Origin of the sequence: Vibrio sp. Scap24, assembly GCF_013394185.1 — a bacterium.
Taxonomy (GTDB): Bacteria; Pseudomonadota; Gammaproteobacteria; order Enterobacterales; family Vibrionaceae; genus Vibrio; species Vibrio pomeroyi.
Window position 1 is genome coordinate 1,210,676 of sequence record NZ_CP041333.1, and the last position, 57,671, is coordinate 1,268,346.

General features: G+C 44.1%; 55 protein-coding genes (2 of these 55 running past the window's edge). 23 read left to right on the plus strand and 32 right to left on the minus strand.

The genetic code is table 11. From position 1 onward, the window contains the following. Positions 1-476, plus strand: partial view of a DMT family transporter gene (locus FLM53_RS20830; protein WP_176679587.1) — the 3' portion only. 454 nt of this gene lie to the left of the window's left edge; only the last 476 of its 930 coding nucleotides appear in the window; the start codon falls outside the window, past its left edge; its stop codon occupies positions 474-476. Positions 477-634: 158 nt separating this feature from the next. Further along, on the plus strand, positions 635-1,099 hold the full coding sequence (locus FLM53_RS20835) for a hypothetical protein (RefSeq protein WP_008219313.1): 465 nt from the start codon (positions 635-637) through the stop codon (positions 1,097-1,099). Positions 1,100-1,164: 65 nt separating this feature from the next. On the opposite strand, the gene FLM53_RS20840 is transcribed toward FLM53_RS20835, so the two are convergent. From FLM53_RS20840 to FLM53_RS20860, 5 genes are all read right to left on the minus strand, one after another. Then, on the minus strand, positions 1,165-2,538 hold the full coding sequence (locus FLM53_RS20840; protein WP_176679586.1) for a HAMP domain-containing sensor histidine kinase: 1,374 nt from the start codon (positions 2,536-2,538) through the stop codon (positions 1,165-1,167). A gap of 45 nt (positions 2,539-2,583) precedes the next feature. Next, a complete protein-coding gene (locus tag FLM53_RS20845) occupies positions 2,584-3,315 on the minus strand; it encodes a response regulator transcription factor (protein WP_176679585.1) in 732 nt (243 codons plus the stop codon). Positions 3,316-3,396: 81 nt separating this feature from the next. Beyond that, on the minus strand, positions 3,397-4,077 hold the full coding sequence (locus FLM53_RS20850; RefSeq protein ID WP_176679584.1) for a spondin domain-containing protein: 681 nt from the start codon (positions 4,075-4,077) through the stop codon (positions 3,397-3,399). A 9-nt stretch (positions 4,078-4,086) separates the two neighbouring features. Then, positions 4,087-4,770 carry a spondin domain-containing protein gene (locus FLM53_RS20855; RefSeq protein WP_176679583.1) on the minus strand — a complete coding sequence of 228 codons (684 nt, stop codon included), beginning with the start codon at positions 4,768-4,770 and terminating at the stop codon, positions 4,087-4,089. A 385-nt stretch (positions 4,771-5,155) separates the two neighbouring features. After that, positions 5,156-5,497 (minus strand): YggL family protein, encoded by a 342-nt coding sequence (locus FLM53_RS20860; protein WP_176679582.1) that lies wholly within the window; start codon positions 5,495-5,497, stop codon positions 5,156-5,158. Between the two features lie 254 nt (positions 5,498-5,751). Here FLM53_RS20860 and FLM53_RS20865 point away from each other — a divergent pair, with 254 nt between their 5' ends. Continuing rightward, a complete protein-coding gene (locus FLM53_RS20865) occupies positions 5,752-7,779 on the plus strand; it encodes a PhoX family phosphatase (protein WP_176679581.1) in 2,028 nt (675 codons plus the stop codon). Between the two features lie 235 nt (positions 7,780-8,014). On the opposite strand, the gene FLM53_RS20870 is transcribed toward FLM53_RS20865, so the two are convergent. From FLM53_RS20870 to FLM53_RS20885, 4 genes are all read right to left on the minus strand, one after another. Further along, positions 8,015-8,635 (minus strand): LysE family translocator, encoded by a 621-nt coding sequence (locus tag FLM53_RS20870; RefSeq protein ID WP_176679580.1) that lies wholly within the window; start codon positions 8,633-8,635, stop codon positions 8,015-8,017. A 135-nt stretch (positions 8,636-8,770) separates the two neighbouring features. Next, a complete protein-coding gene (locus FLM53_RS20875) occupies positions 8,771-10,057 on the minus strand; it encodes a DEAD/DEAH box helicase (protein ID WP_017631840.1) in 1,287 nt (428 codons plus the stop codon). A 416-nt stretch (positions 10,058-10,473) separates the two neighbouring features. After that, complete coding sequence (locus FLM53_RS24080) at positions 10,474-10,662, minus strand: hypothetical protein (RefSeq protein ID WP_256099320.1); 189 nt, start codon at positions 10,660-10,662, stop codon at positions 10,474-10,476. A gap of 668 nt (positions 10,663-11,330) precedes the next feature. Then, a complete protein-coding gene (locus FLM53_RS20885) occupies positions 11,331-12,314 on the minus strand; it encodes a GTP-binding protein (protein WP_176679578.1) in 984 nt (327 codons plus the stop codon). 607 nt (positions 12,315-12,921) lie between these two features. On the opposite strand from FLM53_RS20885, the gene clcA reads away from it, so the two are divergent. Together clcA and FLM53_RS20895 are read left to right on the plus strand one after the other, a co-directional pair. Continuing rightward, complete coding sequence (gene clcA, locus FLM53_RS20890) at positions 12,922-14,328, plus strand: H(+)/Cl(-) exchange transporter ClcA (protein WP_176679577.1); 1,407 nt, start codon at positions 12,922-12,924, stop codon at positions 14,326-14,328. 230 nt (positions 14,329-14,558) lie between these two features. Next, positions 14,559-15,539 carry a TDT family transporter gene (locus FLM53_RS20895; RefSeq protein WP_176679576.1) on the plus strand — a complete coding sequence of 327 codons (981 nt, stop codon included), beginning with the start codon at positions 14,559-14,561 and terminating at the stop codon, positions 15,537-15,539. Positions 15,540-15,659: 120 nt separating this feature from the next. Here FLM53_RS20895 and FLM53_RS20900 read toward each other — a convergent pair whose 3' ends face one another. From FLM53_RS20900 to hmpA, 7 genes are all read right to left on the minus strand, one after another. Continuing rightward, complete coding sequence (locus FLM53_RS20900) at positions 15,660-16,475, minus strand: phosphodiesterase (protein ID WP_176679575.1); 816 nt, start codon at positions 16,473-16,475, stop codon at positions 15,660-15,662. A 5-nt stretch (positions 16,476-16,480) separates the two neighbouring features. After that, entirely contained in the window at positions 16,481-17,560 is a 1,080-nt protein-coding gene (locus FLM53_RS20905) for an ABC transporter ATP-binding protein (RefSeq protein WP_176679574.1), read from the minus strand. A 12-nt stretch (positions 17,561-17,572) separates the two neighbouring features. Then, a complete protein-coding gene (locus FLM53_RS20910) occupies positions 17,573-18,361 on the minus strand; it encodes an ABC transporter permease (RefSeq protein WP_176679573.1) in 789 nt (262 codons plus the stop codon). 1 nt (position 18,362) lies between these two features. Next, positions 18,363-19,175: an ABC transporter permease gene (locus tag FLM53_RS20915; protein ID WP_176679572.1), complete on the minus strand. Its 813-nt coding sequence runs from the start codon at positions 19,173-19,175 to the stop codon at positions 18,363-18,365. A 47-nt stretch (positions 19,176-19,222) separates the two neighbouring features. Then, the gene (locus FLM53_RS20920; protein ID WP_176679571.1) at positions 19,223-20,260 is read right to left on the minus strand and encodes an ABC transporter substrate-binding protein; all 1,038 of its coding nucleotides are present in this window, start codon (positions 20,258-20,260) and stop codon (positions 19,223-19,225) included. A gap of 23 nt (positions 20,261-20,283) precedes the next feature. Beyond that, positions 20,284-21,297, minus strand: coding sequence for a substrate-binding domain-containing protein (locus FLM53_RS20925; RefSeq protein ID WP_176679570.1), 1,014 nt, complete (start codon positions 21,295-21,297; stop codon positions 20,284-20,286). 416 nt (positions 21,298-21,713) lie between these two features. Next, positions 21,714-22,910 (minus strand): NO-inducible flavohemoprotein, encoded by a 1,197-nt coding sequence (gene hmpA, locus FLM53_RS20930; protein ID WP_176679569.1) that lies wholly within the window; start codon positions 22,908-22,910, stop codon positions 21,714-21,716. A gap of 370 nt (positions 22,911-23,280) precedes the next feature. Between hmpA and norR the strand changes: the two genes are divergently transcribed. Beyond that, positions 23,281-24,873 carry a nitric oxide reductase transcriptional regulator NorR gene (gene norR / locus FLM53_RS20935; protein ID WP_176679568.1) on the plus strand — a complete coding sequence of 531 codons (1,593 nt, stop codon included), beginning with the start codon at positions 23,281-23,283 and terminating at the stop codon, positions 24,871-24,873. 89 nt (positions 24,874-24,962) lie between these two features. After that, complete coding sequence (locus FLM53_RS20940) at positions 24,963-25,322, plus strand: glutaredoxin (RefSeq protein WP_008219334.1); 360 nt, start codon at positions 24,963-24,965, stop codon at positions 25,320-25,322. Positions 25,323-25,462: 140 nt separating this feature from the next. Here FLM53_RS20940 and FLM53_RS20945 read toward each other — a convergent pair whose 3' ends face one another. Beyond that, positions 25,463-26,098, minus strand: coding sequence for an OmpA family protein (locus tag FLM53_RS20945; protein WP_176679567.1), 636 nt, complete (start codon positions 26,096-26,098; stop codon positions 25,463-25,465). A gap of 269 nt (positions 26,099-26,367) precedes the next feature. Here FLM53_RS20945 and FLM53_RS20950 point away from each other — a divergent pair, with 269 nt between their 5' ends. From FLM53_RS20950 to FLM53_RS20975, 6 genes are all read left to right on the plus strand, one after another. Continuing rightward, complete coding sequence (locus FLM53_RS20950; protein WP_017631826.1) at positions 26,368-26,994, plus strand: thioredoxin domain-containing protein; 627 nt, start codon at positions 26,368-26,370, stop codon at positions 26,992-26,994. A gap of 76 nt (positions 26,995-27,070) precedes the next feature. Then, positions 27,071-27,544, plus strand: coding sequence for an FKBP-type peptidyl-prolyl cis-trans isomerase (locus tag FLM53_RS20955; protein WP_176679566.1), 474 nt, complete (start codon positions 27,071-27,073; stop codon positions 27,542-27,544). A gap of 202 nt (positions 27,545-27,746) precedes the next feature. Beyond that, entirely contained in the window at positions 27,747-28,340 is a 594-nt protein-coding gene (locus FLM53_RS20960; RefSeq protein ID WP_176679565.1) for a TetR/AcrR family transcriptional regulator, read from the plus strand. A gap of 181 nt (positions 28,341-28,521) precedes the next feature. Next, the gene (locus FLM53_RS20965; RefSeq protein ID WP_176679564.1) at positions 28,522-29,553 is read left to right on the plus strand and encodes an NADP-dependent oxidoreductase; all 1,032 of its coding nucleotides are present in this window, start codon (positions 28,522-28,524) and stop codon (positions 29,551-29,553) included. Between the two features lie 24 nt (positions 29,554-29,577). Next, a complete protein-coding gene (locus tag FLM53_RS20970) occupies positions 29,578-30,198 on the plus strand; it encodes a glutathione S-transferase family protein (protein ID WP_176679563.1) in 621 nt (206 codons plus the stop codon). A gap of 151 nt (positions 30,199-30,349) precedes the next feature. Next, positions 30,350-32,032 (plus strand): RluA family pseudouridine synthase, encoded by a 1,683-nt coding sequence (locus FLM53_RS20975; protein WP_176679562.1) that lies wholly within the window; start codon positions 30,350-30,352, stop codon positions 32,030-32,032. A 69-nt stretch (positions 32,033-32,101) separates the two neighbouring features. On the opposite strand, the gene FLM53_RS20980 is transcribed toward FLM53_RS20975, so the two are convergent. Then, positions 32,102-32,458 carry a DoxX family protein gene (locus FLM53_RS20980; protein WP_176679561.1) on the minus strand — a complete coding sequence of 119 codons (357 nt, stop codon included), beginning with the start codon at positions 32,456-32,458 and terminating at the stop codon, positions 32,102-32,104. Positions 32,459-32,587: 129 nt separating this feature from the next. Between FLM53_RS20980 and FLM53_RS20985 the strand changes: the two genes are divergently transcribed. After that, on the plus strand, positions 32,588-33,484 hold the full coding sequence (locus FLM53_RS20985; protein WP_176679560.1) for a LysR family transcriptional regulator: 897 nt from the start codon (positions 32,588-32,590) through the stop codon (positions 33,482-33,484). 61 nt (positions 33,485-33,545) lie between these two features. Here FLM53_RS20985 and FLM53_RS20990 read toward each other — a convergent pair whose 3' ends face one another. From FLM53_RS20990 to FLM53_RS21000, 3 genes are all read right to left on the minus strand, one after another. Then, entirely contained in the window at positions 33,546-33,839 is a 294-nt protein-coding gene (locus FLM53_RS20990; protein WP_019821980.1) for a YkgJ family cysteine cluster protein, read from the minus strand. 165 nt (positions 33,840-34,004) lie between these two features. Then, positions 34,005-35,189 (minus strand): D-alanyl-D-alanine carboxypeptidase family protein, encoded by a 1,185-nt coding sequence (locus FLM53_RS20995; protein WP_176679559.1) that lies wholly within the window; start codon positions 35,187-35,189, stop codon positions 34,005-34,007. A gap of 172 nt (positions 35,190-35,361) precedes the next feature. Continuing rightward, positions 35,362-35,958 (minus strand): DUF4136 domain-containing protein, encoded by a 597-nt coding sequence (locus FLM53_RS21000; RefSeq protein ID WP_176679558.1) that lies wholly within the window; start codon positions 35,956-35,958, stop codon positions 35,362-35,364. Positions 35,959-36,226: 268 nt separating this feature from the next. Between FLM53_RS21000 and FLM53_RS21005 the strand changes: the two genes are divergently transcribed. Beyond that, entirely contained in the window at positions 36,227-36,481 is a 255-nt protein-coding gene (locus FLM53_RS21005; RefSeq protein ID WP_017068159.1) for a YgjV family protein, read from the plus strand. Positions 36,482-36,643: 162 nt separating this feature from the next. On the opposite strand, the gene FLM53_RS21010 is transcribed toward FLM53_RS21005, so the two are convergent. Next, positions 36,644-38,107 carry a sensor domain-containing diguanylate cyclase gene (locus FLM53_RS21010; RefSeq protein ID WP_176679557.1) on the minus strand — a complete coding sequence of 488 codons (1,464 nt, stop codon included), beginning with the start codon at positions 38,105-38,107 and terminating at the stop codon, positions 36,644-36,646. Between the two features lie 374 nt (positions 38,108-38,481). Continuing rightward, positions 38,482-41,649 carry a chitinase C-terminal domain-containing protein gene (locus FLM53_RS21015; protein WP_176679556.1) on the minus strand — a complete coding sequence of 1,056 codons (3,168 nt, stop codon included), beginning with the start codon at positions 41,647-41,649 and terminating at the stop codon, positions 38,482-38,484. Positions 41,650-42,100: 451 nt separating this feature from the next. On the opposite strand from FLM53_RS21015, the gene FLM53_RS21020 reads away from it, so the two are divergent. Beyond that, positions 42,101-43,687: a BCCT family transporter gene (locus tag FLM53_RS21020; RefSeq protein ID WP_176679555.1), complete on the plus strand. Its 1,587-nt coding sequence runs from the start codon at positions 42,101-42,103 to the stop codon at positions 43,685-43,687. A gap of 160 nt (positions 43,688-43,847) precedes the next feature. Here the strand turns inward: FLM53_RS21020 and FLM53_RS21025 are convergent, their stop codons facing one another. Then, a complete protein-coding gene (locus FLM53_RS21025) occupies positions 43,848-44,210 on the minus strand; it encodes a RidA family protein (RefSeq protein ID WP_176679554.1) in 363 nt (120 codons plus the stop codon). 250 nt (positions 44,211-44,460) lie between these two features. Here FLM53_RS21025 and FLM53_RS21030 point away from each other — a divergent pair, with 250 nt between their 5' ends. After that, positions 44,461-44,907, plus strand: a complete 447-nt coding sequence (locus FLM53_RS21030) for a DUF417 family protein (protein WP_146449751.1) — start codon at positions 44,461-44,463, stop codon at positions 44,905-44,907. A gap of 104 nt (positions 44,908-45,011) precedes the next feature. Here FLM53_RS21030 and FLM53_RS21035 read toward each other — a convergent pair whose 3' ends face one another. The 7 genes from FLM53_RS21035 to FLM53_RS21065 form a co-directional block, all read right to left on the minus strand. Continuing rightward, entirely contained in the window at positions 45,012-45,488 is a 477-nt protein-coding gene (locus FLM53_RS21035) for a GNAT family N-acetyltransferase (RefSeq protein WP_132936138.1), read from the minus strand. 77 nt (positions 45,489-45,565) lie between these two features. Then, positions 45,566-46,030 (minus strand): acyltransferase, encoded by a 465-nt coding sequence (locus FLM53_RS21040; protein ID WP_176679553.1) that lies wholly within the window; start codon positions 46,028-46,030, stop codon positions 45,566-45,568. A 113-nt stretch (positions 46,031-46,143) separates the two neighbouring features. Beyond that, the gene (locus tag FLM53_RS21045) at positions 46,144-46,293 is read right to left on the minus strand and encodes a hypothetical protein (RefSeq protein ID WP_176679552.1); all 150 of its coding nucleotides are present in this window, start codon (positions 46,291-46,293) and stop codon (positions 46,144-46,146) included. A gap of 94 nt (positions 46,294-46,387) precedes the next feature. Further along, complete coding sequence (locus tag FLM53_RS21050; RefSeq protein WP_176679551.1) at positions 46,388-46,744, minus strand: hypothetical protein; 357 nt, start codon at positions 46,742-46,744, stop codon at positions 46,388-46,390. A 224-nt stretch (positions 46,745-46,968) separates the two neighbouring features. Next, positions 46,969-48,216, minus strand: a complete 1,248-nt coding sequence (locus FLM53_RS21055) for a RidA family protein (protein ID WP_176679550.1) — start codon at positions 48,214-48,216, stop codon at positions 46,969-46,971. A gap of 619 nt (positions 48,217-48,835) precedes the next feature. Further along, the gene (locus tag FLM53_RS21060; RefSeq protein ID WP_176679549.1) at positions 48,836-49,186 is read right to left on the minus strand and encodes a hypothetical protein; all 351 of its coding nucleotides are present in this window, start codon (positions 49,184-49,186) and stop codon (positions 48,836-48,838) included. 166 nt (positions 49,187-49,352) lie between these two features. Then, on the minus strand, positions 49,353-50,237 hold the full coding sequence (locus FLM53_RS21065) for an AraC family transcriptional regulator (protein ID WP_176679548.1): 885 nt from the start codon (positions 50,235-50,237) through the stop codon (positions 49,353-49,355). Positions 50,238-50,430: 193 nt separating this feature from the next. Here FLM53_RS21065 and FLM53_RS21070 point away from each other — a divergent pair, with 193 nt between their 5' ends. The 6 genes from FLM53_RS21070 (at position 50,431) to FLM53_RS21095 (ending at position 56,423) form a co-directional block, all read left to right on the plus strand. Beyond that, positions 50,431-51,579: an iron-containing alcohol dehydrogenase gene (locus tag FLM53_RS21070; protein WP_176679547.1), complete on the plus strand. Its 1,149-nt coding sequence runs from the start codon at positions 50,431-50,433 to the stop codon at positions 51,577-51,579. Between the two features lie 252 nt (positions 51,580-51,831). Beyond that, positions 51,832-52,578 (plus strand): amino acid ABC transporter ATP-binding protein, encoded by a 747-nt coding sequence (locus FLM53_RS21075; protein WP_017631248.1) that lies wholly within the window; start codon positions 51,832-51,834, stop codon positions 52,576-52,578. After that, positions 52,578-53,375: an amino acid ABC transporter permease gene (locus tag FLM53_RS21080; RefSeq protein ID WP_176679546.1), complete on the plus strand. Its 798-nt coding sequence runs from the start codon at positions 52,578-52,580 to the stop codon at positions 53,373-53,375. Before FLM53_RS21075 ends, FLM53_RS21080 begins: the two co-directional genes overlap by 1 nt. Before the next feature lie 12 nt (positions 53,376-53,387). Next, positions 53,388-54,197 carry a transporter substrate-binding domain-containing protein gene (locus tag FLM53_RS21085; RefSeq protein WP_176679545.1) on the plus strand — a complete coding sequence of 270 codons (810 nt, stop codon included), beginning with the start codon at positions 53,388-53,390 and terminating at the stop codon, positions 54,195-54,197. Positions 54,198-54,336: 139 nt separating this feature from the next. Further along, entirely contained in the window at positions 54,337-55,260 is a 924-nt protein-coding gene (locus tag FLM53_RS21090; RefSeq protein ID WP_176679544.1) for an amino acid ABC transporter permease, read from the plus strand. A gap of 218 nt (positions 55,261-55,478) precedes the next feature. After that, positions 55,479-56,423, plus strand: a complete 945-nt coding sequence (locus tag FLM53_RS21095) for an ADP-ribosylglycohydrolase family protein (RefSeq protein WP_176679543.1) — start codon at positions 55,479-55,481, stop codon at positions 56,421-56,423. Between the two features lie 192 nt (positions 56,424-56,615). Here the strand turns inward: FLM53_RS21095 and FLM53_RS21100 are convergent, their stop codons facing one another. Further along, on the minus strand, positions 56,616-57,671 hold the 3' portion of the coding sequence (locus FLM53_RS21100) for a TonB-dependent siderophore receptor (protein WP_176679542.1). 951 nt of this gene lie beyond the right edge of the window; 1,056 of the gene's 2,007 nt are visible here — the last part of the coding sequence; its start codon lies off the right edge, out of view — the gene reads right to left on this strand; the stop codon is at positions 56,616-56,618.

A 57,671-nucleotide genomic window follows, 5' to 3' on the forward strand; every position in this document is an offset into this window, starting at 1 on the left:
TACTGTTTCTGTGCGGGAGCTTGATGTGGGCAACCTTCACCATCTCCGCTCGTGTTGCCAATTTAGACGCTTTGGTCAGTGCGGGTTTCATTTCTCTCTGTTCAACTTTGCTCTTAGTGCTTCTAATCCTGACAGGAACGCTCCCTAGCCATCTAATGGATAGCCCTATCGCTCACTGGCCTTTCGCTGAGCTTGCCCTTCATTCAGCAATACAAGGTGTTGGAGCGGGTTTAATTGCCGCATTCACTTACCTATATGCGGTTAATACCTTAGGGGCAGAGCGTTCTGCTGCGTTTGGAAGCGCGACACCTGCCGTTGCAACACTATTGGCAATTCCACTGTTTAACGAAGTTCCAGATGCAATGACTTGGCTTGCCCTTGGCTCTATTTGCATTGGTAGCTTAGTCGCGAGCAATATCTTCATGAGAAACGACCAATCCATGCAATATCAGCCGCCAAGTCATAGCAAAGCGTAGCGCTGTTAATGTTCACCATTTCAAGCAATTCGATGGCGACTTTTCAGGTATGCGACATCCAGATAAGCCTACAAAGGTAGGCTTATCTAAAATCTGCTTTTTCTAAGCTCGCTTCTCCATTAAACTATCCGACCTTTTTGCAGATTCAAGAGAACACCATGCAACGCGACTACACCTTAAATTGTTTAATCACCATGCCTCGCCATGAACTAGAAGAATTTAGTTTAAGAATGATCCATCGCCTTGTTCCTGAAGACGCAATGACAGAATTGTTCACGTTCGAACAAGAAGAAGTGACCAGCGAAGAGCGCATGCAGTCGGCAAAATTCGATGCGATGCTACGAATGACGGCGATTGCGCTTGGCGAAGTAAACCTAGCGTTTTCTGAGTCGGACAACTCACAACAAAACATTGAACGTATGACTCGCCTACTACTTTGGCACTTCTATTCAATCTCTTTCAACTTAGAAGAAGCTATTGCGATTGAAGTGCACTGCGAGAAAGTAGAGAAGATCTTAAAGAACGCACCAAAAGATGCATTCGGTTGGGTTAAAGAGTTAACTGAGTTGCTTCACTTCTACGCAAAAGTGAATGAAGGTAACGAAGAGAAGAAAGACGCGTAACCTTGCTTAATCTTTAGCTGGCTGCAATTCAAAAACAGCCAAGCGAATACCAAAGGCAGAAAGAGCTATATCGAAGGCAAATAAAAACTTTGCTGAAATGAGTTCTCTGCCTTTGTTGTTTCTAGCACACTGTGATGCAACATCAGTATCGACTGAGCGATCTTGGTTCCTATTCCCAACGAACCATTCGGTGCTTCCTGCTCCACCTCATTGTGAATCACGACTCTCACCCGCTTCGAATCTGGCTCTAAATCAACACTCAGTGAGACCGCAGTTCCACTTGGACTATGCCTCAACGCATTATCTAATAAGTTCAAAATCAACCTTTCAAGCAAGTCACTGTCACCAGCTGCTTTTACTCCATCAGGCATATTCACCTTAAGTTCGACATCTTTATGGCGGTACTGGCTTTGAATCGTTTCTAAGCACTCACTCAGTAACCCATTCAAATCTATCGACACGTATTGATAGGTAGGAACAGGATTGTCATGTTTGGCACTATCAAGTAATGAGTGAAGTTGTTCAGACAATTTATTGCCATTGCGATAAGCCACATCTATCAGTGGATCTGATTGAGGGTTTTGGATCTTCCACGTTTCTAAATAACCCAACACACTCGACAATGGTGTTTTCAAATCATGGCTTAACTGCAATAAGCTTTGTCTACGATGCGAAGACTGATACTCAAGCTGTAAGAACTGCTGTTGAATGTGTTTCGCCATCAACTGATACGAGCGTGCAATCGGCACCAACTCTGGCACTTGGTGAATAAAGTTGGGGTCAAGGCGGAAATCTTGTTCTGCTTGTTGCTGCAGTTTGTTGGTGACCTCTTCAATAGGGTTCAACAGGCTACGTTTCACAAGCAGGTAAGCGCCAATCGCAAAACCTAGGATAGAGATCAGCATAAGCCCGGCTAGCGCTATATAAGGTGTATCGACTTGTGAATTGGCAATCACTGTATGGCGGTTACTGCCAATCAACACATACAGATACCCCACCGTAGAACCCAACTCTTCAATCGCAGCAACAGAGAATACCTTACGAGATTCAGGATTGATCGGGTCTTCACCTAGAATCGGGTAAGGCTCGTCATTTAAGAATTGTTTAATGGGTGCTAAGTCTATCTGGCTTGCCAACACTGTGCCTTCTGGGGCGGCGTGTGTCGTGATATTGCCCTGACTGTCGAGAAAATAGATGTCGAAATCGGGACCAATCAACATCAAGGTATGAAATATGGATTTAAGGGCTTTGGGGTTGTAGTCAGTACCAATCATTAGCGGGTTATCATCGCGCATGTGAACCGCGAGCTCTTTGTGTAAGCTCTGTTTAGTTCTCTGTTCTATGGTCTCTTTTTGCCAATGATAGGTGTAGGCGATAACCACACTCACGAGCAGAAACCACAAACTGGTAAATAGCACTAAACGCGATTTGAAACTCATGTTCTCTCCTCGATGACTCTTAAGCTTAGGACGCGACACATAGCCCTAAACTTTCGGTTCGAACTTATAACCCACACCCCAAACGGTTTTAATGAAACCATCGTCGCTATTCGGCATGGCCAACTTAGTTCTCAAGCGGTTAACCGTGCTACACACCGTGTGGTGATAACCAGAATGATCGGTATTCCAAACGTGGTTGAGCAGCTCATCTTTGCTATAGACACGTCCCGGTCGGGTGGCTAAAAAGTGAAGTAACGTAAACTCGGTTGCGGTCAGTGGGACATCTTGATTGTTCAATGAAACCTGATGACGATCAGGTTGGATGGTAAGCCCGCCAAAACTCATGACGGGTTCGGTTGATTGTGTATCTTTCACTGCTGATTCAGAGTGACTTAAGCGACGCAGTACGTTCCTCACGCGCGCTTGAAACTCAAGCACGCTAAAAGGCTTAGTAATGTAGTCATCAACCCCAGCTTCTAAGCCCGACACCTTATCTAGCTCAGTATCTCTTGCTGTAAGCATTAAAACAGGCGTCCAGTCTTCTTGCTGACGTAACAATCGACAGAAATCGAGACCATCGCCGTCAGGTAAGCCTCGATCAAGCACGATCAAATCAAACTGGCTTCCCTGATATACCGCTTGAGCCTTTTCAATTGAGTTAGTTCTTACAACATCATGTCCTTGGAACTTGAGGTGCATCTGCACCAGCTCAGCCAAGTCGTCATCGTCTTCAACCAACAATATGTTTGCCATCAAATTTACCGCAGCACTGTTCATTATCCCTGCTCTATTCGGAGTCTGCCCACCTTTCAATTGACCGGAACAGAGCAGGAATTCTTTCATCGTGTGTTCAACCAGTTACTCAGTGCGAGTAATAGTGATTCGCGCACCGGGGTTAAGAAAACGGTGGTTGCCACTTAATGCAGAGGTAGCTAGGCCATCATCTTGGCTGATGACACCAGAGTGGAAGCTGACGACATCGGTATCGTTTCTAACACTGTTAAAGCCCTCACCACCGCCAGCAGGCCCAGGAATCGTTGCTGCAAGCTCGTCGTTGAGTTCCGTTCCTGAATCCCACACGTTCATATTCATAACAAACGTATCGCCTACCGCTAACGATTTCAGCGATAAACCAGATTCACCAACAAACGCATCATTGGTGTTCACCAACATTGAAGCAACAGAGATATACCCCTCTTGATTCGGGTCGACACGAATAGAAACCGTGTCTTGTTCTCCGGAAAGAATCAGCCCATTGCCTGAGATGCCTTGATAAACATTAGCGTCGCTGTCGCTGAGCGCGATGAGTTCAGCATTACTACCACCTTCAGCTAAGTATTCAAGGTCAACAGAAGCACTTTGGCCGATTTCAAACAGGTCAAAACTGGTGTTGTGCGTCAGCACTGCAAGTGGCGACATAGGTTGGTTGGGCGTTAGGTTGGTAACACTCACATCGTAACGGTAGTAATCATCGTCATCATCAGGACAACCGGCCAATACGGCGACAGAAGCAGCGATAAATAAAATTCTAGCTTTCATACATCCCCCTTACTTCACGACGATCGTGATGGTTGCCACAGGGTTTAACCAGCGATGGCTGCTGCTATCGAGGTCACTAATACCGCCTGCAGCATCACTATCACCAATGTTGCCCGGATGAATATGAACCTTCGCGTTAGACACAGCGTTTTCTACACCTGTACCACCAGCACCAAAGGTAATAAAGGGAGGATTTGGCATACTACTAGCCAACTCATCATTGGCTTCAGTACCTGCATCGTAGCCATTCAGTGTGGCTTTATAGGTACCAGCTTGAGTTGGAATCTTCCAACTGTCTAATCCAACAAAACCATCATTGGTTGGCAATAACATTGCGCCGAGCGACAAGTAAGCCAGATCTCCAGTATCAATATCGAATGTGGTCGCGACACCTGGGTCAAGAATGCCGCTAGCTGGGTTCTCAACGACGACACCACCCGCATTGGCGATGACACCAGATAATCCCGAGATATCTCCACCTTCCGCCATGGATTCCAACTCAGCAGAAGCTGCCTCCCCCGTTCTAAACATGAACAAGCTTGAATCATGAGCCGCTGCCAAGATTGGCGTAAAGTAGATCCCTTTTGTGGCATTGGTGACAGTCACCTCAAGCTGGGCTGCTTGAGCTTGAACAGCCCCAAAAGCGAACATCGCTGAGCCGATTACTAAGCTGATTTGAGTACGTTTATTCATTTTGATTCCATCCTTTATCGAGTCCTTTCGTGACCGGCGAATCAATAACATTGAAATACGTGTTATCTAGTCAGCCACGAACTGTGGTGTTGTTGACTCTAAGAATGGCGATCAAATCTATCAGCAACTTCATTGAAATCTCATAAAAGTCTCACAAGTTTATCCAAACTTATTACAACCCAGACAGGTAGCTATAGAACGCTGATATTTAAGCGAAATTAGTCGCTTCGGAAAGCAAAAGAGAAACATTAAAAAGAGAATAAGGAAGGAAGAGAATGCAAAAAGGCCGAATCGACATACCGATTCGGCCTCTGTTCTGACGTACTGTTGCTCGTTTCGAAAGCCGAATTTGGGCTTTAAATTAAGCTAACAACACAACATCAATTTAGAACGCGTAGTTTGCGTCAATAAGCTCGCTTACTTCAACTTTCGTTACTTCAGCACGCGCTTCAAGCCATTGTGCAACTTGCAGTTGTTCTGCTTCAGTTACTGAGCGGTAACGCTCGATAGAACATAAGAAACCTTCAAACAACTCTAGGCCACCGCCACCAAAGCATAAGCCGATGCTGTCAATGAAATCAATGAACTCGTCAATGAACACATCGTATTGGTCAAAATTAGCAATCGATGTCTTGCAGCTTACTTCAAAACCCAGAATCGCAAATTCACCTAGGTATAGCTTTTTGCGTAGGCGACGATTTTTGTTTTCGATTTTATCTAATTTCATAACTGTCTCTCTTTTCATTTGATTAAGCATTTATACACAGTTCTAACCCAATCCCCAAGTGTTTTGTCTTGCATGAGAAGTGTTATGGCAAAAATCGTGCTACAGAAACAAAAGCTTAATAAAAACTATAAAAATCTGTCACTTAACTGCTTCACGATTGGTCACACATTTACCCAACTTATTAACCAATTCGTTAGTACACGGGTAAGTCATAAATAACGAATAATAAAGTCAGCCAATAGGAAGCAGTCGCGATGAGCAAGGAAACATTTGATAGCACTCGTTTTAACAAGAGTAAAAACAAACCCTTCGAAGAAGTTCTAGATGCAAACCTTTCAAGAAGAAACGTATTAAAAGGCGGTTTAGGCATCAGTGCAATGACCGCTTTTGGCGCGTTTGGTTTAGCGGGTCACAGCACAGCTAACGCCGCTACAATGCAAGCAACGGGCGCGCAGAAAAGCACCGCGACTCTCGCGTTTGAATCGGTTAAAGGCTCATTGACTGACAGTGTTGTCGTACCGAAAGGCTACACAGCACAGGTGCTCGTTCCTTGGGGCACGCCACTTAACAAGCAAGGTAATGCTTGGTTAAAAGACGGTACAAACAACGCACAAGACCAAGCTAATGCACTGGGAATGCACCACGATGGCATGCACTTCTTCCCGCTTGATGACAACAGCAATGATGGTTTGTTGGTGATCAACCACGAATACATTGACCAAAAAGCCCTGCACGCTAATGGTCCTAAATACAATGAAGGCGCTCGTCCTAACATTGATGAAGTACGCAAAGAGATCAACGCGCACGGCGTGAGTGTGGTTCGTGTTAAGCTTGAAGGCAACCAATGGGTAATGGTCGATAACGATCCGCTTAACCGCCGCTACACAGGTTCGACCGTAATGGATCTTTCTGGCCCTGTCGCTCACAGTGAGTTTACCAAAACGAAATTCTCACAAGACGGCAGCCAAGCTCGCGGCACATTAAACAACTGTGGCAACGGCTACACACCTTGGGGCACTTACCTAACTTGTGAAGAGAACTGGCCGGGTTACTTCGTCAATAAAGGTACAACGACACCAGCTCAAGAGCGTATCGGCATTGCAACTGATAAAACACGTTACGGTTGGGACACGCTTTCTGGCGACAAACAAGAGCGCTTGGATGAGTTCGCACGCTTTGATGTAACACCAACCGCTGATTCACCAATAGACGATTACCGTAACGAAGCACACGGTCACGGCTACATTGTTGAAATCGACCCATACACAGCAAACTCTCGTGCGAAAAAGCGTTCTGCTCTAGGCTGCTTCCGTCATGAAGGTTGTACATTTGGTAAGTTAACTGAAGGCGAGCCGATCGTATTCTACTCTGGCCACGATTCTCGTTTCGAATACCTCTACAAATTTGTTTCTGAAGCGAAATGGGACCCGCGCGACGCTGAGCCAAGCAACCGCCTAAGCGCAGGCGACAAGTACATGGACAAAGGCACGCTTTATGTCGCTAAGTTCAACGACGATGGTTCGGGTACATGGTTACCGCTAACACTAAGCAGCAAAACCACCAACGGTGGCAAGCTAGGTGATACGTTTGACTCTCAAGCCGCACTTATCGTTAATACCGCAGGTGCAGCCGACCTTGTAGGCGCAACGCCTATGGATCGCCCTGAATGGTGCTCTGTAGACCCTATGACAGGTACTGCCTACCTAACGCTAACGAACAACAACAAGCGCAAAGAAGCCAACTCTGCGAACCCTCGCGTAAACAACAAGTTTGGTCATGTTATTCGTTGGGATGAAGGCAAAACTGCGAGCGAATTCGATTGGGATATCTTTGTATTCGGTTCACCTGCAGTCGAAGACAAGTCTATCAACCGCTCCGGCTTAACAGACATGAACCAATTCGCGAGTCCTGATGGCTTAGCGTTTGATGCACGTGGCATCCTATGGATTCAAACTGATAACGGCGCAGATGAAGTTACTGGTTATACCAATGACCAAATGCTGGCTGTAGTTCCATCTCAGTTAATGGACGACAAAGGCAACAGCGCGGTGATTGATGCAAACAACCAAGCACAGCTTAAGCGCTTCTTTGTTGGTCCAAACGGATGTGAAGTGACTGGCTTTACCATCAGTCCAGACTTCAAATCACTATTTGTGAACATTCAACACCCTGCAAACTGGCCATCATCAAACGATGCAACGGCTCAAACTCAAGGCAACGTTCGCCCAAGAGCATCAACGGTTGTCATTCGCCGCGAAGACGGAGGTGAAATCGCGGTTTAATAAGCAAATCTAGCTAGATAGCAATCTTACTGCTATCTAGTTTCTGTTCGCTAGCTAAGTAAAATCAAAAAGAGCGATAAGGCTAACTGCCCTATCGCTCTTTTTCTATTCTATCAATCTTCGGTTGAAACAAGAGTCCTAGCCCTCGAACTCATCGTCATCCTCGAGAAGGAGGAACGACTGAGTCGGGGATCTTTCTACTCGTTCTCGTTAATCGCAATACCTTTAATCACAGTTAACTCACGAACAACCAAACACCAACGCCCATCATCAGCGTGCCAGCAATACGATTCATCAACTTCACATTGTCAGCCTTGCCGAGCATGTGCTTAAGGCTCTTACCGCCTGTCGCGTAAAGAGTCATGCAAACAAATTCAGAGACAAGAATAATCGACACAAGAATCAACAACTGCGGCGCTAAATCTTTACTGCTGTTAATAAAAGGAGGAAGAAGAGAAATCATAAACGCCCAGCCTTTCGGGTTAGCAATCGCAGTAACAAAGCCTTGAACCACCAAGTCCCAATCATTGTTCACTTGAGCTTCTTGATTATCAGTACTGATCGCCAGTTTGCCTCTTGAACGCCACATCTGAATGCCTAAATAGAACAAGTACCCTGCGCCCACAAACTTGAAGCCTGTAAATAGCCATGGGTAATTCAGCATGATAGAGGCGATACCTAATACTGCGGCCACTGAAACCACCGCTACACCGGCCAGTTCACCGACCATCATCCATAATGTGCGCTTGTAGCCGATGCTCATGCCTAGCGTTAACGCCAAGGTCATACACATACCGGGCGTAATTGATACAAAGAAAAACGTGGGAATAAAAGCCCAAAGTAGCGCGCTATCCATATTATTACCTTATCGACTTATTTTTATTTGAGTATTCTGCTTGTTGATTGTCTTTGTAAGGAGCGACCTTGTATTTAGCGACACAACGAAAAAGAGCCACAATACAGTGGCTCTTTTTCATTACCAACCGTAAATTTACTTACGACGGTTTTTAATTCGCTTCATCATAGTCAAACGACGTTCTGCGCTTGCTTGATCTTGAGGCTCTTCGTTCGCGTTGTTTTTACGACCTTGGCGGTTTTTGTAAGCCGACTTAGTGTTCAGCTTTTCAATGTAAGCATCACGTTTCTTCGGTTCGTAACCCGGTTGCTCAACACGGCGAATGCGCTGTTGAATCAGTTTTTCAACTTGAACCACAGTCAGCTCTTCTTCGCGGTTAACGAAAGACACAGCGTGACCTTGCTTACCAGCACGACCTGTACGGCCAATACGGTGAACATAGTCTTCTGCCAGGAAAGGCATGTCGTAGTTGATTACGTGTGGTAAGTCTTCGATATCAAGACCACGAGCCGCAACGTCTGTTGCTACCATTACACGCGCTTTACCTTCTTTAAAATCGTCTAGAGCACGACGACGAGCACTTTGCGCTTTATCACCGTGACACAATACCGCTTTAATGCCGTCTAGCTTAAGCTCTTTAACCACATCGTTCGCTGTTTCTTTGTAGTTCACGAACACAAGCACTTGGCGCCAGTTTTTACGACCAATCAGCTCAGAAAGCAGTTCTGTTTTACGCTCTTGATCGACTGGGTAAACCACGTGACCGACGGTTGCAGCCGTCGAGTTTTCACGTTCAACACTGATACGTTTTGGTTTACGTAGAATATCTACTGATAGTTGGTTCAACTGAGTCGATGTTGTCGCCGAGAACATCATGATTTGTGGAGAGGTTTCTACATCCAACATGATCTTACGAACCGCATTGATGAAACCCATATCTAGAATACGGTCGGCTTCATCAAATACTAGGAATTCTAGGTTAGCAATAGACACGTTACCCGCTTCTAAATGCTCTTCTAAACGGCCTGGAGTCGCAACCAAAATATCCACACCCAGTTCTAATTGACGAACTTGTGAAGACATCTTGTTACCACCGTAAACCGCTGAAACGCTTAGTTCAGTGTATTTAACGTAGTCTTTGATGTTCTGAGCGATCTGCGCAGCAAGCTCACGAGTTGGAGCAAGAATAAGGCCGCGAGCCGTTCCTCGAGATGCTTTTTTACCGCTGTTCAGTAGGTGCTGAATAACAGGCAATGAGAATGCCGCTGTTTTACCCGTACCGGTTTGAGCAGTAGCAAAAATATCATGGCCTTTACGAGCCATTGGAATCGCTTTTTGTTGAATTGGAGTGAGTTTTTCATAACCACACTCAGTCAACGCTTTGACTAATTCAGGAGCAAAACCTTGAGAGGAAAATGACATTGTTACGGGTTCCTTAAGCAGACAGCCTACATTCTTATTTCAGCCGAGCACTATAAAGTAATTAGAGTGATTTATCTCACATTTATCGTGATATAACGCAAACTTTCTCATTTAATCCGGTGTTTACCACGCCATCGACGAAGCAAACACCCAATTATTCAGTTCAAACAGAGATTAAACCCTATTTGATGCCACATAGCTTGAGCAAAATCTATTCGAGATCGCTCCATGGCATTAGCTGTGAGTCGATCACTTCCAATCGAGAGTCGAAGCCCTCAAAGAGAACTTTGCTCAATACTGACAGAATGAGCATTTTAATGAATACCGATATAACTTACTACGTTTTGCAAGGCATGAACTTCTAGAGTTAAAACTTAGTTCAAACAGTATAGAAGCTTAGTACACCCTAAAATCATCTACCTAATATCAAGATTTGTCGCGTTGTCTGGGTCACTCTTCTCTGGTGTCTCATCTGAATAATGAGTGTGTTCCATCAAATCAGCTTTGTGATAAGCAAATCTTACCTCAGATTTACGCATATTTTTAGCTCGTAGAGACGCTTTGGTTTTCTTTGCTTCCACTCTTACTTCCGTCACCTTAGCCATCGCTAACTTTTTAGTTTGATATTCCGAATAAGATCCGTCTCCAAAGTAAACAAAATGCTTAACTCTCTTCTTAGTACTTCGTCCATAACACCTCATGAGTATCAACCCAGTCAGTAAAAAAAGTACCGTCAATGAAATTACGCTCACAATGTCCCCGTTATCGAATATTTGAATCTATTTAGTAGATTATTAGTACTAGGCCTATAAACAATAAAAGACACAGTTTAACCTCAAGGCCGTTCATACTATTTTTAATAATCATCTTATCTTCATCGTATTAATCAGGCTTAGCTCACCGAGCAATTAGGTGCTTAGCCTGGTTTTAGGTTTCATCATCTAATGCGAATGTACGTAACCAAAAGAGGTGACGTAAGCACATGATTTACCAGAGCTACAGTATCACTAGCCAAAATCTGAATGAAAATATGCCAAAGCTATCAATGAGGTTCTTTTAATATCAATGAGGCCGGAAACATCCTTCATTAGGACTGTTCTGGGTAAAGGAAATATCGATAGGTATTTAGAGAGGGGAAACAGCGTGATGAGTCCAGACCAAATGCTATAGAAGTAAGCAATAGTAATATATGAACATAAAGTTATATATGCCGCCATTAAACCGACATATATAACTCTAGACTAACAGGTTATGTGAGCACTAATTTATGATGTTATTTGATGCCACACAGCTTGAGCAGGATCTGTTCGAGATCGCCCCAAGGCATTAATTGTGAGTCGATCACTTCCAATCGAGATTCAAAGCCATCGAGGGAAATTTCATTCACTGACACGACTTGATTCGCCACATTGAATGCGTAACAGCCTTGGTCGGTGTTCACTACGGCTTTTACTCGTTCAGCCGTTAGATCAGACAACATTGAGAATAGCGCATCGAAGTCGAACTTATGCTCTGCGCCAAACAACCAACCACAACTGTAGTAACCCTGCCCCTTGTTCTCTTTTCGGATGAAAGCTTCGCCTGGAGGAAGTTCGAATTGAGGTTCTTGTTCAGCATGATCATGATGGTGCGATTCAATATGAGTTGAAGCACTGCCGTGTACCCTTTCAATGTCCAACACTTCCAATGGCACTTCACCATCGTGAATTAACTTATGGAATACTTTAGCTGGCGTTTGATCCATTACCCAATCGTTAAACACATCGATGTCTTCAGAATGCACAAGATCGACCTTAGTGCCTAGAATCACGTCTGCGCTGTCTAATTGATCATTAAAGTTCTGATTAGACGTGTATTTTTCATTGGATAGATTGCGTGGGTCAACCAAACCTAATGTCGCTTTTAGATCAACATACGGCGTGTACTGGTCAGAAGTCAGTGTCGCGATCACTTGTTTAGGGTGACCAAGTCCTGTTGGCTCAATCAACAAGCGGTCTGGCTTTTGGCGAAGTAAAGCATTAATACCTACAGACATAGGCACGCCCGCTGTACAGCACATGCAGCCGCCCGGAACTTCTTTAATCAAAGCACCTTGGTCTGTCATCAATGCGCCATCGATGCCGATTTCCCCGAACTCATTAACCAGAACAGCCCAGTTTTCATTCTCAGGTTTGTTTTTAAGTAGATTCAAAATAGCTGTCGTTTTACCAACACCTAAGAAACCCGTAATTATGTTTGTAGGAACTTTTTTGGTCATATCAGTTCTCCTTTTTTAGGGAGTATATACTCAATTACCAAAAAGTTGACCCCAATCGCTTGTTTATACTCAGATTGGCGAGCAGAAGAATGAGTTAACTAAATCGAGGGTTAGACTGATTTACAGAGATTTAGTGCTTAGCGAAGTGTGAAGAGTTGAGCAGATAAATAGAGAATAGAAGTGAAAAGCAGAATTTTGGATGCTCCAGACGGACTAAAGGCGTACTTGTCAGTACGCCTCACCCTCGTTACTCAATCGTGAGTTCGCGAATCAGGAAGCCTTAAATATCGACCTGAACATTTAACGAGGAACTAAAAACTTTGTTTCTGAATCCATCCAAATTGTGTGTAAAACCTCACTTCTCCTTGCGGTTCGTTATGTTGCTTTACGATTTAACTATGGTTCATTTTTGGCGTAATACAAGTTGCTACCTGAGAATCGATCAAAACTGTGACGGCGATTCCACTATATTGTCCATACATTCCATTTATGTAATACACTTCTTTCATAAATGAAATTCAACTTTGCATCTTTGCTGCTATAGGATATGCAGAGGAGGCGTATAATTTACTAAGCCCCCCCGCATCAACTCAGGAACCAAACTTAAATGACCAATAGAGAGAGAATTAAGCAATCCCTTTTAGCAAAAATGCCAAGGGATGCTATCAACCAATTTCTCTCTAGAGACAAAACACCCGCTTCCGTTCTTTTCCTTTCTTGCATTGTCGGCATCCTCGCTGGCGTAGTGGGCACCTATTTCGAAGTTGCGGTTCATTTCATCACAGAAACTCGTACCAATTGGCTGAAAGATGAAATCGGTAGCTATTTACCACTTTGGCTTGCTGCTTTTCTTATCAGTGCTGCATTTGCCTTCATTGGGTATTTCCTCGTTCACCGCTTTGCTCCTGAAGCTGCTGGTTCTGGCATCCCTGAAATAGAAGGCGCGATGGACGGAATGCGACCTGTTCGTTGGTGGAGAGTATTACCAGTAAAATTCTTTGGTGGTATGGGCGCGTTAGGTTCAGGCATGGTGTTAGGTCGTGAAGGGCCAACTGTGCAAATGGGCGGAAGCATCGGACGTATGGTCACTGACATATTCCGAGTGAAAGATGACGATACTCGACACTCATTACTTGCTTCTGGTGCGGCTGGTGGCTTGGCTGCGGCGTTCAATGCACCATTAGCTGGGATTATGTTCGTTGTTGAAGAGATGCGACCACAATTTCGCTACTCACTCATTTCAATCAAAGCCGTTATCATCTCTGCGATCTCAGCTAACATCGTGTTTCGTTCGATCAATGGTCAATCTGCTGTAATTACCATGCCTCAGTACCAACAGCCTGAACTGAGCGCACTTTGGTTATTCCTATTACTCGGTGTGTTGTTCGGATTGTTTGGCGTAATTTTCAATAAGCTAATAACACTTTCGCAAGATATGTTTGTGGCAATACACAAGAACGATCGCAAACGCTACTTGATAACCGGAACCCTGCTTGGTGGCTGTTTTGGCTTGTTGCTGCTTTATATCCCTGAATTGACTGGCGGTGGTATTGGTATCATCCCAAACATCACTAACGGTAGTTACAGCACCAACATATTGCTACTGATCTTCCTAGGCCGCGTTATCACCACCCTGCTTTGTTTTGGCTCTGGTGCTCCGGGCGGTATCTTTGCGCCGATGCTCGCACTCGGCACACTCTTTGGTTACGCATTTGGACTTATCGCCGCGGCATTCTTTCCTGAACTGAATATAGAACCGGGCATGTTTGCGATTGCGGGAATGGGCGCCTTATTCGCTGCAACCGTACGTGCACCAATTACAGGAATATTGTTGGTTATCGAAATGACCAACAACTATTACCTTATCCTGCCGTTGATCATCACCTGCCTAGGTGCCGTAATCATTGCGCAGATGTTAGGGGGTCAGCCGATCTACAGCCAACTACTGAACCGCACGCTGAAAAACGAGAAGTTGAGACAACAAGATCTCCCTCAGCAAGAGGAAGTGCGTTAATTACAAAAGACTCATGAAACAAAAGCACACATTCAACGTGCTTAATGTCCCGATTCCGCATCAAAATCAAAAAAGCAAACGTTAAACTTGGTATCATCCACTCAAAATTAGTTGAATGCCCTCAACATCTATTGATGGCACAACTGCACGCTCTAACTAGAGCAAAAAATCTATTACGCACTGACATTCTGAAAATAACCCGAATTCTATAAATAAATTGGAGCAAGCTGTTGAACTGGAGAAGATTAACCCAAGTAAAAAATGTGCCGCCCTCTCAGGCGTCTTTAGCACTTGGTGTAATTGGACTAGGACAAGCTTGGGCACTGTACCTCCCAGGGGTTGGAGAGATCATTCGCCCTTATCTCGCCGCATTTGGCGCGCTATTATTACTGCCTGTTTTACTTCGTTATCTCACCAGCTTTAATACCTTCATCAATGATATCCGTCATCCACTTAGCGGAAGCTTAATGGCGCCAATGAGCATGGCATTGTTGATTCTGTGTGACTACTTAGCCGAGATATCGCCAATCATCGCCTACCCGATTTGGTTCTGCGCGTTATTGCTGCACTTTACGATGATGGTGTTGTTCTTCGGATTTCAGATCATCAACTTCAAAATGTCCAACATTGTTCCGAGTTGGTTTCTGTACCCAGTAGGCTTAATCAGTAGTTCGTTAGCGGGTACGCAATTTGGACATACCGTATTCTCAGAAACACTTGCCGCGACATGTATTGGTATCTACTTCTTCATGCTGCCTGTGGTGCTGTACCGCTTAGTGTTTGAAGGGAATCTTCCGCGCAGAGCAAGACCAACGCTGGCAATCATGGCCGCACCAGTAAACTTGTCTTTAGCAGCTTACTTGGTCAACTTTGATAATCCAGACCCTATTTTGACGGGCGCATTGGCGGGCATCGCCATCACCATGACGCTACTGATTTACTTGTGTTATATCCGCTTGATGCGTTTGAAGTTCCAACCTTCGATTGCTGCAGTTACCTTCCCATCAGTGATCAGCGCTATTGCGATGCATCGCTTAACCACCTTTTTCGGGGCTGAGTTCCCGCAATGGTATTGGCTACACAAGTTTGGCTTCTTTGAGTTGACCATCGCTACGATATTGGTCATTTGGGTCGCTGGCGGTTACGTGAAAATGTACTGGCCTGAATTTTTTGATACTCACTACATGTCGAAAAAGACGAAGCGCTCTTAATGACATCTTGCTAACTCAAAAGTGCTGTAATCTCCTACTCATCTAATACAAAAATATCGCCATTTTCTATAAAAAATGGCGATATCAAATTGCTCGAACCCTCAAATTAATAGCTAGTGCTTAATCAATCAGCGCACCAGATTCGTCAAAGAAAGGATAAGGACCATCACTGTCTTCAATATAGCTGATATGAGAGACAACTGAGTTACCCTCCACTGTGAGTAATTGTATCGCTTTAGGCTCTAATGAAAATGACGAGCACGCGTTAGGGTCTAAATCTAAGGTCACTGAGTGACTATGTGAGGGGCCAACCCAAACTGGGATCGAATTCCAAACAGCGGTAATGGGTCTATGTAAATGCCCTGCGCATATGCCGACGATGTTCTCATGATCTTTAAGAACATCATAAAATTCATCACTGTTTTGAAGGTTTTGAACGTCCATATGGTTTAGCCCAACCTTCATTGGAGGGTGATGTATAAACAACATTTTCGGTTTAGCGGAATACTCAATGAGCACTGAACTTAGCCAGTCTAGCGTTTCATTGCTTAAATAGCCGTAGGGCTTACCAATGACGGAAGAATCCAAACCAACTAATACGAGCCCATGTTCTTCAGCAACGAAGTTACAATACTCCTGATGATCAAACGAAACGAGATCTGACAAACCATCACGGAGATTATTCCTATCATCATGATTACCCGGAATAACATACAAAGGTATCTCGAACTTAGACAAAGCTTCGTTAATCAACAGGTACTCTTCCGACACTCCAAAGTCACCCAAATCGCCTGTCACCACCACACAATCCGGCCTTGGGCTTAAACGATTAATATGATCGACGGCAGCGTGCAAACATTTTAATGTATCCACTTTTCTGTAGGCGTGTTTGCCCTCCTGCTTAATATGCAGGTCTGTCAGTTGTGCAATTAGCATGATTCTTACTTCTTTAAAGGTATTAGTCGTTCAGGGGCAAACGTAACAGCAACAACTTGACCAACGTGATATTCCACGCGTTCAAAACAGTCAACCATCAACGTTTTGCTTTTCTGCACGCCAGACAGGAGCACTCTTGTGCGATCGCCAAGAAATACGGTGCTATTGACTGTTGCGGTTAGGACATCATCGCCACAGACATCTTGTAATGAAATATCTTCTGGTCTTAGCATCACACTGATTTCTTTGCCCGAAGTCACTTGCGACTGTGCCTCTTTGGACAACGTAATGTACTTTTCAGTATCAAGGAGCAGCTTTCCATCGTTAACCAGCCCTTCGAGTCGGTTCATCTGACCAATAAAATCAGCAACAAAGTTGTTTACTGGTTTTAGGTAAATGTCTTTCGCAGACCCTATTTGTGCAATTTCACCATGATCGAGAACGGCAATACGATCGCCCATAGCCATTGCTTCCTCTTGATCGTGGGTCACGTATACCGCTGTAATACCAAGTTTTTTTAGTAGACTTCGAATATCGCCACGAAGTCGCTGTTTCAATAACGCATCTAATGCAGACAAGGGTTCATCAAGCAGTAAAACATCCGGCTCCGTTATAATTGCCCTTGCTAAAGCCACACGTTGACGCTGACCGCCAGAAAGTTGATGAATGTTACGGTTGGCGTATTTCTCCAAATCAAACATCTCAAGCATTTCTTTGAGCTTTTGCGCTCGTTCAGACTCACCGACACCGCGAACTTTTAAACCATAAGTGATGTTTTCACTTACATTCATGTTTGGAAATAACGCATAAGATTGAAAAACCATGCCCACTTTACGCTGTTCAATAGGTAACCCTGTTACGTCGTGATCGCCAAATACTATGCTGCCACCGTTTTCATCTGCAAACTCTAGACCCGCAATCATCCTTAGCGTTGTCGTCTTCCCACATCCAGAGGGTCCTAATAGAACTAAGATTTCTCCAGCCTCAATCTTCAGATTGGTTGGCTTCAGGGCCACTGTGCCATCTGGGAAAGTCTTTGTAATATTGTTTAGCGATATCTCAACGCCATTTTCTAGTTCTAACATGTTGGTGCTGCCTTAATTATTGGTCACTGGTTTTTTATTTAAGGCTTGAGCCAAAACCAAAAGTGGAAGTATTAAACATAAGAAGATCAAGGTGTAAGCTGAACTGATTTCAAGTCTCATGGATGCGTAAGAGTCCGCTAAACCGACGGGTAAGGTCTTGGTTAATGGCGTATGTAGCATCCAAGTTAGATTAAACTCGCCAATAGAAAGCGTAAGTGTCATCAACATGCCAGCAACTATGCCCGCTTTACAGTTAGGTACTATCACATCAAAAAACCTCTGCCAAAAGCTAGCACCTAAACTCGCAGCGCCCTCCTCTAAGACACGGAAGTTAATACTCTGCAAAATAGAAAGAACAGATTTGACCATGAAAGGCAGCGTAAAGATTACATGCCCAACAAGAATGAACATCCAGCTAGAACGAAAATCATTAAAACCCCCATAGGTCAATATCAAGCCCAGAGAAATAGCCATACCCGGTATCGCAATTGGTAAGGTTAGAATTTCATCGAATATCGATGCCCAACGGCTTTTACTCTTCGCGAGCACATAAGCACAAGGTACACCAATCGCGACATTGATTAGCATCGTTGCAATCGCTATCTGAAGTGTTAGCCAAATCGTATCAGAGTATAGCGACCACACTTGTTCAACCCATCGAAAGGTAAAGCCACTTTTAACGCCAACAAAATAGTTATTGGTCAATCCCGCCATTACAGACATGATCACAGGCACGATAAGGAATGCACAAACCAACAAAGTGAATATCAATTGGATATAGAAGTATTTATCTTTCTTCATGCTAACCTCCCATTGCAACTGATGCGTTACTGTGACGCTTAGCAAGCGCTAAACAGATCCATGTGACCAAACCTAAGATTAAGCTCAGGGCAGCAGCCATCGCGAAGTTAGCGTTTAACGTAAATTCGGTATATATCGTCATAGGTAGAACATTAATGTTGGTCGCCAGCGTGAAAGCAGTACCAAAGGCTCCCATAGACGTGGCAAAGCATATAGACCCGGAAGAAATGAGCCCCGGAGTTAAAGCGGGCAAAGTGACATCTTTGAATATTTGCCATCGGTTAGCCCCTAGAGAGCGCCCTGCCTCAATCAAGTTAAGATCGAGCTTTTCCGCTGTCCCCATAACGGTTAATACAACACGCGGAATTGAGAAGTAGAGGTAACCTAAGAATAAGCCGGCCATCGTGTAAGCAAACATCCAACGTTCACCAGTCAACTGTAAACTTAGTTGGGCAAATAACCCTTGGCGCCCTGCGAGCATGATGACGAAAAAACCAATCACCACACCAGGGAAAGCTAGAGGAAAGCTCAGCATGGCTACTAATAGCTGCTTACCGCGAAACTCATAGCGGGTTAAAAACAGCCCACTAATGGTCGCGATAGCTAAACTCACCAAAGTGACTAAAACAGAAAGCCCAACGGTTGAAATCAAACTCTTGAGATAAATTGGTCGAGTTAAAATTTGCAAGTAGCTAGCGGCTCCCCCATCAACCAAGGATACGGTAATTAGCTGTACGACTGGCAACAGGAAAAATGCACAACTAATTACGATGGCTGGCAAAATTAACAAAAAAGAAATACGGTTATTTTTCATAGAAATACTGGCGAGAGATCCTCGCCATCCAATGAGTTAAAAAGCGATCAGTTCACTTCACGAATGTACATATCAGCAAACTCAGACTGGTTTTCAGACATCTTTGCGAAATCCACAGAACCAACGCGTTGGTATTCAGAAGCCGGCAAGAACTTACTTTCCGCTTCTTCACTCATCACACCATCAATAACCGGACGCAAGTAAGCATCTGCCCATAATTGTTGGCCTTGCTCCGACAATACGAAATCCAATATCTGTTTCGCATTTTCAGGGTTTGGTGAACTCTTCACTTTGCTCATTACATATGGCACGGCGATGGAACCCTCTTTTGGAATAACAAATGCAGCATTAGTGAAATCGTTGTACTTCGCACGATAAGCATTAAAGTCGTAATCAATTAAAATAGGGATTTCACCAGAGATCACGCGAGCATAAGAAGTTTGTCGAGGAACAATTGGGCGATTCTTTGCTAACTGTTGAAAATACTTAATGGCTGGTTTGAAATTATCAATATCGCCACCCATCGCTTCATTTACCGCCACAGCGCTAGCGTAGCCAACGAAAGCACTCGTTGGGTCTAAATACCCAACCATGCCTCGATATTCAGGCTTTAGCAGATCTTCCCAGCTCGTCGGTACCTCTGCCCCATCAAGCGCATCAACATTTACAAAGAAACCGATCGTACCAGAGTGAATAGCAAACCAATTCCCGTCAGGATCTTTCATGCCTTCTGGTATCTGGTCCCAGTTTTTAGGCTTATACGCATCAACAACGCCTTGTTCTGTTGCGTTGATACCGAAAGAAACACCGTAATAAACGACATCAGCTACCGGGCTATTTTTCTCTGCAACCAACTGAGATAGAGACTGACCCGAATTCTTATTGTCCATAGGAACTCGTATACCCAACTCTTTATTAATTAACTGAAGTTGCCCTCCCCAGTTAGCCCACTCCGGTGGACAGTTGTAACAGATGGCATCAGATGCCTGTGCTTGAAACGCCACGCCAGCAAAACCAAGAATTAAGCCCGCTAACTTTCTCGTTTTTGACGACTTTTTAACTCGTAATAGTTGATGTGATGCCATTATGTTCTCCAAAGAATCTTCCGTTAATTAAATTGGGTGATAACGGGAACCGCACCAAGCGATCCCTTCATTTGTAATTCATACTTCAGTGCAAATTCACGCCTTTTGATTGAGCCTGTTTTTGCGTTAAACAAGATATCGACGGCCATTTTCCCCATACCAAAATGAGGAACAGCAACGGTAGACAAAGTAGGGCTCACTAATTGCCCAAGGCCCATGCCATCAAACCCCACGACCGAAACATCTTGTGGTATCCGTCTACCTATACTTTTCAGCGCATTCATTGTTTTCAGTGCCAATAAGTCATTGCTACAAAACCAAACCGTCGGGCTACACTCAGCACTTAATAACCTCATCTCAGAAGTAGTGAACGGGATAAGCTTGTTTTGGTCGACCTCAAGCAGCTGGCTTAACTCCATCCCACTATCTTTGAGACCTTGTTTAAATCCTTCATAACGTTTTTTAGCCCGGTCAGATGAGGCAAAATGCCCTGTAACCATTCCTATTTTTGTATGGCCATACTCCAAAATTTTCTGCGCAACATCCTTACCTGCCTGGTAATTATCAACGAACACACAAGGTTCATTTTCAACAGATTGGTTATGAAGCAAACAGTAAGGGAACTTAAAACTTCGCAGTAATTCGAGCGCAGCATTATCAGACACGTCGGCTATCGTTAGGATCACGCCTTCTACTCTTTGACGAATAAGATCAATGGCAGCTTGTTGTTCTTGTTCACTGTCATATTGGGTATCCACCACTAAAGTCGAGTAACCAAAATGCCTTGCTCGCTGTTGAATACCTGCAACAACTTCTGAGAATACGGGGTTAAGCAGGCTCGGAATCAGCACGCCAATCGTTGGATTTTTATTGAGTTCAATGGCTTGTGACTTTCTATCAATTCGATAGCCTGTCGTATCGATGACACGCTCGATTTTTTGAGCTGTAGCGGAAGCCACAGATTCTGGTGTGTTAACGAATCGAGAGACTGTCGCCGGGGAAACTCCCGCTAGAACTGCCACATCCTTGATATTCACTCGTTATCCCTACCCATCCCGTTAATTGATGAAGGCAAGACTAGATGACTGGTGTGACAGTTTTATTAATGAAATCAGGCGATATCTACACTTTTGTCGAACGTTAAGAGCATATTCAAAACAAATGCCGCCATTTTATTTCATGAAACAAATTTGTTTCATTGAATTACGCGGATTTTTCAATAATTGGTTTGAAAAGAAAAAAGTTATTCGCAAGAGAGGTAAATCGGTAAAATCAACCTAAGTTGACACGAAACGAAACATTTGAGGCTGCATTGACTCTATCTGAGTCGTATTTCGTACAGTGATAAAGAGCATCATTTAAAAGATAAAAAAAGGCCTCACACTGTGAGGCCTTTTGAATAGGCAAGGTTTTTAATAGATCAGGCGAGTGTTAGTAGAACTGCCGGGAGATCTTAGAAGTTAGCGTGAGGGCCAAATACTTCGTAGTGAACGCGTGAACGGTCAACTTTCAGTGCATCTAGCTGCTCTACAATGTTCTTCATGAAGCCAACAGGGCCACAAATGTAGAAGTCGCTCTCTTCAAAGCCTTTCGTATCCGAGATAGACGCTAGATTCATTTGACCTTGATGCGTGTTTTCACATGCCGATTCGCCTTTATCCATGTACCACGTTTTTGCTTCCCAACCTTTGTCAGCAACAATGTCTTTCACACGAGTTGTGAAAGAGTGTTGGCCTACGTTTTCACAAGCGTGAAGGTAAAGTACTGGCTCGCTTTTCTCTTCAGTGTTTAGGAATTCAAGCATAGACTGCATTGGCGTTACACCAACACCTGCAGAAATCAGCGTTACAGGCTTGCTACGCTCTTGGTACATGAAGTCACCCGCAGGCGCGTAAAGATTAACTTCATCGCCGATAGCAACGGTGTCGTGAAGGTGATTAGAAACCACGCCTTGTGTTTCTTGACCGTGACCTTCGCGCTTCACAGAGATGCGGTATTGCTTACCGTTCGGCTTATCAGATAGCGAGTATTGACGAATTTCGCTGTATTGCGCACCTTCAGGTTTCACTTCGATACCGATGTATTGACCTGGAGTGTAATCCAGAACGTCACCGCCATCTTTTGGCTGAAGGATAAAGCTAGTGACTAGAGCTGATTCTTCAATCTTATCTGCAATCACGAACGTACGTGCTGCTTCCCAGCCACCTACCGCTTGCTTACGTTGCAGATAAAGCTCTGCTTCACGGTCGATGAATACTTGAGCTAAGAAAAGGTAAGCCGCAGTCCACGCCTCTTCTACTTCTGGAGTGAACGCTTCTGTTGCCAATTCGCGCAGTGTTTCGATCAGATGCAAACCAACAATTTGGTAGTGTTCTGGTTGAATGTTAAAGCTTGTGTGTTTCTGAGCAATACGTTCAACGGCTGTTGTCAACGCTGCTAGGTTTTCAATGTTCTTTGCATAAGCCGCGATAGCTTCAAACAGTGCTACGCCTTGGCGACCTGTTCTTTGGTGAGTCATATTGAAGATATCTTTTAACTCAGGGTTATGCGTGAACATACGTTGATAAAAGTGCTGAGTTAAAGCTGGGCCTGCGCTCTCAAGTAGCGGGATAGTAGATTTGATGATTTCGATATGTGCGTTGTTAAGCATGAATTTACTCCGAACACTGAGTCTTATGACCTTTACGTCATTTTGACTACTTGAAAAATTAAGAATGACTTATCGATTTTCTGAAACCTTAGTTATTTTTAGAAACTGAGTGATTTTGACTCGTTTTCGTTTCAAAAAATCGTAAAGCCTGATTAATGACACCTGATTGATTGAGATCAAGAATACTCTTTTTAATCAGAGTTATAATCGGGCTTCGATGACTCTTTTGCACAATCGATGCCAAGTTTATCAATCCCCGTTATTACTGGTTTTATTCTTAAAACCCATCTTATAAAAATGTCAAAAAGACCTTTTTTTTAAGTCAATAAGACTCTATTATGTATATAAACACACAGAGTTAGAGTTTTTTATGCAAGATATCTCCGCATCTACCCTCATGGAAATGACCATTGGCCTTGCAAGTGGTGTGAACGATCAAGATCGTTTTAATCGCCTCATCGATGCCATTCGTAAAACCATTACGTGTGATTGTGTCGCGCTTTTAAGCCTTCAAGGTGACACACTAGTACCTATCGCAATGCAAGGGCTCAGTCGAGACACGTTCGGTCGTCGTTTCATCATTTCAGAGCACCCACGTTTTGCGGAGATATGTGCATCTCGCTCTCCTGTTCGTTTCGATTCTGATAGCTCACTCCCTGATCCTTTTGATGGTCTACTGATCGATCATGATGGCGATCTGCCAATGCACGCTTGTATGGGCCTGCCTCTACTATTTGGCGATAAGCTATTAGGCATTCTGACGCTAGACAGCCTGAAGCCGGATGTGTTCGCTAATATTCCAGCACGTAACCTTGAAGTACTAGCAGCAATTGCGGCTTCAAGCATGCAGATGGCATTGACCTTCTCTCAGCTTGAACATCAAGCAAAGCAATCTAAGCAGTTATTAGAAGAGTTAAACGTTGAAGCGTGGGAACGTGACGGCGGCGAGTTGATTGGTAACAGTGACACCATGGTCGCGCTTAAGAACGACATCGCTGTGGTAGCACCGTCTGAATTCAACATCCTGATCCACGGTGACACGGGTGTAGGTAAAGAGCTGGTGGCTCGTACTCTGCATCATCAATCACAGCGTAAACGCAACCCATTGGTTTACGTGAACTGTGCTGCGATTCCTGAAAACCTTGTAGAAAGCGAACTGTTTGGTCACGTGCGTGGTGCGTTCACTGGTGCAGACAAAAACCGTTTAGGTAAGTTTGCGTTGGCCGATGGCGGCACCCTATTCCTTGATGAAATTGGTGAGCTTCCATTAGCTGCACAAAGTAAGTTACTGCGAGCGCTGCAAAACAACGAAATTCAACCTGTTGGTCAAGACAACATTCAAACCATTGATGTGCGCGTATTGGCTGCGACCAACCGAGACTTAAAAAAAGAAGTGGAAGATGGCCGATTCAGAGCCGACTTATACCACCGATTGAGTGTTTACCCTATCGCGGTGCCTGCACTGAAAGATCGTGGTGACGATATCAGCTTATTAGCGGGCTTCTTCCTAGAGCAAGCGCGTCGTAAGCTTGGTATCAACCAAGTGAAATTCCGTTCTGATGTGCTTGTGTTCCTGAACCGCTATGGTTGGCCAGGTAACGTGCGTGAACTTGAGCATGTAATCAGTCGTTCGGCTTTGAAAGCACTGGCTCGCAGCACTAACAAGAACCTAGTGACGATTACCAAAGAAGATTGCGGCCCACTGGACCAAGATCAGCCAATCGCAACCACTCAAGCGAAGACGACTCCGCTATCAACGCCAACCATCGACCTATCGGCAGGTTTACGTGGCGCAACAGACGATTTTCAGCGCACTATCATTACTGAGGTGCTGGAAGACGCTAACTTTAACTGGGCACAAGCTGGCCGAGTTCTGAAAACAGACCGAGCAAACCTAACCCGACTATCGAAACGTTTAGGGTTAAATGTGGCTAAGTCTCACACGATCGAAAGGACAAAATAGATATTAGCGGTTTGTTGCGAGCATCTGACAAAACTTGTGTATATAATGCTGCAAATTGTAACGCTAATTTTAAATATGTAGAGAGAGTTATGAAGTTTATCCGTTGGTTCTTAGGTCGCGTCATTTTGCTATTAAATTTTGTTTTTACTCCTCGCGGTGTGAAGCGTTCTCAAGAAGAACAAAGCCAAGTGAATGAGCAAGCAAAAACGCACACGTTATACCAATTCGAAGCGTGCCCTTTTTGTGTAAAAGTGCGCCGCGCGATGAAACGTCAATCGGTTCAGTTTGAACTTCGTGATGCAAAGAACAATGAACAACACCGTGCAGAGCTTGAAGCTGGCGGCGGTCGTGTCAAAGTGCCTTGCCTACGTATTGAAAAAGATGGCAAAACCGAGTGGATGTACGAGTCTTCAGACATCGTTGCTTACTTGGAAAAACAATTCGCATAAGCTCATAAGCTCATAAGCTCATAAGCTCATAAGCTCATAATCTAAGTAAAAGCCAGATACAAAAAATCCCTCAAACGTGAGGGATTTTTTATGTCTGTTATTTGTGCATTCTTCTAGCTTATGAGCAAAAACGCCAAAGGTTATTTAGCGACAATCAACATCAGCTCTACACGGCGGTTACACGCCTTACCTTGCGCTGAAGCGTTGGTACAAACAGGAACATACTCACCAAACCCGCGAGTATAAATCGAACGACTTGAAACATAGTTACTCTCTAATCGAGCTTTCACTTCTTTTGCACGCTGCTCTGACAGAGGATCATTAATTCGATCTGTGCCCGTGTTATCAGTGTGCCCTTCAATCACAACATCGATATCTTGGCGTTGAGAAAGGTAGCTACCTAATGTGTCTAGCCATTGGTTGTAAGCAGGTTCAGGGAATGCAGAGCCTGTTTTAAAGTTCACATGTTGCTCAAGCTTTACCATTACATGATTGCCCGGCAGAACCTCAAAGTCGATACGGTTTTGTCTAAGGAAAACTTCTAGCGGATCATTGGTTGATACGCCACGACCATAGTTGGTGGTAATGGTTGTTTGCTGACGAGAATTGCTCTGCATTGAGTAGCCACGATTACTCGCGACATGTGTCGTTTGAACCACGCCCCACTCTGGGTGCATAAGATCGTAATCCGTTTGTGGCGCAGTCTCTAGCATATCACCGCCAAGTAAATCCGTTGGTGACGTCGTTTCACACCCAGCCAAAGCTATGCTTAACATTATTGCTAAATATCTCATTACTTCACCAACCACTCATGCAGATAAACCATTCACTAATGTCTATATCGGCACCGAGAAAAAAACTTTAGACAAAAACTTTCGACAAAACAGCCCGCATCAAAAAAAGTGCTTTTGATCACAGTTAACCGTCAACTAGCCTGTCTTCGCTCGCTAGTTCGAACTGTTTGCATTTATTTACCTTATAATTGTTTTCCAATTCCTACTAAATAGTTAGAATCTCACGACTTCTCAACGCTAGAGTAAACATTATGTTTAAACCATTTACTAAATTCATCACAGCAATCGCTGCCGTACTGATTATCGCCGGTTGTAGTGAAACAGACGAGCCACAAAAAGGCGTTCAATACGAAGCGCTTCCTACTGCTCTAACAGAATTTAACCTGTCTCCGATCACTGAAATCTTCTCTCTTAACTGTGGTCACTGTCGTCAAATGGAAAGTGCAATTCCAGAGATTGAGTCGCTTACAGACCAAACTATTGGCAAGATGCACGTAACATTCAATGAAAGTGCTCAAATTAGCGCAATGATCTACTACACAGCAGTGATGCAGCTTGATGCGACACCTGACCATGCCTTCATGGACGACCTATTCGGTGCGGTTCAAATGGGTGCAGACGCGACTCCAGAGCAACGTCAACAAGCACTAGAAACAGCATTCACTTCTCGCGGCTTGGTTAGCCCATACCAACTGAACAAAGAACAACAAGTTGCGCTTTTTGACTACGTTAAGAAAGCGGAAGAAGTTTCAGTAAAAGGTCAGATCAACTCAGTACCAACATTTATCATCAACGGTAAATACCAAGTGCTGACAGCAGGCCACCAAGATGTTGCAGGTATCGCGAAAACGATCAACTACCTTTTGACTCAACCATAATCACGGCTTTTTCCCACTGATTAACACATTTTGTATTAACTACGAAATTCAGCACTCAATATAAATAGGTTTTACTATGTCTAAATTTGTCATCCCGGTCATTGTCTTTCTTTTGGCGGGTTTCATGATTTACCGTACTTGGACGAATCATAAGTCTGGTGCAGAAAACTTCGAACAAGGTCAACAGTTCCTTATCGAGAACGGCGCTAAAGAAGGTGTTGTAACGACTGAAAGCGGCCTGCAGTACCTAGTTCTTGAAGAAGGTACAGGTACAGAACACCCAACAAAAAACAGCAAAGTAACAGTTCACTACCACGGTACTTTGATTGACGGCACTGTGTTCGATAGCTCTGTTGAGCGCGGCGAGCCAATCTCATTTGCTCTTAAGCAAGTAATCAAAGGCTGGCAAGAAGGTTTGACTTACATGGTTGAAGGTCAAAAGGTTCGTCTGTTTATCCCAAGCCCATTGGCTTACGGTAAGGGCGGTTCAGGTCCTATCCCACCATCAGCAACGCTGATTTTTGATGTTGAGTTAATCTCTATCCAATAATCGAATTGCTATAAACAAGCTTCTGATTTAAGCCCCAACATGCACACCATGTTGGGGCTTTTTTATATAGCTATATGTTTTAAATTGGTTTTAATTGAGATCTTTCTAAGCTATCGCTCAAGAACACAGTCAACATCCAAGACCAATCAAACGAAAATAGACCGACTAGACGACTGGTCTAATTTAAACTATAGTACCGACCATGAACGAGAAAACGAATGACACACGCCTGCATATTTTAAATGTCGGCTATCAATTAATAGTGAACAACGGCTTCAATGGCGTTGGCTTATCACAGTTGCTTAAAGAAGCGGACGTGCCGAAGGGTTCGTTTTACCACTACTTTAAATCGAAAGAGCAATTTGGTGAGGCGTTAATTCAGCACTATTTTGAAAACTACATCACTAAGATTGAATCCATTTTGGTACACGGTGAAGGCAACCATTATCAACGAATTCTGGGTTACTTTTCACTGTGGGCAAAAACTGAAGATGGCACCTGTAACGCGCATAAATGCTTAGTAGTTAAACTTAGCGCTGAAGTTTCTGATCTTTCTGATCCTATGCGCCAAGCTCTGCTCAAAGGAGCCGAAAAAGTCACTCAAACGATACAGCACTGTGTTGCTGGTGGTGTGGATGATGGCTCTATCAAAGTAAATAACAGCCAAGAAGTCGCTCAGAACCTTTACTCAATGTGGTTAGGCGCCAGCTTATTAAGTAAGTTAAGCCAGAACCCACAGAGCTTGAAATCGGCATTAAGCCTTACCGAACAAATTTTAAAAGGTGAAAGCCACTAACGCGCACCGCGCCTTATTCGCTCTTTTTTGCTTCACCTCGCTTTGAATTGCTTTAACTTGCTGTAACTTAAAAGAAATCACCCGCCCTCTTATCAATTTGATGACGGCGGGATTTTTAGACAACAAGACTAGACGACTGGTCTAATTCTAAATGAACACAATATAAAATTAAGGACATCCAATGACTCAACAAGACAATCGCCGCATCGTATTGGCTTCTCGCCCAGTTGGCGCACCGACTCAAGATAACTTCCGCTTAGAAACAGTGGCCGCACCAACAATTAATGACGGCGAGATGTTACTTCGCTCGGTTTACCTATCTCTTGATCCTTACATGCGTGGCCGAATGAGCGATGCGAAATCTTACGCAGAGCCAGTTGCTATTGATGAAGTAATGGTTGGTGCAACCGTGTGTCAGGTTGAAGCGTCAAACAACGCTGATTTCGAAGTTGGCGAGTGGGTATTAGCGTACACAGGTTGGCAAGATTATGGTGTTTCTAACGGCGAAGGTCTTATCAAATTAGGTAAAGAGCCAAGCCACCCTTCTTACGCACTAGGTATCATGGGTATGCCAGGCTTTACCGCTTACATGGGTTTATTAGATATCGGCCAACCGAAAGAAGGCGACACGTTAGTTGTGGCAGCGGCGACAGGCCCTGTAGGCGCAACTGTTGGACAAATCGGTAAACTGAAAGGTTGTCGTGTCATTGGCGTGGCAGGCGGTCAAGAGAAATGCCAGTACGCAAAAGAGGTTCTTGGTTTTGATGAATGTATCGATCACAAGGCAGACGACTTCGCAGAACAACTGGCGAAAGCGTGTGACAACGGCATCGACGTTTACTTTGAAAACGTTGGCGGTAAGGTATTCGATGCAGTAATGCCTCTTCTAAACACAGGCGCTCGTATCCCTGTTTGCGGCCTTATCTCTCAATACAACGCGACATCACTTCCTGAAGGCCCAGATCGCATGTCTAGCCTAATGGGCACTCTTCTCGTTAAGCGCATTAAGATGCAAGGCTTCATCATCTTTGATGACTACGCACACCGTTACAACGAGTTTGCAACTCAAATGACCGAATGGCTGTCTCAAGGAAAAATGCATTACCGCGAGCACCTAATTGAAGGCCTAGATGAAGCACCACAAGCATTCATGGGTCTGTTAGAAGGTCAGAACTTCGGCAAACTTGTTATCAAAACTAACGAACCAAAATAGCTCAAAGATAGAATAGGCAGAATTATGATTACTTTACATCACCTGAATAAATCACGTTCGAAGCGTATCATCTGGCTACTGGAAGAGCTTGGTGTCGATTATCAAATCAAACCTTACCAACGAGACAGTGTCACGTTTTTAGCACCACCAGAACTGAAGTCTGTTCACCCTCTTGGTAAATCTCCAGTCATTGAAGACGATGGCGTAGTGATCAGTGAATCTGGCGCAATTACTGAGTACCTCATCGACAAGTTTGGCGAAGGTACATTCGCACCAGTACGTGGCACAGCTGAATATGTTGAATATTCACAGTGGCTACACTTTGCTGAAAGCTCGGGCATTTTGCCAATGCTGCTTAAGATTTTCGTGATGAAAGACGGCTGCGAGACAAACTTCCTTGGTGGTTACGCAGACGACGAAAATCAAAAGATCTTAACCTTCGTTAACGAAGCACTTGAAGGCAAAACTTATCTTGTAGGCGAAACTCTCACTGGTGCCGATTTCATGATGTCGTTCATCGTAGAAATTGTGGGCAACTTTGGCGCGACTGCGCTCTACCCTAACATTGCTAAATACGGTGATCTTTTAGCAAGTCACCCTGCTTACCAAAAAGCGGAGCAACTAGAGTTAGAACACTCTAACTAACCAAGATTTGTTCCATTCAATGCTCCCATAGCATGAACATAACAATCTAAATGAAGCCAAAGCCGATTTATCTTCCGCTTTGGCTTCTCATTTGCCTTCATTTCGACAACAATACCGAGCTCTAACTGAATACCCATAGAGTTTGATCTTCATGTCAGCAAACCTTGCTCAATACACACCACTGCGCACGTTAAACCAAACAGCGAATCAAGCGTTATCATTGCCAAAGCGTTTTACATTCCCGTATTACTATACTCCGCATCCTTTGTGTGAATTAGCGATGCAGCAGCTTCAACAGTCACTGCTTGACTGTGGTGTGAATGAAACATCGCAAGGTAACCTCTATGCCGTTCTTCTGGTTCAACATCCTCAAACTCAAGAGTTGGGCTACCTTTCTGCGTTTTCAGGTCTGCAGCTAGATTCGTCTTTGGAACCTCTGCTATCGAGTATCGCCTTCGTTCCTTCTGCTTTTGATAAGCAGCAGTTTCAGGCTCTAAACACGCAAGACTTAACCCAACAAACGGCATTAGCTAACGACATTGCGAACCTAGAGAAAACTCACAACCTCGATGAATTGACTGCAACGCTGAGCGAACTTAAAAACGACGCGGGCAAAGCAATAAAAGCATTTCAGCTCACTATGGCTGCCAACAAAGCACAGCGTAATGAGCTTAGAGAGCAAGCTAACCAAGAGAAAGAACTAGGGAACCTAGAGTCTGCAGCCAACCTGCTTAAACAGTTGGGCAACCAAAGCAGCCAAGAGAAGCGAGACTTAAAAGCACTTCGAGTTAAGTGGAAACAAAAGATCGCAGAACGTCAGTCACAAGTTGATGCCGTAGAAAGCGATCTCAAAAGCCGCAAGCGGGACTACCAAACAGTTTCCGCAGAGTTAGAAACTCAGCGTTTGTCTCATTATCGTTTTCTCAACCAAGCAGCAGAGCCAAAGAGCCTGCTTGAATTATTAGATGGCAAAGACGCACTAGACGGTTCAGGTGACTGCTGCCTACCCAAGCTGCTTAACTTTGCCTTTGAGCACGGCTTTAAACCATTAGCTTTATCTGAGTTTTGGTGGGGTGTGCCGCCAACGGATATCATTCGACAACACGGAAACCTTTACCCTGTTTGCCAGAGCAAAAGTTTCGAGATTCTCGACCACCAGCTAAGCGGCATTGAGTTAGAAGATAATCCGCTTATCGTAAACCCTGCGGTGGGTAAGTCGTTTGATATTGTTTATGAAGATGAAGAAATCGTGGTCGTGAACAAGCCTGAAGAGTTCTTGTCGGTTCCGGGTAAGTTCATTGAAGACTCGGTTTACACTCGCATTAAAGCGCGTTACCCGAATGCTTCTGGCCCTTTGATTATTCATAGATTAGACATGTCGACATCTGGATTGTTGATCTTGGCGCTGACGGCCGAATCCAACAAACATATCCAGAAGCAGTTCATCGATAGAACCGTCGAGAAACGTTACACCGCTCTGCTTGATGGTGAAATTCACGGTAAATGTGGCGATATAAGCTTGCCGTTACGCGGCGACATTAGCGACAGACCAAGACAACTCGTTTGCCATGAACATGGGCGTAACGCTGAAACGCATTGGCAAGCCGTCAGCACTAACAACGGCAAAACCAAGGTTCACTTGTACCCTAAAACAGGCCGTACTCATCAGCTACGCGTACATTGCGCTCACCCGTCAGGCCTCGGTGTACCAATCCGCGGTGATGACCTTTATGGCTACAAACGTGAACGCCTGCACCTTCATGCGGGCTACCTAAAACTCATTCACCCAACAACCGGGGAATGGGTCGAGTTTGAAGTGCCTTCTGAGTTCTAACCTACTTTGTCGCGTGGGGCTTTCGAGCCCTACTCTTCTCAACTAACCTGCAAATAAGCTTTCGAGACACTACATAGAAGCTAGTACCAAAAAGCTTGTACACAATAAAGTGACTATCGCAGGAATACCGTCTTTCCAAGTATCAAATCTTAAGTGGAAGTAAAGTGCTCCTATTGAAGTCGCTCCCAATATTGCACCGCCCAACAATTGAGTCTGTTCTGGTGAAATGTCACATAGAGCTAAAATCAAAAGTACTGCTCCTGTCAGTTCGACTAACCCCACCAGAAACATAATCACTCTATTCAAGCCATAGCTTTTAAAGAAACCAAGCTGGATTTCAAATACCTTCTTTTGCCAACCAAGTGTTTTAATCGAACTCGCCAACACAAAGAACATCACGATCAAAATGTTGATTGCTGTACTCATCTCGCCTACCTCTATTAAGAATCATTAATTTCAACAACGCTATTTAATCATTCATAATTCAGGTGATAAATGCTAGTTTTAAGATAGTTAAGATTCCAAAATGGAATAGATAAACCAAAGGTGAGTAAGATGGATAAGATCGAATGCATTCGTATCTTTGTGGAAACCGCGCAACTGAATAGCTTCACCGCAACGGCCAACAAGTTAGAGATGACACAAAGTGCGGTGAGTAAGAAGATCGCATGGTTGGAAAATGACTTAGGGATCACTTTGTTTCAACGAAACAGCCGAAAAATCTCCCTCACTCATGCAGGAAAAGACTACCTCACCTATTGCTCCCGTTTACTCGAAGAGATGTCTACCATAGAAAGTAAGCTCAAGCGTGAGACTCAATCCGTAGAAGGCGAGATTAAAATCTCAGCACCAAGTGCCTTTTCTACAATGTTATTGAGCGAACCACTTCAAGCCTTTATTGCGCAGCATCCAGGTATCCGTGTAAACCTCAGTGTCGATGACCGCATTGTTAACCTGAATGACCACAACATTGATATTGCTATCCGAGCATCACAACTCAAAGATTCAGGGTTAAAGGCTCGCTTCCTGTTCAACAACAAAATCCAATACGTTGCATCACCGAATTACCTCAGTAAGTTCGGGAAACCTGAACACCCACAAGATCTTATCCAACATCAGTGCTTAACCTATTCTTTGATGAACCCTGCGAACGAATGGCGTTTCACCGATAAAGATCGCCAAAGCACCAGCGTGAAAGTAAACCAGGTTTTCACGTCAGACAGCCCAGAAATGCTGCTGACTATGGCTCGACAAGGTTTAGGCGTGGTTGCGTTACCTGATTGGATGAGTAACAAGTTTGTTGAGAAAGGAGAATTAACGCCGTTATTGGAAGGTTGGAACAACGATTACTTGCCGATGTACGCGGTGTACCATGCAAGTGATTATTTGCCTCAGCGGATTCGCGTGTTTATCGATTTTCTTGCAGAGAGCTTGAGCTCCACTGATAAGTGATAATTAGAGCTCTACGAACAATAGAGCTCAGGCAATAGTTAATACATTACTTTGGTGACGCTTAACCCATCACATCTTTGCGCTGGTCAACGCATTCGAAAGAGCCCATTTCGAACTCACGGCAGATCCATGGTCGATTTTCGTAGATCGTACACATCAGTGTTTCCCTATCGACCGCTGAGCACCAACCATCATCTAGACGTTTCATGGTTTCACCGCCCCATTCGTCATAAGCGATATGCTCTTCTGGAACGCCAGTGTCTGTGATGATCATAACCTCTAAACGACAACAGCACGCCTGACAATTGGCACAAGTTACTTCAGGTTCGGTGATGTTCTTTATCTCTATGGTCATAAGTGACTACACTGCTAAATTTTGCGTATAGTAATCGAAACCGCTCGCTACGGCTAATAAAGAAAGCTGCAAATACTGTTTTCATACGGGCAAAAATAGAAACAGGCGTTGTGATTGACTCACAACGCCCGTTAGATTTTTCATTTAGCTAGATAGAAGCGCTATCTAGAATAGACTCGCGAAGAACAACTTAACGTAATCCATTAAACGCTTGAACAAACCGCCCTGTTCGACCGCTTCAAGCGCAATCAAAGGTTGAGTTTGAACATCTTCGCCATCGACGGTGTAGTGAACCACACCTAAAGTTTGCCCTTCGGCAATCGGTGCTTTCAGTTCAGAGTTAAGCTCGATAGACGCGGTCAGCTTTTTACTGTCTGACTTAGGCAACGTGATAAACGTATCTTCCGCAACACCAAGCTTCAATGTGTCTTGATCACCAAACCACACCTTCTCTTCTGCTACTTGATCGCCGCCTTGATGCGGGTTTAGCGTATCGAAGAAGCGGAAGCCGTAACTCAATAGCTGCTTACTGTCTGACTCACGGCTCTTAACGCTTGATGCGCCCATAACCACCGCGATAAGTCGCATTTCACCTTGTGTCGCAGAGCTCGCTAAGCTATAGCCTGCGCCAGATGTGTAGCCTGTCTTCATGCCATCAACGGTTAAGCTTCTATCACGTAGCAAGCCATTACGGTTGTGCTGTGTGATACCGTTATAGCTGAAAGAACGTTCGCTATATAAGCCATACACATCAGGAAGATCTTTAATAATCGCTCGGCCAAGGAGTGCGATATCATAAGGCGTTGAATATAAATCTTCAGCATCTAAACCGTGTGCGTTAGCAAAATGGGTGTTTTCCAATTTCAGAGAAGTCGCCCAAGAGTTCATCAAATCTACAAAAGCATCTTGTGAACCGGCTACGTGCTCGGCAATCGCAACACTAGCATCGTTACCCGATTGAATGATCAAACCGCGATACAGATCCATCATCGCAACATCGGTATTCACTTCAATGAACATCTTTGAAGAGTCTGGGAAGTTCTTCGCCCATGCGTTTTCACTGATACGAACTTGATCGTCCGCAGAGATGTTGCCTCGCTTCATCTCTTGGCCAGCAACATAGCTGGTCATCAGCTTAGTTAAGCTTGCTGGGTTTAACTTAGTGTGTGCATTGTTTTCGACAAGCACATCACCAGAATTAAAGTCGATTAACACATACCCTTTCGCACCTAAGCTAGGTGGAGTCGGTACGATAGAAGGTGCTGCGACGGCGGCATTACTAACCATCGCGGCGTTACTTACAATGAATATACTTAATAGAGGGAGAGAGTATTTGGAGAACAGTTTCATTGAATCAAACCTAAGTTAACGTTTTGTCCAGTATAGACAAATGCTAGCAAAAGAAGCGCGAACTTTACGTTGCTTTACGCAAATGTACCTTTAGTTACAAATAAAAAAGTATAATCTGCGATCTGTCCGTTTTTTAGACAGATAATATTGACTCAATGAATATATTTAATACTTAGTTTAAGCGCTCGGGCATGCGTCTAAATAGCATCTCAACAAAGCCTGAAATGCGTTGTTTGCTTTCGCCAGATTCCAGTTGTGGTTGAATACCAGATTGCGCTAATGATCGCCACTGAATCATTTCTGAATTTGGTACTGAAAACACGATATACAGAGATCCTTTTTCAGCCAATTTACCTTTGCCATCATAGAAAGGTACGCCCGTAGAAAGCTGAACCGCATCAAAAATTGAATTGTCATTAAGCTCCGATTCTTCCGCGAGCCCGAAACCAACGACTACATCACCAATACTGCCGTCCTGTTCCAAACGGTATCCTTTCTCAGACAATTGCTCTTCAATTGCGTCACGTACCATATCGGTAACCAAGGTTTCATCGTATTTTTGAGAAAGATAGACCTGTTCCGATTGTGGGTGCCACGAGTATGTCGTCACAGCATCTTTCATGAATTCGAAGTCACCGCTTGTCACGACACCATAGTCATGTGCTGCTGGTTGTTCTTGTGTGGTACAAGCCGTCAGTCCAACCGCCATTAAAGCCAACAGTGCCACTTTTTTTATGCTTTTTGTTGCACAAATGGATCGTTTTATCATTCGCGGAGTCCCTACCTATATAAGAATAACTATCAATTCAACCTCCAACATAATTAGTAATTATGTTAATAGAAAGGTCATTAAACGTTTGCGTAATCGCTAACCTTCACTTCTGCCCGTTTTGGGGGTTTAATCACAAAAACAGAGTTGGTATAGTCTACCCCGTTAAACAAAACCAGACCATTCGAGGCACGGAGCTTCCTCAATCATCTCATGAAGAGAAGAATTGGTACCGACAAAGTATCGGCAAATTTAAGAGGGTCAAACAATGGAATTCAATATGGTTGAAATTTTAGGTTACGCTGCGTCTATTATGGTCGCAATTTCATTAACAATGAAAGATATCGTTCGTCTGCGTGTCCTTAACTTTATCGGTTGTGCTCTCTTCACAGCATACGGCATCATGATTGACGCATGGCCAGTTGCTGCAACCAACGGTTTTATCGCTTGTGTAAACATCTACTTCCTTGCAAAAATGCAAAAGGAAAAAAAAACGGAAGCGATGAAAGCAGCGAAAGCTTAAATTAGCGACTCGCATTTCAAAAAATTGTGAAAAAGCCCAAACGGTTCCTCTCGTTCTAGTAAGAACAGAAGCACAGTTTGGGCTTTTTTATGTCTGTCGTTTATCAATCTCTTAATCTGTCACTTTAAAAACTAGCTTCAAAGCGACTCCGTCGAAAGTGCATCACGTATAAGCAATGCGATATTCGTTCTCTCGGTACATCTGAGTGTTATTGCGGCCACTCTCTTTGGCTTGATATAGCGCTTTGTCGGCTTTTTCGATTGTACCTTCTATCTGAAACAACACCTGAGCATAACAACACCCCGCACTCACCGTTACTGGTGACACCAACCCTTGTATTTGTTCGACTCTGTGTCTTAACGTTTCTGACAATTCGAACAGCCGACATTCGTCACAGTCAAACGTCACCAGAATAAACTCTTCGCCACCATAACGAGCAATTAAGCGATGATCACTTGTAAACTGCTTCAAGGTTTTCGCGACGGCACAAATCACCCTATCACCCTGCGCATGTCCGTGTAGGTCGTTCACTGATTTGAAATGGTCAATATCCAATAGAATGACGCCAACACCTTGTAAGGGGTAAGGCGAGTTATCCGATATTCTCAGTTTGATCTGCTCAATGAAACTGCGTCTACTGTGCAATCCAGTAAGATAATCAAGGCTCGCCACATCTAAGATCTTTAGGTGACGATGCCGCAGGTAAAGGACCAGAACCACAATAATACTCAGTAGGCTAACCACCAACGTCATCAAGCTTGCTAGCAATAAACTGTGGTTTTTGTTGAGCTCTTGTTCTAACACTCCCGCTGAAATAACCCAGTTCAGGTATGGATAAAACTTATAGAAGATATTTTTGCTTGTCGTGCCATCTTCCGTAGAGATTGAGTAGCTAAAGTGACCTTCTGGTTCAGCTACAACCTTATCGAGCAGCAACTCTGAAGAATCTTCAATCAAGGCTTTTAAATGCTGGTGTTCAAAGTTAGGTTGAAGAACTAGCTCACCCTGTAAATCAACGATATACACATAACCACTATCGCCATAAGAGTACTTTCTCAATTTGTCTTTAAGCGCTTCAAGATCAACCAGATACATCAGTTCATCTTTATAAGTGGTCGCCACCAATGTATTGCCACTCGGCAGCCTCACTGAGTACGCAACCTTCGCACGTTTACCCACTTCATGTGGATTGGCGTGAGAATACTGAGTCATTCCTGAATTTAAACTCAGTTGTTGTTGAATATGGGTTAAGTGTGCACGATTTTGCCCTTGTAGAAACGGGTGATACAGATGAACACCTTGAGGCGACATTAGATAGATATAGCCAGACTCTCCAATCACCAGTTCATTGGCAATTCTGATGACTTCGTCGACTTCTTGTTCTGGGTTGACACGCACAGTATGAGAGGTGACGGTATCAGTCACCCCTTTGAGATAGGTTCTTATCGCTTCGTTGACTGTGGTGTCTACGATATCGTAGCTCGCGTTCACAATAGTACGAAAGAAGAACTGATTGGATTCTAATAGTGATTCTTTCGTCCGGTTGAACTGAACAGCAGAAAGGATCAAAGAAACTACGGCCAGTACAATTGAAAAACTAAGAATGTATTTACGTCTGACTTTCAAAATGACCCCGTAGCTTTTTAATTTTAGGGAACGCTATTGTTTTTGTGATAAGCAGACTGTTTTATATCATAGTTGTATTTTTTACTGAACGAGTGTCGATATTTTGAGAGATTTCTATACGCAATCTGTGACTTATCGCAAAAACGCCGAACTGAATTCAGTTCGGCGTTTTGATTTTACGTTTGAATTGTATGTTTAAATCACACTAAATCACTGATAAATAGACTCAAAACCATTCGTATTTATTATCTTTTATCATTACCTTTAGCATTATTTAAGCTCAGTACACGATGTTTAAATGCGCTCTTACATTCACTTATCCAACAGTCGTGTACTGCACGGTTAACGTATTGGTTTAACCCATTTCGTCTTTATTAAGAACAAACCTGAGTCCAGCTACCGTCGCTACCCGGCTCAGAGCTTGTCCACCAGTTAGCTTGGTAAATACTACCGTTGTGAACCACTTGGTCACCCGTGTTTGCATGGCTTGGATTACCTGCCCAATCTTTCTGAGGTAGATCTGGGTAAACCGTTAACCCCGCAGTGTCACACGTACCAGGGTTTGTGCCACCATCACCAGGATTACCACCACCAGAGCTGATATCACCTAATGGTAGATCGGGTTGCTCGAAGCTAAAGGCATAATCGACGCCATTCACGCTCACTGCATAGTTTGCAGGACCTGAAATGGGCAAGTAATACACCATATCTAGCTCATACACACCACCAGCTGGAAGATCTTCCCATGCAGGTAACGTGAACGCTACGCGGTGCATAGTACCGTCTAATCCGCCGATGTTATCCGCACGAGTATGACCCGAAGCAATCACAGACAAACCACCGCCCGATTGATCTTTCGCGTTATCAGGAGCTGACACTGGGATGTCGAATTGGAACTCAGTTCCACCCGGAAGTGCTTGCCCTGTATTGTTCGTGAACGTGATCTTAGGGTTGATTGGGTAGTTTTGGTCACCGACTTTGAAGCCACCAACTGATACCGCAATATCGAGCGCTTCTGTTGGGATAGCACCCGTCGCGACTTTGTTTCCATATGGGGTTGCAGACTTAAACTTATCGTAGATAGCTTTCGTCATTGTGTTACCCATGTGGAACTCACCGTTACCGCTGTTACATGCTTGTTCAGTGGTATCGATTGAAGTTCGGTTGCCGCTCGCATCCAGTACATAACAGTTATAATCCCCTGCTAGTTCCCAAAACATAATGCCGCCGATTTCTTTATCGATAACGTAGTCCGCTTTCACATCGATAGACTGCTTATCTTCTGTAGAAAGGAATACGCCCTTCTCTGCATTCCACAACCAAGGTGCAACCGCCACGCTGTCGTAGTTACGCGTGTAAGTGCCGGTTAGAACATCCGTTGGATCGTTGACAGGATCAAGCTTGTAAGCATCCGCATAAGAACCCCAAATACCTTTCTCTAGGTTCTTCGCGTGCCACATTGGGTTGGAACCCGCACCCATTTCGTTGCCTTTCGGATCGGTATCGTGCCACATGTTGTCGATACCAATTGCGCCATGACCACAGTTGTTCTTCTCGCCTTCGCCTGTACCCGCCGCACATTCAGATTGATTTGGTAGCGCAGCTCGACCCCAAAGACCATTCTCACCACCCGTTACACCTTGCCAACCACGCGTGTAGTAAGGCACACCGATGTTAATACGACCTGCTGGCATAGAACCACGGAAGTAATGGTAAGCCCAATCCGTATTCAGGTAACCGATACCACCGTAAGCCGCAGTGCCATAAACATTCCACTGTGCTAGCTCTGAATCTTTACCTGTATCAAACAAGGCAGCGTTATGACCAACATGATCGTTCCACGCACCGTGAAGGTCGTAAGACATGATGTTTACGTAATCGAGATACTTGGTGACATCGAATGTTTCCATACCGCGCAATAGGTAACCAGAAGAAGGAGCCGCGATCGTTAACATGTAATGATTGCCATCTTCCGCAGACGCCACATCAAGCTTCTCACGCAACACTTTCATCAAGACTTGGTAGGAAGCCCAAAGGTACTGACGACGTGGTTCCATGAAATCTTTGTCGTATGGGTTACCAGCACCCGCCATTGAGGTTGGGTATTCGTAGTCAATATCTAGACCGTCGAACTGGTATTTACGAAGCATTTCAACCGCTGAAGTCGCGAATGTTTCGATACCTTGATGGTTAATAGAACCGTCAGCGTTAGTCGTCATGGTGTAGAAACCACCATCAGCAACTCGGCTGCCGTCAGTCGCGAAGTGGCCGCCCGTTTCAGCCCAACCACCGATTGAGATTAGAGTCTTAACACCGTGTTTTTTCTTCGCGGTTGCGAGTGCACCAAAGTGACCTTTAAAACCTAATGCAGGATCAACTTCCACGCCCGGCCACTCTTTACCGACAGCAGCATTATTCGGATCATTTACATCACCCACATTTACTTTGCCGTCTGAACCAATGCTCACGAACGCATAGTTAATGTGTGTGAGTTGCTCCCAAGGGATGTCATTGACTAAATAAGCCGCTTGAGGGTCGTCCCCTGCGCGCCAGCTTGTGAAGTAACCAATTACACGACGTGGGTGATCCGCGCCCATCTTCTCGCGGCCTTCATCATCGTAAATCGTACAGTAAGGGACATCGATGCCTTGCGTTTGATACAAGCCATCAGGTCGACAAGTGCTTACCGTTGGAGCGCCATTCACCGTCAAAGAAGCCAGTGCTGATTCCGCCGTTGCGCCTTGGTTGTCTGTCGCTTTCGCGTAAACCGCTAAAGAGCCTGCTTGAGTGGTTGTGTAATCTAGCGTGTATGGGCTTGTCGCAGCTGTACCCACAAGAGCACCCGCTACGTAGAAATCAACCTTATCAACCGTGCCATCGCTGTCTGCTGCCGTTGCTGTCAGTGTGACTACACCACCAACATCAACAGAAGTCGCTGAAAGTGCTACCGAAACTGTCGGTGCTTCATTACCTGGTTGTGCTGAATCAACAGAAACAGAAACCGCACTTGCAACACTTACTGCGCCTTCATTATCCGTTGCAACAACTGAAACTTGATGGTTACCAGACGTTGCAGCCCAAGCCGCCTCAAATGGTGCCGCTGTCACTACTGCAACCGACGAACCATCAACAAAAAATTCTACCGAAGCGACACTGCCATCAGAGTCCAGTGCTGTTGCGCTAAGTACCACATTATCGCCTTCAACAATCACATCGGATGCGGTTGGCGCTGTTAACGAGGCGGTTGGCGCTTCATTTGGTGTACCGCCGCCTCCATTACCGCTGCACACATCCAGTTTTTTCCACTGTGCGTAATCACCTTCAAATTGGCTCGGATTGTTGTTTTGATTCCAGTAATTCGCTGAGTACGCGCTGCCGTCATGTGAAACCTGATCACCACCGGTGTAAACCGTGGCTGAGTCCCACGTTTCTAACGTTGAACAATCAACAGCCGCATAACTGTTGAACGCCATTAAGCATGACGCGGTGAGAGTACTGAGTGTAAAAACCTTCTTGGCCACTCTTCCTTGGTTTAGGTGCATGTTAGCTATCCCTTAAGTTGTTGTTTCAAGATGTTTAATCTAAATGGCACTTTCCTCACCACTTAAATCTCTTCGCAAAACAACTGTAGGTAACAGCGCCAATTAAACACCTAAAATATTCAGTATTTATAAAATGACTCGCATTAATTTGTTTATAGCATGCAATGAGTCGACACTTATTTTGCACCAACAACTAATATTAAATTATTTCGGAAAGCTAAAAAATAATGTCTCAAAAATCGGAAATGTGATTCAGGTTTGAGAAAAAAATTCGCATTAAATCTAACCAAAAAGTAGAGATTTGTAGGCGATTTGATGTTCTTTTTAGAATTCGCCCACTTTTTGATAACAAATGTGTTAGTATCGGCGGCTTTTTTGACGAACCTCACATTTCTATGCAAGTGTGGGAGAAATACATAGGCTTGAAAGAGCCAAATATAGCGAAGAAATAATGTCCAACTTGACGCAAGTCGCCAACGAAAACATCAACGCAGAATCTACTTCTATCGATTTCAATAAAGCTCAATCTTTGGGTGAAAAACTGGAACTCGGAAACCCAGTATTTTGGCTTAGTGGCAGTTTTTTAACCCTCTTTGTCATCCTCGCTTTCACCAACACCTCCGTATTGTCCGAACTTGTTAACATCGGCTTTAGTTACTCAACTAAGTGGTTCGGTGCTTTCTGGCAAGTCCTATTACTACTCAACTTCATCATCGGCTTAGTGCTTGCACTAGGGCGCACAGGCCACGTTCGTCTAGGAACCCTTGCCCTCCCTGAAATGACCACCTTTAAATGGATGTCTATCGTCCTATGTACGCTGCTAGCTGGCGGCGGTGTGTTCTGGGCAGCAGCAGAGCCTATTGCTCACTTTGTTTCGGCTCCACCACTTTATGGCCACGCTGATCCTCAAGCGATGGCGTTTAACGCTCTATCACAATCTTTCATGCACTGGGGTTTCCTTGCATGGGCAATCTTAGGTGGTTTGTCTTCTATCGTGTTAATGCACCTGCATTACGACAAAGGCCTTCCTCTTAAGCCTCGCACTCTGCTTTACCCAGTACTTGGCGATAAGGCTATCAACAGCTGGGTGGGTAACGTAGTCGACGCATGCAGCATCGTTGCTGTTGCCGCAGGTACTATCGGTCCTATCGGTTTCCTTGGTCTACAAATCAGCTACGCATTGAGCGAACTGTTTGGTATTTCAGACAGCTTTGCGACTCAAAGCGTGGTTATCCTGTTTGCAATCGCAATGTACACATTGTCTGCATTAAGTGGCGTGAACAAGGGCATCCAGCTGGTTAGCCGTTACAACATCATCTTGTCTGTGTGCCTAATCGGCTACATCCTTCTAGTAGGCCCAACGAGCTTCATCGTAGACGGTTACCTGCAAGGCATGGGCGAAATGGTTGATAATTTCATCCCAATGGCGCTTTACCGCCAAGATACGGCGTGGCTAGGTGGCTGGACGGTATTCTTCTGGGGTTGGTTCTTAGGCTATGGCCCAATGATGGCAATCTTTATTGCTCGTATCTCACGCGGCCGCACCATTCGCCAAATGATCGTTTCTATCAGCATCGTTGCACCGCTTGTGACGTGTTTCTGGTTCAGTATCGTTGGTGGTAGTGGTTTAGCGTTTGAACTAGAGAACCCAGGTGTGATTTCTAGCGCGTTCGAAGGGTTCAACCTTCCAGCAGTTCTTCTAGCAATTACTGCGCAACTGCCGTTCCCTACTCTGATTGCGATTCTGTTCCTTATCCTGACGACCACGTTCATCGTGACGACAGGTGACTCAATGACTTACACAATCAGTGTAGTAATGACGGGCACAACAGAGCCGAACGCAGCAGTACGTACCTTCTGGGGTATCATCATGGGTGCGGTAGCTATTGCACTTATCTCGATGGGCTCTGGCGGCATCTCTGCTCTACAGTCGTTCATTGTGATCACAGCCGTTCCTGTATCCTTCATCTTGCTGCCGTGTTTATGGCACGCACCACAGATCGCGAAGCAGATGGCAAGAGATCAAGGCATCGCTTAATACCTAACCCGATTTAGTTTGGGTTAGCGTGTAAAACGAAAAAGCCACTCAAGTGATTCACCTGAGTGGCTTTGTTTTATCTGTTCGCTGCCTAATTGATTAGCTGATTAGCTGATTAGCGTTGATATCGACTAATGCTTACTTCTAGAGATATTTCGGCTTATTGAAACTTTTCACCCGCAGCAACCATAAACGACATCTCAACCAACAGTTCTGGGTTTGCCAGTTCAGCTTTTACACATGTACGACTTGGTGCGCTACCTTCAGGGAACCATGAATCCCACACTTCGTTCAGTGCATCGAAGTTAGCGAAATCTGTTAGGTAAATAGTCACCGACAATACGCGAGATTTATCGCTGTCGACCAAACTCATCATTTCTTCAGCTTGATCAAAAATTTGCTGAACCTGACTCTTAATTCCTGCCGATGTATCCGTCTCTGGTACTTCAACAAAGCTTGCGATGCCATTAAATACGGTTACATCTGACCAACGTTTGGTCGGGTTAATTCTATGGATTTTCACGAGCGATTCTCTTCTTATAATTAGGATTTACGTCAGCGTAATCTAATCCAAATTCCTAATATTGAAAACAAAAATTAGAAAACGCCTCTGCCCACCTTAAACCTTTCCTTTGCAACCAACCACTTTTCGGCTTGATTCATGAAGTCTCAAACTAGCGCTTACTAAAAAAGATTAAGTATTATTCTCACAGCGAAATTAATTCTGTACTCGTGCGGTCATATTCAGGGATTTTATTAAATGGAGTACTTTTATGCATGTTCAAACCTATGATTTAAAACAGACTAATGTGGGATATAACCTTGGAGTGGTTGGCGTAGCATTAGTGCTCGCTTGGATTGGTATTTACAAGTTTACGCCAACCGAAGCGATGCTCATTGAACCGTTAATCGCAAATCATCCTGCAATGAACTGGCTTTACAATCTGTTCTCAGTGCAAGCTGTGTCTAACATGGTGGGTGGCGCGGAGATCATTGTCGCGATTGGATTGATCGTTGGATTTAAGAAACCGACAGTTGCTTTCTATTCAGGCATTGCTGCAGCGGCTATCTTTGTTGTGACACTCAGCTTCCTGATTACAACGCCGAATGCTTGGAAAGTATCGGATGGCATTTTAGTCACTAACTTCTTCCTAGTGAAAGACATCTTGTTCTTGGCGATCGCTATTAGCGTAATCGAACGTAACAAACCTCAGAAGTAACCGTAAATCTATAAGTGGCCGTAACTAGAAGTAACTTTAAACCTTGAAATAAAAAAGCTCGAAGCTGGCTAGAAGGACGCTACCAGCTTCTAATGTATAAAGTTTTACTCTGCACTAGCATCGTGATTGAAGCATTGTCTCGTTACCAAGCCCCATTTTTCGTCCTGATATTGATCTTCCACGTAGTTACCTGATGTGTAGTCATTAACGACCTCTCTCCAGAACTTAACTGCATGCTCAGCGCCGAGTACTTGCTTGATCTCCCAACTGCCTTTTAGATGTTCAAACAGCTCACAGATAAACCGTTTCCCTACTTTGTTTTTCCGAAAATAAGGCACGACATAGAAATCGCAGATTTCAAACTCATTTGGCGCTTTGGTTTCAATGGCGGTTAACGCAGCAGGAACTCCATCAATGTAGAGTAAGTAACCCGTTACGGTCTCCCCAAGCGTCGGGTAAATCTCAAACAAGCCATACTCGTCTGGTTTATCTCCGATGATCTTAGAAAACTCGGCGGCATAACCCTGATATAGATTCGCGTATACCTGTTGATTACCACTATAGACTGTCACAATGTTCATAAGTAACTCTCTGTTCTAACAATCACTATTGATGCCATATATTATGAATCATAAACCGTAGCTTTGTCTTTTCGAAACTAAGGTAAGTCTCTTAACTTCTTAGCAGGGTTACCTGCATAGATACCTTTCTCGGTGATGTCTTTGGTCACCACACTGCCCGCGCCGATTACTACCCCTTCGCAAATTCTGACAGACAATACTGTCGCATTGGAACCGATGGTAACGTTATTTGCTATAACGGTGCGTCCCCAACTGTCTGGGTTTGGATCTGGCTTACCCTCTTTGAACAAGTCATTTGCGAACATCACACCGTGGCCTACGAAGCAGTCACTTCCGATAGTCACATACTCGCAAATAAAGGTATGAGACTGGATCTTACTTCTCTCGCCTATCACGGAGTTCTTTTGAATCTCGACAAAGGGGCCAACGAACACGTCATCTTTAAGCTCACAACCATAAACGTTGCTTGGCTCGATGATAGTGACATTCTCACCACACGTAATATCAGTAATCTGCGCCTTTAAAACTCTAGGACTTGCCATACTTCCTCTCGACATTAGCGTCACAATTCAATCTAAGCGATTGTGCCGTATGCATTAAAGTGCATCAAATAGAGATGTTGAGAGTTGGTAATGGATCAAAGATCCTGCGTAAATTAAAACAAGCCAACCAACACGACTGACAACAGTATGCCACCTATAAAGCTAGGGGCATGAAACGGGCGAGCTTGGGATTTTACGTACTCTTTTTGAAGCTCTTCTTGATAAGTTTTGACGGCAAGTTCTTTTACGTAGTTATTTTGCATAATAAGCTCCTTTTCAATGATTAAGAGAAGCTTAAGACTTGAAGTAAGGTTGAGGTAAAGCAAAAATTCAGATTAATTGAACACTTGAGTTTTGTTACTCGAGGATTACCCTAAAAACATCATTATTCACACCACCCACGTCCACTAATTCTCCAGTTTTCACATGAAGTGACGTGTTTAGTTGTCGAGTTGAGCGTGGCTCTTTCGTTTCTCGAATCACGAGCATATCGACCAAGTAACCAGAGTCTTGCTTTCGTATTGAACCTGAAAAAGTCACGCTTTCAACCCTGTCCGCGAGTACAGAATTAAATGTTTTATCTTCTAGCACACCTGCCGAGATCGATGTATCGCCATAAAACAACGTGATACTGGTTGGTTCAGGTGCTAACACTTGATTGGATGAACACCCCATCATAGCTAGGCACAACATTAAAATAACTCGAAATTGCATAAACTGGTTTTCTTACGTTAAGCGTCTGTTTTTCATATTAAAACACTTCGCATCAATAAACGCCATACGTTGGCAGAAGCTTGTTTAGAGTGAGTTGTGTAGTGAAGCTTAACAAAGGGGTTATGTATTTAAATAGGGTTAGCTAATCAGAGAATCGGCTCTGACTCCTTGTTCAGAAGTTAGAGCCGACCTTGGATCGCTATATTCGAATTGGGTTCAGTGAATTAAGCAACGACGTCTTGTGGCGGTGTGCCTTCGCAGTTAGAAACGACGGCATCAATTTGGATTAAAGCATTCATAGGAATCTCTGAAACCCCTACCACCGTTCTTGCCGGTAAGTCAGCATTAAAGAACGTAGTGTAGATCTCGTTCACCGCATCAATATCTGAAACATCTTTAAGCTGAATATTAATTTTCACCGTATCGTCCATGCTGTGGTCAACACTTTCAATAATCGCCTTAATATTCTTAAGGCACTGTTCAGCTTGCTCTTTTATGCCACCAGCAACCACTTCATTGGTTTTCGGATCTACAGGCAGTTGACCTGAAATATGGTTGTAGTGAGAGAAAGCAACGGTGTGCGAATAAGGCATAAATGGCGCAGCAACCGTATTATTAGCTTCAATAACCAATAAGCGAGTGTCTTCTGGCAGTTGTGGCGGTGTGCCATCGCCGTGTGAAACGGACGTATCGATTTGAACTAAAGCGCCCTTTGGTAGTTCAGCAGCATTAACAAGTGTTCTTGCTGGCACATAACTTGGGAAGAACTTAGCGCAAACTTCATTCACCTTTTCTGCATCTTCAATATTTTTAAGGTAAATCGTGGTTTTAACCACATCGTTCATGACATGACCGATGCTCTCTAGAATCGTTTTAATGTTTGCTAAACATTGTGTCGTTTGTTCTGTGATACCACCTGAAACCAACTCACCTGTATTTACATCGATAGGCAATTGAGCTGAAAGGTTGTTGTAGTGAGAAAAAGCCGCTGTCTGAGTAGAGACAACACTCTGCGGAGCGTTATCTGTATTTCTTGATACCTTCACCAGCGCGCAAGGTGCTTGTGGTTTAGTCCCTTCGCCGTTTGAAATAAGCGCATCCATTTGAACTAAAGTGTCACTGTTCGGTAGCGCAGCTACGCCCACAACTGTGCGTGTAGGAAGACTATTGTTGAAGAAGCTTTTGTAAACTTCATCAATAGCATCGATATCAGAAATATTCTTTACGAAAATATTAATCTTCACAACATCATCCATAACATGGTCGATGCTTTCAACAATGGCCTTAATATTATTTAAGCATTGTGCAGCTTGGTCTTTAATATCACCAATCACTACTTCACCTGTTTTAGGGTCGACAGGTAATTGAGCTGAAAAGTTATTATAATGAGAAAAAGCGACCGTTTGTGTAGATACAAAATCTGTTGGTGCGTTTTCAGTATTTCTTGAAACTTTAATGATATCGCTACTCATCGAAATTATCCTTTATAATATAGGAATACGTGTTTATGTTGAACAATCGTATTGGAAAGAATGATTAAAGTAGCGCCATGTTAAGTGAATTATTTTAGGGTAAACGTGATACCCGTCAGACTCTAAGGTGACTATAAATCAGCAAGTTATAGAATAATTAGTCATAACACGACTAAATATCCGTCACATTTGGCTTTATCAACTGCTAAATTCTCTTTAATTTTCAAACTATTCAATAATCTTGAATACTCTCTCAGGTAATTCTATGAGTTATTTCCAAAATTTAGATGCAGTTTGATAGGTTGTTCACAATAAAACAGCCTTATTATCAGAACCATTGAACTACCAATAAAACATTATGAATAAACTCTTAATCTATTTAACTAATTATTTTTAAGAGGCTATTTTATACAAGTAAGTTAATAATATGTTCGATAATCAAATACCAACAATCGGACAAAGCCCATGGTTAGATACATTTACTCATATAATTAAACAAGCGAGATATTTAGGATAACTGCGTGAGAAAGTTGGTTGTGATACTAAGAGTGCTGTTTTCTGAAATGAAGATGGCGTCAAGACTAGCCATAGACGCCATTGTGTCTGGTTAACCTTCAATTCAAAGAAATTGCAGAACAAAGCAAGCAATGAAAGCGGGTAAACCAGCGATGAACAACACTAAGCCTGTCTGGTAATTCATTCGGTAGTGTTCTTGTTGGTCTTTATCAAAGTCATGCCCTTCGACCATTTTGTAGACTTTATCTGTAATTGGGTCATCAAGGCGTGTCGTTTTACTATGAACACCACCCTCCCACATTAACTTTGCTAGAACCCAAATAACAATGACCACAAAAAACAAGAAGTCGACGAGCCTTGTCGTGGCAAAGAAAGGAAAAAACTGAGAAAGCGCTAAAACAATCAACGCTGCTGTTAAATTAATTAGCGCTACTTTCTTCAATAAATCGAGCAAACTACCTCCTAGAAAAAGTATGTAATTTAGGTGTTCTTCAAATGACTATGATTTGTATACGAACAAGTATTTATAAAATAAATACTTCTCGATCAACCGAAAAATACGTGTGATATCGCATATTATGAAATGCCGCACGTTTCGGAACATAGGTATTGAGTAAAGGCTAAACAGCTCTTGGAGTAGTATTGAAGTGACGCTTAAATTCGCGACTGAATTGGGATGGGCTGGAATAGCCGACTCGGCGTGCAGCATCGTTGATTCGTAGGCCTTCTAACTGAATCAACTCTTTGGCTTTGTTGAGCCTTACCTTCTTCAAGTATTGAAGTGGTGATTCAAAGGTGACGTTACGGAAAGCATTATGAAAAGCAGACACACTCATGTTCGCTTCATCGGCTAGCGATTGAACGGTAATGGTTTGGTCATACTCTTCATGTACTTTAGACAGTGCTTTGGCAACACGTGCGTAATGGCCATCGTGATGGGCAAGATCGAATAAAACACGCCCTTCTGAACCGGTGAGCGCGCGATAAACAATTTCGCTAACAAGCGCATCGCCCAATATGTTGGCTTCAATATCGCAATGCAGGGTTTTGATCAGTCGAGTAAAGCTTTCTAGCATCCTATCTTCCATTGGGGTCGACTCTAAGCCACTCGAGTTCTGCTTATGTTTGTTGCAGTAACTTTCGAGAAAGCCTTGGTCTTCCAGCTTTTTCACCAAACTGTGTAAACGCTGAGAATCAATGTTGATCGATAAACCAAGCAAGGGTTCCCCATCGACAGGCAAGGCTTCGCACTCTAGTGGCATTGGCACGCCAACGACGAGGTAATCGCCCGCGGCATAAGTAACAGGCCTTTCACCGATATAGATGTTCTTTTGACCCTGCCCGAGCATGATGATGCCAGACTGATAGGTAAAAGGTTGGCGCTGGTTACCACCACTGCTTCGGTAAAACCAGACACCCTCGATCTCAGTTTCTCTGATCCCTTCGAGCTCATCCCAACCCTTGTATTCAACGTAAGACTGCATTAACTGAGCGAGTGTATTCATAACTGGTGATATTCCATTCAAGGTGCGGAGTGTATTTGCACAAAAGCCCAAAAAGAATAACAAATTTGTAGAAATAGGCAATTAATTTGGAGGAACTGGCCTTCACCACCCTAAATTCCTGTACTAATATGCAAATATAGAAATTGAGCAATAAATCAGAATAAAAAATCTAGCTTTACACAAGGAACCTACAATGCAATTTACTTATGTTAACCCTACAGTAATCCACTTCGGCCAAGGCCAAATCAACGCTATCAGCCAAGCGGTTGATACTTCAAAGAAAGTACTTGTCATCTACGGTGGCGGTTCAATCAAAAGCAATGGTGTTTACGACCAAGTAGTCGCATCTCTTAAAGATCACGCTTGGATTGAGTTTTCTGGTGTTGAAGCAAACCCAACGAAAGAGACGCTAGACAAAGCCGTCGCTCTTGTTAAAAAAGAAAACGTAGAATTCATTATCGCTGTTGGCGGTGGTTCGGTAATCGATGGTTCTAAGTATGTGGCTGCAGCGGCTAAATACGACGGTGACGGTTGGGATATCCTAGCGGGCAAACACCAAGTAACAGAAGCAACGCCAATCGGCGCAGTATTAACGCTTCCTGCTACAGGTTCTGAATCTAACATGGGTGCGGTAATCACGCGTAAAGCGACTCAAGAGAAGCTGGCATTCATGAACCCTGCAGTACAGCCTAAGTTTGCGGTAATGGACCCAGATGTAATGAAGTCTCTGCCTGAACGCCAGCTAGTTAATGGTTTAGTTGATGCTTGGGTACACGTATGTGAGCAATACATCACAATGCCAACAGACGCGATGGTTCAAGACGGTTACGCAGAAACACTGCTGAAAAACCTACTCGTACTGGGTAAGCAGTACGACGAGCGTGACAACGACGCATGGCGTGCAAACCTAATGTGGACTGCAAACCAAGCGCTTAACGGCCTGATTGGTACGGGTGTTCCTCAAGATTGGGCAACACACATGATTGGTCACGAGTTCACAGCACTATGGCACGTAGACCACGCGCGTTCACTTGCGATTGTTCAACCTTCGCTACTTCGTAACCAAATCGAAGCGAAGCGTGGCAAGCTAGAGCAAATGGGTCGTAATGTATTTGGCCTAGAAGCAGGTGCTGACTTAGCAGAGCGCACTATCGATGCAATCGAAGCGTTCTACCACAGCCTAGACGTAGCAACTATGTTCGACGGCTACGAAGCAACTAAATCGGCAGCAATCGACAACGTTGTTGCTCAGCTTGAATCACACGGTTACCTGCAACTTGGTGAGAACCAAGCAATCACGCCAGAGAAAACACGTGAGATTCTAGAGTCTGCGATTCACTAAGCTCGTTAAAGCTTAAAGAAGGCCGAACGAAGTAGATTACAAAGACAATTTGAACAAGTGAAGTGCCGTAAACAAGATTTATGACATCACATTGAACCAAATACTTTGGCCCTACGTATATCAAAAGCAGTGTCCATTTCGGGCGCTGCTTTTTATTTGCCCTACAAGATGCTATTAAATTCTCATAAGTCCCTAATTTTATGTGCAATCATATTTCTATATTGTTAAGGTAAACCTGTCTCTTTACTAGGTATGAACAACGATTTGAACAATCTCAAGGAAATGGTTAAGTTTAAGTCACTTAACAAGTGGTATGGTGATTTTCATGCCCTAAAGGATATCGATTTAAATATTGAACAGGGAGAGATAGTGGTGATTTGCGGACCGTCTGGTTCAGGTAAATCAACCTTGATCCGCTGTATCAATCAGCTAGAACCCTTCGAAAGTGGCGAGCTTTCCGTGCTAGAACAAGCGCTTCCGTGCAAGTTCAACACGCCAGGCCAAGTCGGAATGGTGTTTCAGCACTTCCATTTATTCCCCCATCTTACTGTGCTTGAAAACCTGACTCTGTCCCCAATTCGTACGCTCAAGAAAAGCAAAGAAGAAGCAGAAAAAACGGCCATGCACTATCTCGAATGTGTACACATTGCCGAGCAAGCGAATAAGTACCCAGCTCAACTTTCTGGTGGCCAACAACAACGTGTTGCGATTGCTCGCTCTCTTTGTATGAAACCTGAACTTCTGTTGTTTGATGAACCAACATCTGCTCTTGATCCGGAAATGATCAACGAGGTGCTTGATGTGATGGTTGAGCTTGCGAGTGAAGGAATTACCATGGTGTGTGTGACACACGAAATGGGCTTTGCGAAACGTGTTGCCGACCGTGTCATATTTATGGATGAAGGACAAATCGTGGAATCCAATACACCACAATGCCTGTTCGAGAATCCTCAACACGAGCGTACTCAAGCGTTCCTAAATCAGATTCTGACTTACTGATGCTGCTTAAAATTGTAAAACCTGCCCTATCTGCATTGGTACAAATTGTTGTGCTCGCGGCTGCGGTTGTCTGGATTCTCGATTCTGGCGCACAAGCCATGGGATACAGCTGGCAATGGGAACGCGTGCCCGACTACATCGCCTTTTATGAAGACGGCGAATGGTGGCCTGCAGAATTGATGGAAGGGCTACTCGTCACCATCAATATCTCTCTGATTTCTTTGGTCGCTACGTTGGCTATTGGTTTAACCACAGCCCTATTACGTAACTCTAATTCGGTAGTTGGGCGAACCCTCGCCACCAGCTATGTTGAGTTAATCCGTAATACGCCATTATTAGTACAGATTTACTTGCTCTACTTTGTGTTTGGCCCCGTACTAGGGCTGGATCGCTTTAGCACGGCTGTTTTAGCCTTGGCACTTTTCCAAGGGGCATACACTGCCGAGATATTGCGAGCCGGTTTAAATGGCATTGCTAAAGGACAATTTGAAGCCGCTCAATCTTTGGGCTTATCAAAGACCTATACTTATTGGGATGTGATTCTTCCTCAGGTGATTCAACGCACGTTGCCGCCTTTGACCAACGAAGTGATCTCTCTTATCAAAAACTCTTCGATTGTGAGTGTCATGGCTATTTTCGACCTGACAACCGAGGCCAGAAACATTGTTTCTGAAACCGCGATGCCATTTGAGATCTGGTTCTCTGTGGCGATCATTTATCTCGCACTTACACTTTCACTTTCTGCCGTTGCAGCTTGGCTTGAGCATAAGCTCGGAGCTAACTGGCGAACACAATAAGGATTTATCAGCATGAAGCTATTTAAAACCGCAATTACAGCTCTACTTGCGCTTGCCGTAAGTTTGCCTGCACTTGCTTCTGAAACGCCTAACCTAGATAAAATCAACGAACGTGGCTCTCTACGTGTTGGTATGTCGACTTTTGTACCTTGGGCAATGCGTAACAAACAAGGCGATCTTGTTGGCTTTGAAATCGATGTGGCAAAACGCCTCGCTGAAGATTCAGGCTGGAAAGTTGAGTTCGTACCGACGGCATGGGATGGCATTATTCCTTCTCTACTATCGAACAAATTTGATGTAATCATCGGTGGTTTGTCGATCACTGAAGCACGCTCTAAGAGTGTGTTGTTTACTGAACCTTACTCTCATTCAGGTGTTCAACTAGCAGCAAACAAAGAACTGGCTGAAGGTTTTACTCAAATCTCTGATTTCGATTCTCGCCGTGTGAAAATTGCAGCACGTCGCGGCGCATTCACGGTTCAAGTGGCTCGTGAAACTTTCCCGAAAGCAAAAGTACTTCAGTTCGATGACGATGCTCAAGCGTTCCAAGAAGTGCTAAACGGCAATGCTCACGCGGTTATCGCATCTAGCCCGAAACCAGAACACGAAGCGATCAAAAACGCAGACACGCTATTCATCCCATTTGAAGAGCGTCTGTCAAAAGGTAACGAAGCATTTGCTGTGCGCCTAGGCGAAACAGACAAAACTGAGTTCTTCAACGAGTGGATCAAAGCACGTACTGAAGACGGTTGGTTGAAAGAGCGTTACGAGTACTGGTTCTCTACTCTAGATTGGCAAGACCAGATTGCTCAAGGTCAGTAATCTAAAGCTAGCTATTCGCTAAATAACTAATCAAGGCAGTACCTTGCTGGTACTGCCTTTTAAGAAACACCCGAGATAGCTATAAACTCGTAGCCACCTCTCACAACACATTAATTATCATCGTTTAAACAGGAATGACGTGAGTAGTACTAGCGCATTATCAACGCCCAAGCCCAACCTTCACTCGAAGCCTTGGTATCAACGCCTCAATCTATTAGATGGAGTGTTGTTTGCCATCATTTGTGCGTTCGCAGGTTGGCTTTATTATCGCTCTGCTGTCGGTATTAATTATCAGTGGCGATGGAAAGACGCGTTCACGTTAATCTTTATTCCACCGTCTCAAGGCAGTATTCCTTATTTCTTCCAAGGCTTGGTCGCAACATTGCGTTTGAGCTTATGGAGCATGGTCTTAGCACTCTCTTTCGGCACACTGTTAGGAGTAGCAAGACACTCTAAGATCGCTTTATTCAAAACACCGGCGCTGCTTTTCATCCAGTTGGTTCGAAACATTCCACCATTGGTGTTTGTGTTTATCTTTTACTTCTTTGTCTCTAACCAGTTGATCCCTTTGCTTGGTTTAGAAACCCTTTTACGTGAACACAATGGTGAAATTAACGCTGTTCAAGATTTCCTATTCGGGCCTGCAAACCTTTGGGAAAACTTAGCCTCTGGCGTAATCTGTATTGGCCTGCTCTCTTCCGCTTATATCGCTGAGGTTATTCGAGCTGGCTTAGAAAGCATCCCTAAAGGACAATGGGAAGCGGCCGACTCTCTGGGCTTGTCTGCATTCTCTAAATATCGATATGTGGTTGGCCCACAGGTGTTAACCGCAATCACGCCACCTTTAGCGGGTCAGGCAATTTCGCTAGTAAAAGACACCTCGATTGTGTCGCTGATTTCCATTCAAGAAATGACGTTTGTTGGCACTGAAATGGCCAACTCTTCCGGTTTGATCTTCGAGATCTGGTTGATTGTAGGCGCGGTTTACTTCGCACTATGTTTCACTCTTTCGAGGATTTTCAAAGTAATCGAGCAACGATCGAGTGTTTATCTAAACCGCTAACATCACTGGCCATTTGAACGTGAATTCAAGCATTGGTTCGATGGCCAGTATCAACACCTAATTGATAATATTCATCCACTTAGCCTGATTGGTTTAACTCATTGACTAATCAGGATTAATTGCTTAAAACTCTCTACCGAAACACAGCAAACCCATCATTTAGACACTATAATTGAAGTATCAAATTCCATTGGATCTTCTCAAGGACTTCACTCAGCATGGACAATCATAAAGAAAGAGCTTTTTACGCCGTTGTTGGCGCATTGGTTGGAGACGCCGCTTCCATGGGGCTGCATTGGTTGTATGACCAAGAGAGGATCTTACACGTGGCGGGTTTTGAACCAGAATTTCGCTCACCAAACCAGTTCGATTATCAAGACAAAGGCTACTTTGCCCACCAAGGTAAAACCGCTGGCGACCAATCGCAATACGGTGCTCAGTTATTGGCGATGGTCGATAGCCTAGTCGACAATCAACACTACGACGAAGCGAGTTACATTAAGCACTTCCGTTTCTGGTTTGATTTTGGTGGCAGTTGGCAAGGTTACATTGATAAAGCGACTCGTATGAGCTTGCTGAACATACATCAACTAGAGCTAGCAGATGCTCCAATCATAGCCTGTGGCGCTGATGACACCCAATTACCTGCAGTTTCAAAACTTATTCCGTTAGTGGCATGTACCTACACCTCTCACACCTTACCGGCTATGGTCGAAAGTGCGGTTCGAGTCACTAATAATAATGATAAAGCGGTAGAGTGGGCACAAGCGATTACTCTACTGATTCAAGCTGCTATTCAAGGCAACTCTCCACTTCAATCGGTAGAAATGGTGCGACAAACCTGCAGCAAGTTTATACACGACCAAATCGATGAAGCACTGGCTGAGCCCGAACTTTCAATAACAGATGCCGCGAAAAAGTTCGGATTACATTGTGAATTGAGTGCCGCGTTCCCACTACTGATTCGCATTATTGCTGGCGCTCAGAGCTTTAAACAAGGTATCCGCGACAACATCTTATGTGGTGGTGATAGCTGCGGGCGTGCGATTGTAATTGGCGCGGTATTAGCGGCTTGCTTCTATGAAGAAGACGGCGCGATTCCAACAGAATGGTTAAACCAAGTCGAACTCAATGGTGGTGTCTTGTCTCTGCCAATTGAATAGCATTGTGGAGCCTGATTAACTGCTCAGACAATCAAAAACTAAAGCGCCTCTCGATTCCTTGCTCGAGAGGCGCTTTTGTCTTCACTAAAACGAATGACTTAAACGGATAACTTCAATTTCGAGTAATAAACTTTCCGGATCCCTACGACCGTGAGTTTATCGCTCCAACCAAACCTATGAATTTAAACCTTTCTAGAACTGATACGCGGCAGAAAGCTTGTAGTTACGGCCCGGTTCATAGTCATCCAAGGTAAAGCCTCTTGCTGTACCTGAACGAGATGCGTGTGAGGTGTATTGCTCATCAAATACGTTATCGACACCAAAGGTAACAGACAATCCGTCAACATTTGATGGCACCCATTGAGCGTAAAGGTTATGAACATCGTAGCCTTCTTTAATTGGCTGACCATCAAATACGTTATCTTCGTCTTTAACAAACATCGAGTTCCAACCAAAGATCGTTTCAAGCGCTTCTGACTGGTAATCCAGAGTCAACGTGATGCTATCGCCCATATCAATACTGCGACCATTACCACCCGCGACAGCGCCGCCTGTGTCTTTGTTTTTAGTATCTGAACGCGCATAAGACAGTTTGCTGTTAAACATCTCGTAGCCGTAAGACAAGCTTGCCTCGAAGCCCTTAATCTCTACATCACCCAAGTTGTAAATCAAGTAACTCTGGCTTGCAGCCTGGTACTCTTCAGTAATGTAATCATCAATATTGGTTTGAAACACGGTTAGGTTAGCACCAACAAAGTGATCATCGATACGCTTATCAAAACGCACACCACCCTGTGTGTTCTGCCCCGTTTCAGCTTTGATGTCGTCCGCTAGATACGCGACATCTTGGTAAGCAATAAAGGTTTCCATCAACTCTGGGCCTTTGAACAACGAGCGCGTGCTTGCGAACAATGTCCAATCTTGAGTCACGTCCCATTGTGTTGCCAACGACCATGTTACGTCGTCAAAGTCGTCGTTTCCTGTCTCAGCTTTACGTTGATAATCATCAAAACGAACACCTGCGGTGATAGAAAAGGCTTGAGTAAAGTAGAACTGGTCTTCAACAAAAAGTGCGGTAGAAATTGCTGACTCGTCCATAAACTTACTGCTACCGTAATAGCTGCTTGATGACTTGTCCATGTAGTCAAAGCCATAGGTCGCGATATTATCAAACGACATTAAGCGGTAGTCCGATTGGAACTTAGCATTCAAGCCAAAGTTTTGGTTCTTCGCAGTGTTATTAGACAA

Excerpts from the sequence above, each read along its gene's own strand:
- FLM53_RS20995 (WP_176679559.1), bottom strand. The coding sequence starts at position 35,189 with ATGAAACTGTTCTCCAAATACTCTCTCCCTCTATTAAGTATATTCATT.
- FLM53_RS20980 (WP_176679561.1), bottom strand. The coding sequence starts at position 32,458 with ATGAGTACAGCAATCAACATTTTGATCGTGATGTTCTTTGTGTTGGCG.
- FLM53_RS21070 (WP_176679547.1), top strand. The coding sequence starts at position 50,431 with ATGCAATTTACTTATGTTAACCCTACAGTAATCCACTTCGGCCAAGGC.
- FLM53_RS20985 (WP_176679560.1), top strand. The coding sequence starts at position 32,588 with ATGGATAAGATCGAATGCATTCGTATCTTTGTGGAAACCGCGCAACTG.
- FLM53_RS21040 (WP_176679553.1), bottom strand. The coding sequence starts at position 46,030 with ATGGCAAGTCCTAGAGTTTTAAAGGCGCAGATTACTGATATTACGTGT.
- FLM53_RS21055 (WP_176679550.1), bottom strand. The coding sequence starts at position 48,216 with ATGAGTAGCGATATCATTAAAGTTTCAAGAAATACTGAAAACGCACCA.
- FLM53_RS20885 (WP_176679578.1), bottom strand. The coding sequence starts at position 12,314 with ATGACCAAAAAAGTTCCTACAAACATAATTACGGGTTTCTTAGGTGTT.
- FLM53_RS20955 (WP_176679566.1), top strand. The coding sequence starts at position 27,071 with ATGTCTAAATTTGTCATCCCGGTCATTGTCTTTCTTTTGGCGGGTTTC.
- FLM53_RS21020 (WP_176679555.1), top strand. The coding sequence starts at position 42,101 with ATGTCCAACTTGACGCAAGTCGCCAACGAAAACATCAACGCAGAATCT.
- FLM53_RS21000 (WP_176679558.1), bottom strand. The coding sequence starts at position 35,958 with ATGATAAAACGATCCATTTGTGCAACAAAAAGCATAAAAAAAGTGGCA.
- FLM53_RS21045 (WP_176679552.1), bottom strand. The coding sequence starts at position 46,293 with ATGCAAAATAACTACGTAAAAGAACTTGCCGTCAAAACTTATCAAGAA.
- FLM53_RS21050 (WP_176679551.1), bottom strand. The coding sequence starts at position 46,744 with ATGCAATTTCGAGTTATTTTAATGTTGTGCCTAGCTATGATGGGGTGT.
- FLM53_RS20860 (WP_176679582.1), bottom strand. The coding sequence starts at position 5,497 with ATGAAATTAGATAAAATCGAAAACAAAAATCGTCGCCTACGCAAAAAG.
- FLM53_RS20945 (WP_176679567.1), bottom strand. The coding sequence starts at position 26,098 with ATGTTAAGCATAGCTTTGGCTGGGTGTGAAACGACGTCACCAACGGAT.
- FLM53_RS21065 (WP_176679548.1), bottom strand. The coding sequence starts at position 50,237 with ATGAATACACTCGCTCAGTTAATGCAGTCTTACGTTGAATACAAGGGT.
- FLM53_RS21035 (WP_132936138.1), bottom strand. The coding sequence starts at position 45,488 with ATGAACATTGTGACAGTCTATAGTGGTAATCAACAGGTATACGCGAAT.
- FLM53_RS20960 (WP_176679565.1), top strand. The coding sequence starts at position 27,747 with ATGAACGAGAAAACGAATGACACACGCCTGCATATTTTAAATGTCGGC.
- FLM53_RS20905 (WP_176679574.1), bottom strand. The coding sequence starts at position 17,560 with ATGTTAGAACTAGAAAATGGCGTTGAGATATCGCTAAACAATATTACA.
- FLM53_RS20975 (WP_176679562.1), top strand. The coding sequence starts at position 30,350 with ATGTCAGCAAACCTTGCTCAATACACACCACTGCGCACGTTAAACCAA.
- clcA (WP_176679577.1), top strand. The coding sequence starts at position 12,922 with ATGACCAATAGAGAGAGAATTAAGCAATCCCTTTTAGCAAAAATGCCA.
- FLM53_RS21085 (WP_176679545.1), top strand. The coding sequence starts at position 53,388 with ATGAAGCTATTTAAAACCGCAATTACAGCTCTACTTGCGCTTGCCGTA.
- FLM53_RS20870 (WP_176679580.1), bottom strand. The coding sequence starts at position 8,635 with ATGGATAGCGCGCTACTTTGGGCTTTTATTCCCACGTTTTTCTTTGTA.
- FLM53_RS21005 (WP_017068159.1), top strand. The coding sequence starts at position 36,227 with ATGGAATTCAATATGGTTGAAATTTTAGGTTACGCTGCGTCTATTATG.
- FLM53_RS20845 (WP_176679585.1), bottom strand. The coding sequence starts at position 3,315 with ATGAACAGTGCTGCGGTAAATTTGATGGCAAACATATTGTTGGTTGAA.
- FLM53_RS20855 (WP_176679583.1), bottom strand. The coding sequence starts at position 4,770 with ATGAATAAACGTACTCAAATCAGCTTAGTAATCGGCTCAGCGATGTTC.
- FLM53_RS20950 (WP_017631826.1), top strand. The coding sequence starts at position 26,368 with ATGTTTAAACCATTTACTAAATTCATCACAGCAATCGCTGCCGTACTG.
- FLM53_RS20940 (WP_008219334.1), top strand. The coding sequence starts at position 24,963 with ATGAAGTTTATCCGTTGGTTCTTAGGTCGCGTCATTTTGCTATTAAAT.
- FLM53_RS21095 (WP_176679543.1), top strand. The coding sequence starts at position 55,479 with ATGGACAATCATAAAGAAAGAGCTTTTTACGCCGTTGTTGGCGCATTG.
- FLM53_RS21030 (WP_146449751.1), top strand. The coding sequence starts at position 44,461 with ATGCATGTTCAAACCTATGATTTAAAACAGACTAATGTGGGATATAAC.
- norR (WP_176679568.1), top strand. The coding sequence starts at position 23,281 with ATGCAAGATATCTCCGCATCTACCCTCATGGAAATGACCATTGGCCTT.
- FLM53_RS20875 (WP_017631840.1), bottom strand. The coding sequence starts at position 10,057 with ATGTCATTTTCCTCTCAAGGTTTTGCTCCTGAATTAGTCAAAGCGTTG.
- FLM53_RS20835 (WP_008219313.1), top strand. The coding sequence starts at position 635 with ATGCAACGCGACTACACCTTAAATTGTTTAATCACCATGCCTCGCCAT.
- FLM53_RS24080 (WP_256099320.1), bottom strand. The coding sequence starts at position 10,662 with ATGGCTAAGGTGACGGAAGTAAGAGTGGAAGCAAAGAAAACCAAAGCG.
- FLM53_RS20970 (WP_176679563.1), top strand. The coding sequence starts at position 29,578 with ATGATTACTTTACATCACCTGAATAAATCACGTTCGAAGCGTATCATC.
- FLM53_RS20915 (WP_176679572.1), bottom strand. The coding sequence starts at position 19,175 with ATGAAAAATAACCGTATTTCTTTTTTGTTAATTTTGCCAGCCATCGTA.
- FLM53_RS21075 (WP_017631248.1), top strand. The coding sequence starts at position 51,832 with ATGAACAACGATTTGAACAATCTCAAGGAAATGGTTAAGTTTAAGTCA.
- FLM53_RS20865 (WP_176679581.1), top strand. The coding sequence starts at position 5,752 with ATGAGCAAGGAAACATTTGATAGCACTCGTTTTAACAAGAGTAAAAAC.
- FLM53_RS20840 (WP_176679586.1), bottom strand. The coding sequence starts at position 2,538 with ATGAGTTTCAAATCGCGTTTAGTGCTATTTACCAGTTTGTGGTTTCTG.
- FLM53_RS21015 (WP_176679556.1), bottom strand. The coding sequence starts at position 41,649 with ATGCACCTAAACCAAGGAAGAGTGGCCAAGAAGGTTTTTACACTCAGT.
- FLM53_RS20900 (WP_176679575.1), bottom strand. The coding sequence starts at position 16,475 with ATGCTAATTGCACAACTGACAGACCTGCATATTAAGCAGGAGGGCAAA.
- FLM53_RS20850 (WP_176679584.1), bottom strand. The coding sequence starts at position 4,077 with ATGAAAGCTAGAATTTTATTTATCGCTGCTTCTGTCGCCGTATTGGCC.
- FLM53_RS20910 (WP_176679573.1), bottom strand. The coding sequence starts at position 18,361 with ATGAAGAAAGATAAATACTTCTATATCCAATTGATATTCACTTTGTTG.
- FLM53_RS21080 (WP_176679546.1), top strand. The coding sequence starts at position 52,578 with ATGCTGCTTAAAATTGTAAAACCTGCCCTATCTGCATTGGTACAAATT.
- FLM53_RS20990 (WP_019821980.1), bottom strand. The coding sequence starts at position 33,839 with ATGACCATAGAGATAAAGAACATCACCGAACCTGAAGTAACTTGTGCC.
- hmpA (WP_176679569.1), bottom strand. The coding sequence starts at position 22,910 with ATGCTTAACAACGCACATATCGAAATCATCAAATCTACTATCCCGCTA.
- FLM53_RS20965 (WP_176679564.1), top strand. The coding sequence starts at position 28,522 with ATGACTCAACAAGACAATCGCCGCATCGTATTGGCTTCTCGCCCAGTT.
- FLM53_RS20920 (WP_176679571.1), bottom strand. The coding sequence starts at position 20,260 with ATGGCATCACATCAACTATTACGAGTTAAAAAGTCGTCAAAAACGAGA.